The sequence below is a fragment of the Micromonospora sp. NPDC047074 genome, assembly GCF_040643815.1.
GTDB lineage: Bacteria > Actinomycetota > Actinomycetes > Mycobacteriales > Micromonosporaceae > Micromonospora.
Genome location: NZ_JBEYVB010000034.1, coordinates 1 through 56,783 on the forward strand (window position 1 = coordinate 1; position 56,783 = coordinate 56,783).

Consider the following 56,783-nt stretch of genomic DNA (forward strand, 5'->3'; position numbering starts at 1 on the left):
GACTCGCCGGTGAAGGTGATCGCGTCCACCCCCGGGTGGCGGGTCAAAAACTCCCCCGCCGAATCCGGACCGAAGCCGTGCACCAGGTTGAACACCCCGTCGGGCACCCCAGCCGCGGCCATCACCTCGGCGAGCAGGGTCGCCGACGCGGGCGTCTCCTCACTCGGCTTCACGATCACGGCGTTGCCGCACGCCAACGCGGGAGCCACCTTCCAGGTGAGCAACAGCAGCGGCAGGTTCCACGGCACGATCACCGCCACCACACCGACCGGCTTGCGGACCGCGTAGTTCAGCGCCCGGCCGCCGGTCGGGGTGACCGTCGTGAACGACTCCGTCGGCGCCGTCGCCACGATCTCCGCGAACGCCCGAAAATTCGCCGCACCACGCGGAATGTCCAACGTGCGCGCCTGCGAAATCGACTTACCGGTGTCCGCGACCTCAGCAGTCACCAGGTCGTCGAAGCGGCGCTCCAACTCGTCGGCGACCCGACGCAACACCTCCGCGCGCTCCCGCTCCCCCATCCGACCCCACGGCCCGCGCAGCGCGGCCCGCGCGGCGGCAACCGCGTCGTCGACACATGCCTGGTCCGCCTCGGCGACCTCGAAGACCGGCTCGCCGGTGACGGGGCTGCGCTTCGTGAACCGCCGCCCGGCGTCGACGAACTCACCACCGACGAAGTTGCGCAGCAGGCCCGGGCCGTCGGGCGCCGCCCCGGCCATCAGGCGCGGGTCCCAGGTGACTGTCATCGACGCCTCCCTCGGTTGATCGCCACGCCGACCGCGCCGGCCAGCAGCGCCGCCGTCCCGGCGGCCACCGCCCCGAGCACCCGGTGCTGCCGGCGGACGCGCCGCACCACCTCGGCGTACGGGGTGGTGGAGAAGGACACCAGCTCGTAGCGGGACACGTACCGGCCCGGCAGCAGCCGCTCCAGCGCGTGCTCGACCTTCCGGCCGGCCTGGAACAGCGGCGAGGCGACCTTGTCCCGCATCTCCACGAAGTTGGCCAACGCCATCCGCGCGATGGCCTCGGCGTTGGCCTGCCGCCGCTGCTGGAACAGCGGCAGTGCCTCCGACCAGTCGTCGGCGCACTCGTCCAGGCAGCGGTCCAGCTCGACCACGTCCTCGAAGGCGCAGTTCGCGCCCTGGCCGTAGAAGGGGACGATGGCGTGCGCCGCGTCGCCGAGCAGGCCGACCTTCCCGTACGCCTGCCACGGCGTGCAACGGACGGTGCCGAGCACGCCCACCGGGTTGTGCTGGTAGTCGTCGACAAGGTTCGGGGCGAGCGGCGGCAGGTCGGGGTAGTGCTCGGCGAAGTGCCGCTCGATGGCCGCCGGGCTGCCCAGCGAGGCGAAGCTGGCGGTGCCGTGGGTGGGCCAGAAGAGCGTGCAGGTGAACGAGCGGTCCGGGTTCGGCAGCGCGATCATCATCGAGGTGCCGCGCGGCCAGATGTGCAGGGCCTCCGGGTCGAGGGCGAAGTCCCCGCCGAGCGGCGGGATCGTCAGCTCCTTGTAGCCGTAGTCGAGGAAGTCCACGCTCTCGGTCAGCAGCCCGTACGCCAGCAACTGCCCGCGCACCGCCGAGCCGGCGCCGTCGGCGCCGAGGACGACCGACGCGGTGGCCGCGACCGTGCCCTGCGGGGTCTCGAAGGTCATCTCGCCGCTGGTCGGGTCGAGCCCGACGAGCCGGTGGTCGAAGGCGACCCGCACCCCGGGCAGGCTGGTGGCCGCGTCCAGCAGGGCGTTGTTCAGCGCGCCCCGGCTGATCGAGTTGATCGCCCGGTCGCCGGAGGCGCTGTACGACTGGAACTGCGCCTCCCCCTCCACGGGGTGGATCATCCGGCCGCGCATCGGCAGCCCGTCCGCCAGCACCTGCTTGTCCAGGCCGATCCGGCGCAACGCGTCCAGACCGCGCTCGGAGAGCGCCAGGTTGATGGACCGCCCCCGCTCGACCGTGCCGGTGCGCGGGTCGGACCGCCGCTCGTAGAGCGCCACCGGGTAGCCGCGCCGGGCCAGGAAACAGGCCAGCAGGCAGCCGGCCAGGCCCGCGCCGACAACGGCGATCTCGTCCCGCTCCCTGGTCATGAGCTCACCTCCGCAACAGTGGCGGCCAGCGCGTCGGCGACCCGCCAGCAGTCGTGGAACGTGCAGTAGAGCGGCACCGGGGCGAACCGGATGATGTCGGGTTCCCGGGCGTCGGCGACCACGCCGTGCTCGTGCCGCAGCCGCTTGGCCAGCTCCGCCGCGCTGCCCGCGCCGATACGCACCGAGAGCTGGGACCCCCGCCGTTCCGGTTCACGCGGGGTGACCACGGTCAGCGGCCGGTTCGCGGTCACCTCGTCGAGCAGCCCCGCCAGGTAGCCGGTGAGCAGGATGCTGCGCTCGCGCAGCGCGGGCATCCCGACGGCGTCGAAGAGCTCCAGCGAGGTCCGCACCGGTCCCATCGCGAAGATCGGCGGGTTGGAGATCTGCCAGGCCTCGACGGTGGCCGGCGGCCGGGAGACCGGGGTCATCTCGAACCGGGTGGCCGACTCGGTGCTCCACCAGCCCTCGAAGCGGGGCAGGGTGGGGTCGCCGAGGTGCCGCTCGTGCACGAAGACACCGGCCAGTGCGCCGGGGCCGGAGTTCAGGTACTTGTAGGAGCACCAGGCGGCGAAGTCGACGTCCCAGTCGTGCAGGGCCAGCGGGACGTTGCCGGCGGCGTGCGCCAGGTCCCAGCCCACCACGGCCCCCGCCGCGCGGCCGGCGGCGGTGATCGTCGGGATGTCCATCAGCTCGCCGGTGAGGTAGTTGACCCCGCCGAGCAGCAGCAGTGCCACGGTGTCGCCCTCGGCGGCCAGGTAGTCGGTCACGTCCTCGGTGCGCAGGGTGTCCTCGCCGGCGCGCGGCCGCAGCCGGACGACGGTGGCGTCCGGGTCGAGGCCGTGGAAACGGGCCTGGCTACGCACGGCGTAGCTGTCCGAGGGGAAGGCGCTGTCCTCGATGACGATCCTGGTCCGCGCCCCGGCCGGCCGGTAGAAGCTGACCATCAGCAGGTGCAGGTTGACCGTCAGGGAGTTCATCACCACGACCTCCGCCGGGGCCGCGCCGACAAGTCGGGCGGCCGGCGCCGTCAGCAGCTCGTGGTACGGCAGCCAGGCGCGTTCCGCCTCCAGGTGCCCCTCGACGCCGAGCCGGCGCCACGCGTCCAGGTCGGCGAGGAGTTCGTCGCGGGTGGCCCGGGGTTGCAGGCCCAGGGAGTTGCCGGCCAGGTACGCGGCGTCCCGGAAGCGCCCGCCTTCGGCCGGCGGCACGTGGAACAGGTGGCGGTGCCCGGGATGGGCGGCGTCGAGGCGGCGCGCCTCGGCCTCGCCGGCGGCGAACCCGGACGACGCGGGTGTGGGGTGGTTCATATGGTTCTCTCGCTCTCGGGTCACATCGCGGTCCGGGCCGACCACAGCTCGGGGAAGACCACCCGGGCCATGCTGCGCTGCAACCACGCCAGTCCGGCGGAGCCGCCGCTGCCGACCTTGGCGCCCATCGTCCGTTGCACCGCCTTGACGTGGTGCTGCCGCCAGTCGCCGAACTGCTCGGCAACCTCGGTCAGCGCCTCGCCCAGCAGCCGCAGGTGGTTCTCCGGGCCGGGCTCGGCGTAGATCCGCACCCAGGCCGCCTCGACGTCGGCGTGCGGCTCGTGCTCGGCGTTGACGTCCCGGTCGAGCAGGTCGGCCGGCAGGTCGTGGCCGTGCCGGGCCAGCAGGGCGAGCACGTCGTCCCAGAGGCTCGGGGCCGCCAGGGTGGCGCGCAGCTCGGCGTACACCTCGGTCTGCCGCCGGAACGGCCGGATCAGCGTCTCGTCGCGGAGGCCGAGCAGGAACTCCAGGTGGCGGTACATCGCCGACTGGAAGCCGGAGCCCTCGCCCAGCAGGTTGCGGAACCGGTTGAAGTCGGCCGGGGTCATCCAGCGCAGCCCCTTCCAGGCCGCGTTCAGCCCTTCGAGGTGCAGCGCGGCCCGGCGCAGCGGGGCCAGCGCGTCCCACACCCGGTCGGCCCGCAGCAGCCGCTGCGTCTCGCGCAGCTCGTGGCAGGTCAGCCCGAAGTACAGCTCCATGATCTGGCTGACCATCAGGAAGGACATCTCGCCGGGGTCGTCGCTCAGCGGCTGCTGCAACCGGTGCAGCGTGCTGGCGTGCACGTACGAGTCGTACGGCACCCGCTCGGCGAATTCCAGCGTCGGTTCGCCGCCGTTGCGGGCGGCGCGGGCCGCGCGCTGCCGCGGGGTCGCCGGTCGCACGGCCGGCTTGGCGGGTACGCGCAGGTCGGTCTGCTCCACCGGTGCCTCCCTCTGCTCTCCGTCACCCGGCACGGCCGACGGTCGGCCGTTTGCGGGGATGACCGATATGTTCTCTCGGCACAACCCCCGAACGGAATGCCGGATCAACGGCTCTCACCCCCTCTGACCTGCGGCGCGGAAGGCATGAGCCGGTTTCGGGTTGGAGAAAGTAAGGTCGCCGCATGGACGACATGGACTGGGCGCTGCTGCGGGAACTGCAGGCCGACGCACGCCTCTCCTTCAGCGAGCTCTCCCGGCGGGTGCACCTGTCGCCGCCGGCCGTCGCGGAGCGGGTCCGCCGGCTGGAGGAATCCGGAGTGATCACCGGCTACCACGCCCACGTGGACCTGACCCGGGCCGGCCGCACGGTGGTCGCGCTCATCCGGATGTCCTGCTACGGGTCGCGGTGCATCCTGCACGACCCGGACGTGCCGAACTGGCCGGAGATCCTGGAGATCCACCGGATCACCGGTGACGCGTGCAGCATGCTCAAGGTCGCCGCCGGGTCGATCGACGACTTCGAGGCGGTCATCGACCGGCTCGCCCCGTACGGCCAGCCGTCCAGCACGATGGTGCTGTCCAGCCCGCTGGAGTGGCAGCCCGTCACCCCGGCCGACCGAGGCCGTTGACCCGTCCCCCATGTTTGCCCCCGGGCCAGCGGGAAAGCAGGCCCTGTTGCCCGGGGAGGATTCCGGTGATCGTCACCGGAAGGGGGGATCATGCCGGTGCTCACAGCGTTCCAACGTGCCCTGACCAGCGTCCTGACCGTATTGGGCCTGGTCGGGGCGTTCGTCCTGATGACCGTCGCGCCCGCGTGGGCGGGTGAGAACACCTTCGTCGAGGTCGTGCCCAACAGCGCGCAGGCCGGTACCCGGGTCAGTATCCGGGCCAGTTGCGACAACGCCAACAACCGCCAGGCGACCGTCCGTTCCGACGCGTTCGGCGGCCCGGTGGTGGTGCGGCCGGACAACGGCTTCCTGACCGGCCAGGTCACCATCCCGGGCAACAAGCAGCCCGGCGACTACCCGGTCGACCTGCGCTGTGACAACGGCAACACCGCGACCACCACGCTCACGGTGCTGAACATGGAGCAGCCCAGCAAGGGCCCGGCGACCGGGGCCGGCGGCACCGCCGGCGCCTCGGGTACGGGCACGATGCTGCTGGTCGGCGGCCTCGCGGTGGTGGGCCTGGCCGTGGGCTTCGGCTTCTTCGGCAACCGCCGCCGGACCGGGACCGGCTCCTGACCCGCCGTCGCCATGGCCGGCTCCCACAGGCGTACCAGGCGATCGGGTCCGGACCGGGTCCGGACGACCGGCCGGCGGGCGGCGCGGGCGTCCCGCCGGGCGGTGGTCGCGGTCACCCGGCGGCTGCGGCGGGTGGCCGGGGAGGCGGTGTCGGCGAGCGTCGCCACCACCGACCCGGCGGCCGGTCCGCTGCCCGCCCAGCCCCGGTACCGGCGCGTCCCGGCCGGTAACCGCCGGTTGGTCACCGGCCGGGGGCCCGGCCTGCCGGTCCTGGTGATCGGGACGCTGATGGCATTGATCGTCACGATGCTCGGGGTGGAGCGGATCGCCGGCGTGAGCGTGTTGCCGGACCGCTTCCTCGCGGGGCTGCGGCCCGCGCCGAAGAAGTTCCCGGTGCTGCCCGCCAGCCGGCCCGTCGGCATCGCCATCGACCCGATCGACGTCCAGGCGCCCGTGCACGACGTGGGCATCGCCCCGGACGGCAGCATCGCGGTGCCGGACGCCGCCCGCGCCCAGGAGGCCGGCTGGTACGACCAGGGGCCGACCCCGGGTCAGTACGGCCCGTCGGTGATCGTCGGGCACGTCGACACGACCACCGGGCCGGCGGTCTTCCACAGGCTGCGGGACCTGCGGGACGGGGACCGGATCGAGGTCGCCCGGCAGGACCGCTCGGTGGCGATCTTCGAGGTGGACTCGGTCGAGCGGTTCGACAAGGACAGGCTGCCGGTCGACGAGGTCTTCGGCGACTTCAGCCGCCCCCGGTTGCGCCTGATCACCTGCGGCGGACGCTGGGTGGGCGGGCAGACCGGTTACGCCGACAACGTGGTGGTCTTCGCGTCGCTGGTCCGGGCCCGTACCGCCTGACCGGCGGCCGGGTCGGGCAGCCTCGGGCTCCCGGGGCAGGCGGCCTTCAGGGCTCGTGGGTCAGGCGGCCTCGGGCTCCCGGGTGAGGCGGCCCTCGGGCTCGCGGAGGTCGAGCCAGTCGGCCCAGCGCGGGTCCGGCGCCCGGTGGCCCAGCACCCGCCAGGCCGCGCCCTTCGGGGCCGCCGGCACCGCGTGCAGCCGCCAGCCCAACTCGGCCGGCGTCTTGTCGCCCTTGGTGTGGTTGCACCGGGCGCAGGCCGCCACGACGTTCTCCCAGGCGTGCCGGCCGCCCCTGCTGCGCGGGAAGACGTGGTCGATGGTCTCGGCGGGGCCCCGGCAGTAGGCGCAGCGCCAGCCGTCCCGGGCGAAGATCGCCCGGCGGGAGAGCCCGACGTGGGTGCGGTAGGGCACCCGCACGAAACGGGTGAGCCGGACGACCGAGGGCACCGGGAGCGCGTCGCGGGCGCTGTGCAGGATGCCGTCGCCGTCGGCGACGCAGACCGCTTTGGCGGAGAGCACGAGGATGGCGGCACGACGCACCGACACGACGCACAGCGGCTCATAGGTGGCGTTGAGGACCAGCGCACCGGAGCCCACCGTGGGTCGTATGTCAGGCATCGCGCTCACCCTCCCGGTTCAGCGGCCCCCTGCTCGCCACCGCCGGCCGGGAACGGGCACAGCGACCCACCGCGGCCGACGCCGGCCGGATCACCGACGTCCGTGCGCCCATCGTCCCTGATCGGCCCCCGGATTGCACGCACTAATGCAGGAAGCGGTCTATTGATCATCTCGAATCGGACAGGACCGACCTCACGGCACCAAGACGACCCTCAACGGCTGGCGACGTTCTGCACCCGTTTCCGCGCTCAGTTGCGCCCGATCCACGGCCCGATGATCTTGCAACGGCATGGATGGCTACCGCTCGAGGCCAGCCGGGCACAACAGATCCAGCAGGTGGCTCTCGTGTCGCGGGCCCTTCCCCGGCGGACACCGCCGCAGCAGGCGTCGCGACCGACCTGGACCGGCTACGGGGCCGACTCCTGGGCGACCCGGCCCGACCACAGCGGCTACCACCCCTCCCAGGTGCCGGGTCCAACCTGACCCTGGACTGCGGTGGCGGCTGGCGCGGGAGTCGTCTGCTCGGGCAGGGCGGGCACCGCCCCACGCTGAGGCCGCGGGGGCCTGACGGGCCATCCTCGGGTCCGCGGGCCGAGGTCGGTACCAGCTACAGCTTCGCCGTGTGCTGCGGGGTGACCGGCCGTTAGACCGCACGCCCCCGGCCTGACACGGCGACTGCCGCTTGCGGACCGCCCCTTGGGACCATGTGCGCTGGATGCCAAAGGACAACCGGCGCCGCAGCCTGCCTGGGCAACTTCTCCGGCCCCAGGTTCGCCAATTGATTGAGCCCTCTCACCGGGGCGCGAGCGGACCAACGTGCCGATCGACCAGCCGACGACCGCCCCGGATCATGTCGGCCGAACGACCAAGCAAGGGCTCTGCCATCACCCGCCGACATCCCACATCCTAGATTCGTCCGCGAGGGAACTTGTCCCAGACCTTGTTTACAACTTCGAGGGCCCAGTTTGCGACGGCCGTCGTCGACAACGAGTCCTCATCTTGCCATTCGACCAAGGTCTCTGACCTGGCATTCACGATGGAACTGTAGTACCGATTGGGCCCAGCCCGGTAGTCATGACTGAACTCCACCCTGTCTTGAATCCACCCCCCGGCCAAGTCGTTGTAACGGAATAGCTTGTCCCCCATTCGCACCCCCTGAGTGGTCAATTCTATTTGATACGACCAGTCACTTCTTATCTTCGAGCGCAACCGCCGCTTGGTCATGATGAATCCGATAAGGTTGTAGTCGTTCGGAGACCGCCTCCCCCCACGGTAAACAACGACTTCGTCCGAGTTGAGCGCGTTTTTGTCATAGGGAATGCCTCCGGCCATGGCCACAAAGTCACCAGCGATGTTTTGGCCAGAACCATAGCGATCCTTCCCTCGGCGCAATTCATCTACGATGATCGAAGACGTTGCAGCTGACGAAAACCGAGCAATTGACTGCGAAGTGATAGCGAGATGGTCCCGGTATTCGTTCGCCCTACCGGAAGCAGCCAAGATGCCGACCACGTAGTCGTCGTCGCCGGTCAGGGCAAACAAGGGTGACCCACTAAAGCCGGGCTGAGCTGCGATAGCACTGTCTGCGACCATGTCAACTTGCATGCGCCCACCCCCCACAGAACCCCGCACGGTTGCCGTCCCCCAGGCGCCGGTCTGTGTTCGAGGAGGATTTCCGGGATAACCGAAGATGTCCACTAAAGACCGGACAGGAGGTGCCACCGGCAGCAACGAAGCTATTCCGGTTCCCGGCGGCAAACGCTGCCCTTTGACGGGGCGAAGTTCGGCCAAGTCCTGCTGGCCGACGCCCTTGCCAAGCGAGGGAGGAGACCATGCCGACACCTGCATTTTGATGACACCTGAAGACACCAGGAGCGGAAATTCCACTCCTATCAACTCATCTTCCGTGGGTTTGATCGGCCGAGCCAGCTCTCGATCAAGCGCGGTATTGACAACATGAGCGCAGGTGATCAGCCTACCTGGACCTACCACGCAACCAATACCGGCCGTCTCCCCTGTCGAGAGTTTGACAATTTTTCCTATCACCGCGGCTCGATCGATCGCCATCTCTACTGGCTGCCCCACTTCATCCTGATCAGAAGCTGGAACTCGAATTTACTCTTCGCGAGAACAACACCCGCGTCTCCCCCCAGTTTGATACCAAACTCCACCTCGGTCCCGTCAGGGGAGAGCCCGTCGAGCGCCTCTCGAATCGCAATCACGGCCGGCCTCACGGTGGCTAGCGTCTCATTCAAGGTCGCAGTGCTTTTCTTTATCAGCCGCGACCCTGAAGAATACTCGAATTCCTGGTCTCCACTGGAGCCGAAATCATCCACCTCGACCAGTATTGAGGAGGCGGGTGAACCGGGCACGTCAATCTCGTATGACAGATACTTTTCCATGTCCCGTCCTGCTAGTCGAAGGCTTCGTTCATGATGGACGGACGAGTTCAGCATTTCAAGCACCCTCCAGCTGGGCTTGCACTCACACTTCGAGACGCGACCGATGGGTGACTTTTGTCTGAATACGCACACCCGCCTTCCTCAAGATCGGAAGCGGCTGCGCCAGATGATCGTTAAGAACGTCTCCGCAGGTGAACGCGGGGATGCCGCAATGGTTCGGAGCTGGAACGTCACTAATGCCAGAAGCCGGTGGGCATCGCAAATGGGCGGATCTTCCCCTGGGCAGGGCCGGCCCTTTCCGGGCCCCTTGACTTCTGCACCGGTTCCGGGCTCTGTCATGCCGGATCTGCGCCCGCTTACGCATCGAGCTGAGCACCGACCCGAGTTCTTCTGCCCTCGCTGCTGCGGCGGGCGCAGGCGCCGGCCGCGGCTGCGGCGCCGGCGACGAGAGCCCCGGGTGGAGGCACCCGGACGGGCGCGGCCCGGCCGGTCAAGGCTCGGTGCTGATGGGCGCCCGCCCCGGCACCCAAGATCGTGCTCGACCCTGGATCGGGTGGTCACCCGAGTGCCGAATGCCACTCGATGCCGGATCGAGCACGATCTTGCGCTGCGGGTCGAGCGACGTGTGAAGGCGAGTGTTCCGGCGATTTCGTGGCAAGTGGGGCGGACGCCCCCACTACTCTCTGTTTCGTTCCGGGTGGATGCCCCGCACGATGCTGTGCCCCGGCACTCTGATGCAGAGCGCTCCCGGCTCCGCGCCGCACACCGGGCACGGCCGCCAATCCATGATCGGGCCAGGGTCGTGCCCGAGTTCGCGGGCCACCTGGCTGATCTCCTTCGCCGCTTGGTGCAGGTCCTCGTCGCGATGGTGGGTAGCGGCTCTGTGGACCTCGCGCACGGCTTCGATCCCGCGCCTTTCCCTGTCGCCTGGCACGGCAGGGCGTTCCCTGGCCGCGGGTGCGCAAACCGCCACGGGCCAGGTGGGCAACTCCAGGACTGGACGACCTCGGGGAGGGTCGGCCGGAAGCCGCGGTGGCGGGTGCGGTACGAAGACAGGGTGACCGTTGCCAGCCTGACGCTGTCCGCCCTGCCCGCCGTCGAGGCGCCGGAGACGGACCCGTCACCGGCCTGCCTGGACGACGTCCTCTGCAAGGGCGTGTACGACGTGACCGGTTCGGTGTGGTTCGCCGAGGGCAGCTACTGGATCCTGCTCAAGCCGCTGCGGATCGTGATGATCCTGCTGCTCGCGGTCGCCGCCCGCTGGCTGGTGCACCGGACGATCAGCCGGCTGGTGCGCACCACCACCGACGCCGGCGTACCGACCATGCTGCGTCCGCTGCGCGAGCGGATCCCGACCGCCGCCGCCGAGCCGGGCGAGTTCGTCCCGGAGCGGCGCCGGCAGCGGGCCGAGGCGATCGGATCGGTGCTGCGCAGCCTGACCACGGCGTTCATCTTCGGCATCGCGTTGCTGATGGTGCTCAAGGAGTTCAGCTTCGACCTGGCCCCGCTGCTGGCCAGCGCCGGCATCGCCGGCGTGGCCCTCGGCTTCGGCGCGCAGAGCCTGGTCAAGGACCTGCTCGCGGGCCTGTTCATGCTCATCGAGGACCAGTACGGCGTCGGGGACACCGTGGATCTCGGCGAGGCGACCGGCGTGGTGGAGGCGGTCGGGCTGCGGGTCACCACCGTCCGCGATGCGCGGGGCGTGCTCTGGTACATCCGCAACGGCGAGATCATCCGGGTGGGCAACAAGAGCCAGGGCTGGGCCCTGGTGGTGGTCGACCTGCCGATCGGCTTCGCCGGCACGGAGGAGGCCACGGCCGTGCTGCGGACCGCCGCGGCGTCGGTGGCGATGGACCCGGATCTGGCTCCGGAGATCGTCGAGGAGCCGGAGGTGCTGGGCGTCGAGCAGATGACGGTCGACGGCGCGGTCATCCGTACGGTGGTCAAGACGACCGCCGACGGCCAGTTCGCGGTGGGCCGGGAGCTGCGTCGCCGGCTGGCCGAGGCGCTGGAGAACTCCGGCATCACCGCCAAGATCGCCGCCGCCCGGCTCTATCCCGGCCTGCCGGTCCGCGTCCCCGGTGAGACCGGTCAGGGCGGCGCCACCTGAGGTTCCGGGCGACGAGAAGCCGGGGGTCGCGGGCCAGGTGGCCCCTCGGGTATCGTCCGTTCGTTCAGTCGGAGATGCGACGATCAATCCGTTCGCCCTAGCCACTCGTCGGACGATCGGGCAGAATCCGGTGCACGCGCTTCCCGGAGCGTGATCAACGTCCTCGCTGATCCTCAGATCTGACGACGGTTCCCGGGCCGTCCATCACGAGTGGCCCGCCCAGGGGAACGATGGAGGCGACGGTGCCCGACGAGCGACCATCCCCGGAGGGGCCCGCAACCTTCCGTGAGGTGTTCGCCAACCGCGAGTACGGCGCCGTCTTCGCGGCGAGCGCCCTCTCCTGGATCGGCGACTACATCGCCAAGGCCGCGGTCACCCTGCTGGTCTACGAGGAGACCCGGTCGGTCGCGCTCTCCGCCGCCGCCTTCGCGGTCAGCTACCTGCCGTGGCTGGTCGGTGGTCCGCTGCTCGCCACCCTGGCCGAGCGGCACCGCTACCGGCAGGTGATGGTGGTCTGCGACCTGGCCCGGATGGCGCTGATGCTGGGCATCGCGATCCCCGGGACGCCGGTCGAGCTGGTCCTGGCCCTGCTCTTCGCCACCACGCTGGCCAACCCGCCCAGCCAGGCCGCAAAGTCCGCGCTGCTGCCCCAGATCCTCACCGGCGACCGCCTGGTGCTCGGGTTGTCGCTCAACGGCAGCGTCGGGCAGGCCGCGCAGGTCGTCGGCTACCTGGCTGGCGCCGCCATCGCGGCGTTCAACCCGACCGCCGCACTTCTGGTGAACGCGGCGACCTTCGCCCTGTCGGCGGCGCTGGTCCGCTTCGGCGTGGCGGACCGCCCACCGGCGATGTCGGCCGCGCACCGCAGTCACCTGCTGCGGGAGACCGGCCAGGGCTTCCAGATCGTCTTCGGCACGCCGGTGCTGCGGGCCATCGCCGTCCTGGTGTTCACCGCCATGCTCTTCTCCGTGGTGCCGGAGGGCCTGGCCGCCGCGTGGGCGAGCGAGCACGCCGACGGCATGGACGCGGGCGTGGCCCAGGCGGTCATCATGGCGGCCAACCCCGTCGGCTTCATCCTCGGCGGATTGATCGTCAGCCGGGCGTTCGGGCCGGATCGCCGGCTGACCCTGATGCGGCCACTGGCGGTGCTCTCCCCGCTGGCCCTGGTGCCCGCCCTGCTCGACCCGCCGCCGCTGGTGGTGGCGCTGCTCGCGGCGGCCTGCGGGTTCGCGGTCGCCGGCATGCTGCCGGTGGCCAACGGCCTCTTCGTCCGGGCCCTGCCCGACGGCTTCCGGGCCCGCGCCTTCGGCGTGATGGCCACCGGCGTCCAGGTGATCCAGGGCATGGCCGTCCTGGTCACCGGGTTGCTGGCCGAGCGCTACTCGATCCCGGTCGTGGTCGGCGTGTGGAGCGCGGTCGGGGTCCTGCTGATGTCGCTCGCCGCCCTGCGCTGGCCGAGCCGGGCGACGATCGACGCGGCCGTCGCGGCGGCCCAGCAGGGCGGCGTGGTGGCCCAGCAGGGCGGCGCAGTAGCCGCGCAGGGCGGCGGGGTCGCCCCGCAACGGGCGGGCGGGGCGGCGGGTCAACCGGCCGGTCCCGTCACCCCGGCGAGCATGCCGGGGCGACCCGAGGACGATCGGCGCGGCGAGTCGGTGGCCCACTGGGCGGTAGCGCCGGCGCGGCAGGACACCGGCGGCGCACGGTGACCCGGCACACAGCCACCACGGGCCGGCCGGCCGACACGGCACCTGGCAGGATGGAACGGTGAATGCCGTAGGTGATTCCGATCGGCCCGGCGCGTCGATGACCCTCTTCGAAGCGGTCGGCGGCGAGCCCACCTTCCGCAAGCTGGTGGACGAGTTCTACGCCGGGGTCGCCGACGACCCGCTGCTGCGCCCCATGTACCCGGAGGAGGATCTGGGCCCGGCCGCCGACCGGCTGACCCTGTTCCTCATGCAGTACTGGGGCGGCCCCAACACGTACTCGGCCCAGCGGGGCCACCCCCGGCTGCGGATGCGCCACGCGCCGTACCGGATCGGTGCCGCCGAGCGGGACGCGTGGCTGCTGCACATGCGCCGCGCCGTCGACCGTCTCGACCTGCCGCCGGAGATCGCCACCGCACTGTGGGACTACCTGGAGCGGGCCGCGTACTTCATGGTCAACGTGATGGAGGATCCGGCGGGGCCGGCCTGACCGGGCTCGGCCCGCCGGGCGCCGGACGGCTCAGAGTAGCGCGCCCTCGTCGTGCAGCCAGTCCACGAAGCTGGTGGCGACCGCCGCGCCACAGTCGAGCATCTCGACCAGGAGCGCGTCGTGCGCCCCGGCGCCGAACGGCACCTGCAACTCCGCATAGATCGGCAGCTGGCCGCGCTCGGTCGGGTCGCCGATGTAGGCCTTGCAGAAGCGGCGGGTGTGGTTCCACTCGTTGACCACCCGGTAGGCGCGGTCGGCCCAGTCCGGCGGCACGGTCGCGTGTGGACGGGCCCGCATCACCAGGATCTCGTCTTCCGGGCCTTCCAGGGTGACCAGCACCGCGTGCCGCTCCCACATGGCCAGCAGGTTGCCGTCGCCATCGGCCAGGTAGCGCACGTCGAGCAGGTCGAGCGCGTCGCAGACGCGGCGCAGGGTGACCGGCTCGACGGTGGCGGGCATGTCCGCGATCACGGCTCGCTCCGCTGGCGTGCAGTCGTCTCCCGGCTGTCGGGGGGTCGGTGGCCCGACCCGGACGGTGCTCTCCACTGTGATCCCACTCCGCCTTTCCGGATCACCGCCGCCATTGGCGGGACCGGGGCGCCATGACCACCACGGCATCGCTCGCGCACCTCACTCCCCAGCGGATCCACTCGCCTACGGTGCGTTGGATCCGAGGAAGGACGGTACCCGGACAGCCGACTTGAAGCACCCCCCTAACGGTAGCCCCAGGACAGAAGAATGACTACGGGTCATCCGAACGGATGATCTCAGACGGGCCGCACGACGAGATCGGTGGCCTTCTGCGACCAGATCGCTCCGTACGGTCCAACAAGTCCGACCCAACGGCCAGCCAATCGCACCTGGACGTCCCCCTCGCCGCCCGGCCCGGCGACCTCCTCGGCGGCGCCGAGGAAGCCCATCCGGACCAACCCCTGCACCATCCGCTGGGTCACCTCGACCGACGCGCCAGGCGGATCGTCCGGGGTGACCACCACGGGGACGTGGTCGAGCAGCGCGTCACGCAGCGCCCGCTGACCGACCGCGCGCCCGGCCACCCCGTTGGTGCTCGCCTCGCGCAGGGCGCCCGCCGCCGCCACCGCGATCCGCCGCAGCTCCCCGCCCGGCAGCGTCTCCACCCGGCGGCTCGCCGCCGGCGGCAGCGGCCACCGCCACCGCTCGTCGCGACGAGCCGGCAGCGCCCCGCCGCCCGCCGCCAACTCGGCGAGCAACTCGCCGGCCGCCACCGTGACGTCGCCGGGGCCGTCGCCGGCCACCGTACGGACGGCCAGCACACCCCACGGCAGGTGCCCCCAGAGGGCCGTACGCCCCGCCGCGCCGCCCGACCGGAGCCGGACCGGCGCGGCGCGGTCCAGCCGGACGAGGCGGGCGAGGAAGGCCCCTGCGTCGGCGGCGTCCACGATCCCGTGCCCGCCGCCGGCCGTCCCGCCACCGGCCACGCCCGCCGGGGTCGCCCGCGCGCCGACCGGGTCGCCGGCCGACGTCACGCCGCGCCGCCCGACGGGGCGTACGTGAGCAGGAACGTCCGCTCCTCCGGGGTGATCCGCCGGGGCCGCTGCCGGGTCAGGTCGAACGGCACCAGCACGGAGCGGGCGCGGCTGGCCAGCACCTCGCCGTCGAAGAGCTCGTAGGCCACCGTGAAGGAGGCGCCCCGGATCTCCTCCACCCACAGCTCGATACGCACGGTGGGGGCCGCCTCCGCGGTGGCCCGGCCGAGGGCGTACTCGACCGGGCGCAGGTAGTCGATCTCGTGTCGACTGATCACCACCCCGTCGGCGAAGGAGCCCACTCCCCACGCCTTGCCGCCGGCGAACATCAACGCCACCCGCGCCTCCTCGTAGAGAGTGAGGAAGCGCGAGTTGTTGACGTGGCCGTACGCGTCCAGGTCGGACCACCGCAGCGTGCAGTGGTAAACAAAGCGGTCGCTCATGTCCGGCGGCAGCCCGTGCCTAGTCCCGGGTCAGCTTGCGGTAGGTCACCCGGTGCGGCCGGGCCGCCTCCGCGCCGAGCCGGTCGATCTTGTTCTTCTCGTACGCCTCGAAGTTGCCCTCGAACCAGAACCACTTGGCCGGGTTCTCGTCGTCGCCCTCCCAGGCCAGGATGTGCGTGGCGACCCGGTCCAGGAACATCCGGTCGTGGGAGATGACCACGGCGCAGCCGGGGAACTCCAGCAGCGCGTTCTCCAGGCTGGAGAGCGTCTCCACGTCCAGGTCGTTGGTCGGCTCGTCGAGCAGGATCACGTTGCCGCCGATCTTCAGCGTCAGCGCGAGGTTGAGCCGGTTGCGCTCGCCGCCGGAGAGCACCTTCGTCGGCTTCTGCTGGTCCGGCCCCTTGAACCCGAACGCCGCGATGTACGCCCGCGACGGCATCTCGACCTTGCCGACCATCAGGTGGTCGAGCCCGTCGGAGACGACCTCCCAGACCGTCTTGTCGCCGGCCAGGCCCTGCCGGTTCTGGTCGACGTACGACAGCGAGACGGTCTCGCCGACCCTGACGTCGCCGCTCGTCGGCTGCTCCAGCCCGACGATGGTCTTGAACAGGGTGGTCTTGCCGACGCCGTTGGGGCCGATGATGCCGACGATGCCGTTGCGCGGCAGCGAGAACGACAGGTTGTCGATCAGCACCCGGTCGCCGAAGCCCTTGGTCAGGGTGTGCGCCTCGATGACCGTGTTGCCCAGGCGCGGGCCCGGCGGGATCTGGATCTCCTCGAAGTCCAGCTTCCGGGTCTTCTCCGCCTCGGCGGCCATCTCGTCGTACCGGTCGAGGCGGGCCTTGGACTTGGTCTGCCGCGCCTTGGCGTTGGAGCGGACCCACTCCAACTCCTCGGTGAGGCGCTTCTTCATCTTGGCGTCGCGGCGGCCCTCGACGGCCAGCCGGGCGGCCTTCTTCTCCAGGTACGTGGAGTAGTTGCCCTCGTAGCCCACCGCCCGGCCGCGGTCCAGCTCCAGGATCCAGCCGGCCACGTTGTCGAGGAAGTACCGGTCGTGGGTGATCGCCATGACGGTGCCGGCGTACTTCGCGAGGTGCTGCTCCAGCCAGGAGACGCTCTCCGCGTCCAGGTGGTTGGTGGGCTCGTCGAGCAGCAGCAGGTCGGGCGCCTCCAGCAGCAGCTTGCACAGCGCCACCCGGCGGCGCTCACCCCCGGAGAGCTGGGTGACGTCGGCGTCCGGCGGCGGGCAGCGCAGCGCGTCCATCGCCAGTTCGAGCTTGGAGTCGATGTCCCACGCGTCGGCGTGGTCCAGCTCCTCCTGGAGCCGGCCCATCTCCTCCATCAGCTCGTCGGAGTAGTCGGTGGCCATCTGCTCGGCGATCTTGTTGAACCGCTCCAGCTTGGCCTTGGTCTCGGCGACCGCCTCCTCGACGTTGCCGAGGACGGTCTTGGCGTCGTTGAGCGGGGGCTCCTGGGCGAGCAGGCCGACGGTGTAGCCGGGCATCAGCCGGGCCTCGCCGTTGCTCGGCCGGTCCAGCCCTGCCATGATCTTGAGGAGGCTGGACTTACCGGCGCCGTTCGGGCCGACCACACCGATCTTGGCCCCCGGCAGGAAGCTCAGCGTCACGTTGTCGAGCACGACCTTGTCGCCGTGCGCCTTGCGCGCCTTTTCCAGGACGTAGATGTACTGGGCCACGGTGCGGGCTACCTCCGTAGGTTGCGACTGGGGGCGTGCGGGCGCGGGCTCCGACTCCGCCCGCCGCCGCCGGCCGCAGGTCGGCCGCGCGCACGCCGTCGTCAATCCTGACAGGTACGCGCCGCCGCGCCCACATCACCCCGCCCCCGCGTGCCGCACCCCCGCGCCGCCCGACGTGGCTGTCGGCACGATCACGTCCGGGGTTGGACGGTCGGGGGAAGGGTAGGTGACTCGGGCACGGGGCCCCAGACGCCGCAGCTACGCTCAGTACGCTCATTCGCGGTTGACCCGTCAGCACCCGGAGGTGGCCGAACGTGACCGTCCGCAGCTCCTTTGTCGTAGTGGCGAACCGGCTACCGGTCGACGAGGTGAGCACCCCCGAGGGACGGCAGTGGCGTCGCAGTCCCGGCGGGCTGGTGACCGCCCTGCACCCCGTCCTCGCCGAGCACCAGGGCACCTGGGTCGGCTGGGCCGGCGGCACCGGCGCCGCGCCCGAACCGTTCGACCTGGAGGGCATCCGGCTGCACCCGGTGCCGCTGAGCGCGGAGGAACTGGAGCGCTACTACGAGGGCCAGTCCAACGCGACGATCTGGCCGCTCTACCACGACGCCGTCGAGACGCCGGCCTACAAGCGCCGCTGGCGCGAGGCGTACCGCCTGGTCAACGCCCGCTTCGCGGAGGCCGCGGCGGAGGTCGCGGCCGAGGGGGCGACGGTCTGGGTGCAGGACTACCAGCTCCAGCTCGTCCCGGCGATGCTCCGCGAGCTGCGGCCCGACCTGCGGATCGGCTTCTTCCTGCACATCCCGTTCCCGCCGATCGAGCTGTTCATGCAGATGCCGTTCCGCACCGAGATCCTGCGCGGCCTGCTCGGCGCCGACCTGGTCGGGTTCCAGCAGCGGCTCGCCGCGCAGAACTTCGTCCGGCTGGCCCGGCACCTGCTCGGGCTGCGCTACGAGGGGCAGATGATCCAGGTCGACGGCCGCCAGGTGAAGGCCGGCGCGTTCCCGATCTCCATCGACACGAAGGAGATGGAGCGGCTGGCCGCCGACCCGGCGATCCAGGCGCGGGCGAAGGAGATCCGCGAGGAGCTCGGCAACCCGAAGACGATCGTCCTGGGCGTCGACCGGCTCGACTACACCAAGGGCATCGAGTTACGGCTGAAGGCCTTCCGCGAGTTGCTGGCTGACGGAAAGTTGACAGTTCCCGACGCGGTTATGGTGCAGGTCGCCACGCCCAGCCGCGAGCGCGTGGAGCACTACCAGGCGCTTCGCGTCAAGGTGGAGCGGGAAGTTGGTCGGATTAATGGCGAATTCGGCAGGGTCGGCGTGCCGGCGGTGCATTATCTGCATCAGTCGTACAGTCGCACTGAACTGGCCGCGATGTACGCCGCCGCCGACGTGATGATGGTGACCCCGCTGCGAGATGGAATGAATCTGGTAGCCAAGGAGTACGTCGCATCGCGTGCGGACCAGGGCGGTGCACTCGTGCTCAGCGAGTTCGCCGGCGCCGCCACGGAGCTGCGTCAGGCGTTCCTGTGTAACCCGCACGACCCTGACGCGGTCAAGGACGCCCTGCTGCGGGCCGTGCATGTCGAGAAGCCGGAGGCACGCCGCAGAATGCGGACAATGCAACGCCACCTACGCACCCACGACGTGGGGCACTGGGCTAAGTCGTTCCTCACTGAGCTCGGTGTGCCTCAGACGGAGGACGCGTGAACGCCGCCACCGACATCGTCACCCCGGCGGCCGGCACCATGGACCCGGAGCTACGCGCGGCCATCGGCCGGATCGCCCGGGTACCCCAGCTTCTGATCGCCTGCGACTACGACGGCACCCTGGCGCCGATCGTGGAGGACCCGAGCAAGGCCGTGCCGCTGCCGGAGTCCGTTGCCGCCGTCCGGGCGCTGGCCGCCCTGCCCCAGACCACCGTGGCGGTGGTCTCCGGGCGGGCGCTGCGCGACCTGGCCGCGCTCTCGCGGCTGCCCAGCGAGGTCCACCTCGTCGGCAGCCACGGCTCCGAGTTCGACATCGGCTTCGTCGAACGACTCTCCCCCGAGCTGATCGCGGTCCGCACCCGGCTGCGCGACGCGCTGCGCGAGATCGCCGCCGTCCATCCGGGCATCCGGCTGGAGCGCAAGCCGGCGAGCGTCGCCGTGCACACCCGCGGGGTGGACCCCGAGGTCGCGGCAGCCGCCGTCGAGGCGGTCCGCAACGGCCCCGCCACCTGGGACGACGTCACGGTCACCCAGGGCAAGGAGGTCATCGAGCTGTCGGTGGTCGCCACCCACAAGGGCACGGCCGTCGACCAGCTGCGCACCCAGCTCTCGGCCAGCGCGGTGCTCTTCATCGGCGACGACGTCACCGACGAGAACGCCTTCGGCAACCTGCACGGGCCGGACGTCGGCATCAAGATCGGCCCCGGCGACACCCAGGCGGGTTACCGGGTCGCCGAGCCGATCGAGGCCGCCCGCGCCCTCGGCCTGCTGCTGGAGACCCGCCGGCACTGGCTCTTCGGCGAGCGGGCGGTGCCGATCGAGCGGCACTCGATGCTGGCCAACGGGCGGACGGTGGCCCTGCTCACGCCCGAGGCCAAGGTCACCTGGCTCTGCCACCCCAAGCCGGACTCGGCGGCGATCTTCGCCGACCTGGTCGGCGGCAGCCCGGCCGGGCACTTCAGCGTCGCGCCGGAGCGTGGGGGCATCCCACTGGGGCAGCGCTACCGCTCGGGCACGATGACCGTCGAGACCCGCTGGTCGGGCCTGACCGTCACCGACTGGCTCGACAAGCCGGCCAAGGAGACCACGCCGGACGGCCCGGCCGTCGTCACCGGCGACTCGACAATGGTCCGGGTGCTCACCGGCTCGGGCCGGGCCCGGCTGGAGTTCGCGCCCCGGCCCGAGTTCGGCCAGGTCGCGGTGCAGTTGCAGCCGGTCGGCGACGGCCTGCTGGTGCTCGGCTCCAACGAACCGGTCGCGCTCTACTCGCCCGGCGTCGAGTGGGAGGTCGCCAACGACGGCGGCTACGAGACGGCGAAGGCCGTCGTCGACCTCTCCGCCGCCGGTGGCCAGGTCGTGCTGGAGCTGCGCTTCGGCACGCACAGCCTGGAGCACCACCGGCTGCCGGTGCACGAGCGGCAGTCCCTGGCCGAGCAGCCGTGGAAGGACTGGGTCGCCACCCTGCGCCTGCCGAGCACCGCCCGCGACCTGGTGGTACGCAGCGCGCTGACCCTGCGCGGGCTCTGCCACGAGGCCACCGGCTCGATCCTGGCCGCTGCGACCACCTCGCTGCCCGAGGAACTGGGCGGGGTCCGCAACTGGGACTACCGCTACTGCTGGCTGCGGGACGCGGCGATGACCGCGCGGTCCCTCGTCGACCTGGGCTCGATCGAGGAGGCCGAGGCGCTGCTGCGCTGGGTCGACGGGTGCATCGAGCGCACCGGCGGGCACCCGGAGCGGCTACACCCGCTCTACACGGTCGACGGCTACGAGCTGGGCGCCGAGGCGGTCATCGACACGCTGCCCGGCTACGCCGGCTCCCGGCCGGTCCGGGTCGGCAACCTCGCCAACCACCAGCTCCAGCTCGACGTCTTCGGCCCGATCGCGGACCTCATCGCGGCCGTGGCCGACGCCCGTGGCTCGGTCCGCGAGGACGAGTGGCGGGTGCTGGACAACATGGTCGAGGCGGTCCGCCGCCGCTGGCACGAGCCCGACCACGGCATCTGGGAGGCCCGCCTGCCTCCGCGGCACCACATCTTCTCCAAGGTGATGTGCTGGATGACCGTCGACCGGGCGCTGCACGTCATGCGCCAGCACGGCGGCGAGGACCGGCCGGAGTGGGTGGAGCTGCGCGACCGGATCGGCGCCAACGTGCTGGAGTACGGCTGGCACGAGGCCGTCGAGGCGTACAGCGTGGCGTACGGGGACGAGGACATGGACGCCTCGTCGCTGTGGATCGGGCTGTCCGGCCTGCTCCCCGGCGACGATCCGCGTTTCCTCTCCACCGTGCTGCGGATCGAGGCGGACCTGCGCAGCGGCCCGGTCGTCTACCGCTACCACTGGGACGACGGCCTGCCCGGGCGCGAGGGCGGCTTCCACATCTGCACGGCGTGGCTGGTCGAGGCGTACCTGCGCACCGGCCGGCGTACCGACGCCGAGGAGCTGTTCAACCAGATGGTCGACACCGCCGGCCCGACCGGCCTGCTCCCCGAGCAGTACGACCCGCTGGCCGAGCGCGGGCTGGGCAACCACCCGCAGGCCTACAGCCACCTCGGCCTGATCCGCTGCGCCCTGCTGCTGGACAACATGCTCAAGCAGTGACCTGACCAGCAACGACGGCGGCCGGAGGAACTCTTCTCCGGCCGCCGTCGTTCATCCCGTCACACTCTGCCCGGAAACCCCTCAGGTCCAGCCCCGGCGAGGGCGTCGACCACGTCCCCCAGCACCACCACCGCGGGCGGGCGCAGCCCCGCCGCCGCCACGTCGGCGGCCAGCGCCCCGAGCGTGGAGCGGAGCATCCGCTGCGCCCCGGTCGTCGCCTCCTGCACCACGGCGGCCGGTGTCTCCGCCGGCCGGCCGTGCGCCACCAGCGTCGCGGTGATCGCCGCGAGGTTCTTCAGCCCCATCAGCACGACCAGTGTGCCGCGCAGCCCCGCCAGCGCGTCCCAGCGGACCAGGGAGGCCGGTGAGTCGGGCGCGACGTGCCCGGAGACGACGGTGAACTCGTGGGCCACACCCCGATGGGTGACCGGGATTCCGGCCACGGCCGGGGCCGCGATCGAGCTGGTCACCCCAGGCACCACGGTCACCGGCACGCCGGCCGCCGCGCAGGCGAGCAACTCCTCGCCGCCCCGGCCGAAGACGTACGGGTCGCCGCCCTTGAGCCGTACCACGAACCGCCCGGCCAGGGCCCGGTCCACCAGGATCCGGTTGATCTCCTCCTGGGCGCGGGAGGGGCCGTACGGGATCTTGGAGGCGTCCACCAGCTCGACGTCGGGGCGCAGTTCGTCCAGGAGCAGCCCGGGCACCAGCCGGTCGGCCACCACCACGTCCGCCGCGGTGAGCAGCCGCCAGCCCTTGACGGTGATCAACTCCGGGTCACCAGGCCCGGCCCCCACCAACGCGACCCGCCCGCCCCCGGTGTGTGGAAGGGACCCTTCCTCCACCGCAGGCGTCGACAGGGTGCCCTTCCTCACATCCAGGAGGTCGCGGATCGCGTCGCGGACGGTCATCGCCCGGCGCGGGTCGCCCCCGCCCAGCACCGCCACCGTCACCGGCCCCTGCCGGGTCACCGCCGGGGTCCAGGCGGTGGCGGCGGCGCGGTCGTCGGCGCGTACGCAGAAGATGCGCCGCTCGGCGGCTGCGGCGCTGACCGACGCGGCGGCCAGCGGGTCGTCGACCGCGACCTGCACCAGCCACGCCCCGTCCAGGTCGTCGGGGGCGAACCGGCGCGGCGCCCAGTGCAGCCGCCCGGCGTCGACGTGCGACCGCAGCGCCGGCGTCAGCTCGGGCGCGACGAGGAAGACGTGCGCGCCGGCGTCGAGCAGCGCCGGCACCCGCCGGGTGGCCACCGTGCCCCCGCCCACCACGACCACCCGGCGGCCGGCGAGCCGCAGGCCGAGCGGGTACGGGTTGCCGCCCACCACGCCGGGCGGACCGGTTCGCTCGCTCACTTCTCGGCCACCCCCGCCGAGTCGAAGGTCGCGACCTCGTGCAGCACCCGGACCGCGCCGGTGACCACCGGCAGCGCCAGCAGCGCGCCGGTGCCCTCGCCGAGGCGCAGTCCGAGGTCGATCAGCGGTTCCAGGCCCAGCCGGCGCAGCGCGACCGTGGCGCCCGGCTCGGCGGAGCGGTGCCCGGCCACCATGGCGCCCACGGCGTGCGGCGCGAGGGCCGCCGCGGCGAGCGCCGCGGAGACCGCGATCACCCCGTCCAGCAGCACCGGTGTCCGGCGGGCGGCGGCGCCCAGGATCAGCCCGGTCAGCGCGGCGTGCTCCAGGCCACCGACGGCGGCCAGCACGCCCAGCGGGTCCGCCGGGTCGGGGGCGTGCCGGCGCAGCGCGGCCCGCACCACCTCCACCTTGCGGGCGTACGTCTGGTCGTCGACCCCGGTGCCCCGGCCGGTCGTCTCCGCCGGGTCGAGGCCGGCGAACGCGGCGATCAGGGCGGCGGCCGGCGTGGTGTTGCCGATGCCCATGTCGCCGGTGAGCAGGATGCCGGCCCCGGCGTCGAGCAGTTCGTCGGCCACCCGGATGCCGGTCTCCACCGCCGAGCGGACCTCGTCGCGGGTGAGCGCGGCGGTCACCGACAGGTCCCGGGTGCCGGGGCGGACGTTCGCCGCGACCAGCCGGGGCACATCGCGCGACGGCAGGCTGCCGGCCGGGGCCCGGGTGAGCGGGATGGCCGGCGGGCCATCGGCGGTCGGGGTGGCCGCCGGGCCGGCGGCGGCCGGGATCGGGGTGGCCACGCCGACGTCGACCACGGTGACCGAGGCGCCGGCCTGCCGGGCGAAGGCGTTGACCACCGCGCCGCCGGCCAGGAAGTTGCCGATCATCTGGGCCGTGACCTCCTGCGGCCAGGGGGTCACCCCCTGGGCGTGCACGCCGTGGTCACCGGCGAAGATCGCGACCGCCGCCGGCTCGGGCAGCGGCGGCGGGCAGTGCCCGGCCAGGCCGGCGAGGCGTACGGAGAGGTCCTCCAGCGCGCCGAGGGAGCCGGCGGGCTTGGTCAGCCGCCCGTGCAGCTCCCGGGCGGCGGTCATCGCCGGCTCGTCCGGCGGCCGGATCGCCGCGATCGTGGTCTCCAGCATCATGCCTCCATGATCTCCGCCAGTACCTCGGTGAACGCGTCTGTGGTGGCCGGGTCACGGACGGCGATCCGCAGCCAGTCCGGGCCGAGGCCGGGGAACGTGTCCCCCCGGCGCACCGCCCAGCCGCGCTGCCGCAGGGCGGCCCGCACGTCGGCGGCCCCGGGCATCCGCACCAGCACGAACGCGCTGGCGGGACGGCCGGCGACGCGTACGCCCGGCAGGGCCGACAGACGGGCGACCAGGTGGTCGCGGTCGGCGGCGAGCCGGGTGGCGATGGCGCGCTCGGCCTCGACCGCGACGGCGGTGGCGCAGGCCGCCGCGGCGGCCAAAGCCGGGGTGGAGACGGCCCAGAGCGGCTGGGCGGCGGCCAGCCGCGCCAGCAACTCCGCGTCGCCGAGCAGGTAGCCGATCCGCAGGCCCGCCAGGCCCCAGGTCTTGGTGAGGCTGCGGACCACCAGCAGGCCGGGCAGGTCGCGCCGGGCGGCCAGCGACTCCGGTTCGCCGGCCACCCCGGGCGCGACGGTGGTGTCGGCGAACGCCTCGTCGACGACCAGGACCCGGCCGGGCCGGGCCAGTGCGGCCAGGTCGGCGGCGGGGTGCAGCACCGAGGTCGGGTTGGTCGGGTTGCCGATCATCACGAGGTCGGCGTCGGCGGGCACCCGGGCCGGGTCGAGCCGGAAGTCGTCGTCGGCGTCGAGCAGGACCCGGTCGACCTGGTGCCCGGCGGCACGCAGCGCCGCCTCCGGCTCGGTGAACTGCGGGTGCACCACCACGGGCCGGCGCACCCCACGCAGCGCCCGGGCGAGCAGCACGAAGCCCTCGGCCGCGCCGGCGGTCAGCAGCACCTCGGCGGGCGGGCGGCCGTGCCGGGCGGCGACGGCGGCCCGGGCCGGGCCGGGATCGGGGTACGCGGCGAGGTCGCCGAGTGCGGCGGTGATCGGGTCGGCCAGCCAGTCCGGCATGGCGGCACGCCGTACGTTGACGGCGAGGTCGACCAGCCCCGGCCCGACCTCGGCGTCACCGTGGTGGGTGAGGTCGGGCTCGGAGAGGGTTCCGGTCGGCTGACCACGCATGCCCGCGATCCTGCCGGGAAGGCGGCGCGCGGGACAGCGGATCCCGGCGTGGGCAGCATCACCCACACGGGCGTTTATGAATATTTCTCAGGTACGAATCGGAAATGTCATAACTTGACCCTGTGAGCAACCGACCCCTTGCCGCCGCTGGTCGTCTCGTCCCTCTCCTTCGCGCCGGGCTGATCGCCGGCATCGTGGTCGCCGCCGTGGCGTACCCCGTCGCCGCCGCCACCGGCCTCGGCGCCAAGGTCACGGCGCACGCCATGGAACACAAGACCAAGATCCTCACCACCGCGTTGCCGGCCGAGACGTCGTACGTCTACGCGCCGGACGGCAAGACGGTGCTGACGATGTTCTACGAGGAGTACCGGCAGTACACGAAGCTGGCCGACATCTCGCCGCACATGCAGCAGGCGATCGTCGCCGCCGAGGACAACCGCTTCTACCAGCACCGGGGCGTCGACCCCAAGGGCGTCGCCCGGGCCTTCGTGGCGAACGCCCGCTCCAACGGCGTCTCCCAGGGCGCCTCCACGCTCACCATGCAGTACGTCCGGATGGCACTGCGGGACAGCGCGAAGACGCCGAAGGAGGTGCAGGAGGCCACCCAGCAGACCAGCCTGCGCAAGGTCCGGGAGATGCGGATGGCGATGGACCTGGAGAAGGAGCTGAGCAAGGAGCAGATCCTGGAGCGCTACCTCAACTCCGCCTACTTCGGGCACCGGGCGTACGGCATCTACGCGGCCAGCGAGATCTTCTTCTCCAAGGCCCCGAAGGACCTCACCCCGGTCGAGGCGGCCACCCTCGCCGGCCTGGTGAAGTCCCCGTCCGAGTACGACCCGGCCAGCTCGGACCAGAAGGACGCCACCGCCCGGCGCAACTACGTGCTGGACCGGATGTCCCAGCTCGGCTACCTCTCGCCGAACGCCGTCACCCAGGCCAAGAGCGAGCCCATCCGGCTGAAGCTCACCTACCCGCCGAACGACTGCGCCTCCGTGCCCGAGAAGTGGAACAGCTGGGGCTTCGCCTGCGACTACCTGAAGAACTGGTGGAGCGCGCAGCCCGCGTTCGGGGAGAACCGGCTGGAGCGGATGGACAAGCTGCGCCGGGGCGGCTACCGGATCGTGCTCAGCCTGGACCCGAAGATCCAGGAGGCGGCCGAGAAGAACGTCGGCACGAAGGAGAACACCGGCAGCCCGTTCGCCAACGGCATCGTGGTCGCCGAACCGGGCACCGGCCGGGTGAAGGCGATGGCGGTGAACCGGACGTACTCGCTGGACCTCAGCGAGAACGGGCAGAGTTCCAACCCGGAGGCCGGGCCCAACATCAAGGCGAACTACCCGAACACGGTGGCGCCCCTGCTCGGCGGCGGCACCCTGCCGGGCTACCAGGCCGGGTCGACGTTCAAGATGTTCCCCATGCTGGCCGCGCTGGACGCGGGCATGCCGCTGTCCACCTCGTTCAACGCCCCGCACCGGTACCGCTCCGACGTCTACGACGGCTGGTCGCCGTCCAACGCCAGCGGCGCGATGAGCGGAAACCAGACCATGTGGTCCGGCTTCGGCAAGTCGGTGAACACGTACTTCGTGTGGCTGGAGGAACAGGTCGGCGCGGACCGCGCGGTCCGCCTCGCCGAACAGCTCGGGCTGCGCTGGCGCACCGACGTCGACCGGGAGCACGCGTCCCCGGCCAAGGCGAAGAAGTGGGGCGCGTTCACCCTCGGCGTCTCCGACGCCACGCCGCTGGAGATGGCCAACGCGTACGCCGCGATCGCCGCCGACGGCCGCTACTGCGAGGCCATCCCCGTCCAGGGGATCTACAACCGGGACGGCACGCCGACCACCTGGAAGACCGCCTCCGGGATCGAACGCGAGGTCGCCAAGCCGCGCTGCCGGCAGGTGGTGAACGCCGACGCCGCCCGGGCCGCCACCGACGCCGCCCGCTGCCCCACCGGCGACACCCCGGCCCGGGGAAGCTGCGGCGGCTGGTCGACCGCGGACAGCGTGCGGGGCACCGTCGGCCGCCCGGTGGCCGGCAAGACGGGCACCACCGACAGCACCCGGTCGGCCTGGTTCGTCGGCTACACCCCGGAGCTGGCGGCGGCGAGCTTCATCTCCGACCCGGACAACCCGTTCAACGCCGTCGGCGACGGCCAGTCCCAGATCCCGATCAACGCGGTGGCGCAGACCCTCCGCGACGCCCTCAAGGGGCAGCCCACCCGCCAGTTCAACCCGCCCTCGGACCGCATCGTCGGCTGACCGGGCCGCCGCCGGGCGGGTCGGTGCGGGTCAGCGGAGATCGGCGGCGACGAGGGACCAGACCTCCAGGTCCACCCGCCCGCCCCGGACGAAGCCGGCGTTGCGGAGCAGGCCCTCGTAGCTGAACCCGGCCTTCTCCGCGACGCGGCGGGAGGCCAGGTTGCCGGGCGCGACCCGCAGCTCGACGCGCTGGAAGCCGTGTTCGAGGATCAGCGCGATGGCGAGCGCGTCGACCGCCTCGGCCGCCAGGCCGAAGCCCCGCGCGTGCGCCGCCATGGCGTAGGAGATCTCGGTGCACCGGGCGCCCCAGTCGGTGCGCCGGGTCCACAGGCAGCCCACCACCTGGCCGTCCTCCCGGCGTACCACCGCGTAGTGGTCGCCGTCGCCGCTGTCGCGGCGCTGCCGGGCCAGGTCGGTGCACCAGGCGAGCCCGTCGATCTGGCCGGAGGGGTCGGCCAGGGGCAGCCACCGCTGGGTCTGCCGGTCGGCGAAGACCTCGTCGGCCGCCTGCGCGTCGAGCGCCGTCAGCGCGCGTACCTCGGTGCGGGGTGTGGAGACCGTCAGCGCCGGGAAACGGCGGACCGCCACCTGACCGATCACGCGGGCACCCCGCCGGGCCGGGCGGTCGCGGGGTCGGTCGCCGCCTCCGCCGCCGCGTCCACCAACTGGGCGGCGAGGCGCGGGTACGCCGCCCAGTGCAGGGTGAGCTGGGAGGCGTGCACCCCCCGCCAGACGAACCCCTCGGGAGCCCCGCCGTCCCAGCTCCAGGCCGGCCGGGCCCCGGCTCGCGGGGTGAGCACGGCGCGGTGCTCCTTGTGCCCGGCCACCACCGTGCCCGCCGTCGCCACGAGGCTGTCGGTCAGCGCGGTCGCCTGCCGGTAGCCGACCACCAGACCGTCCCGGCGGGTGGCCACCGCGTCGAGGACCCCGCACATCGGCAGCCCGTCGAGTTCCCGGGCCAGCCAGAGCAGGCCGGCCCCCTCGGCGACGACCGGGCGCCCGGTGCGGGCCAGCTCGGCGACCGCGATGCAGAGCCGGCGGTTGGCGGAGAGCTGCCCGGCGTACGCCTCGGGAAGCCCGCCGCCGACGACCAGGGCGCCGGTGCCGGCGGGCAGCGCCTCGTCGTGCAGCGGGTCGACCGTCACCACCTCGGCGCCGGCCGCCCGCAGCAGCTCGGCGGTCTCGGGGTGGCTGTAGCCGCCGCCCGGCGCCCCGGCCAGCGCGACGACCGGGCGCGGGCCGGCTGGCTCCCGCCCGGCCTCCGGCGACCACGGCGGGGCGGGCAGCGGCGGGGCGGAGCGGGCCAGGCCCAGCAGCCGGTCCAGGTCGACGGTGGCGGCGACCGCCTCGCCGAGCCGGTGGACGGCGCCGGTGGCCTCGCTGGTGCGGGCCAACGCGGGCACCGCCCCGTAGCGGCGGGCGGGCAGCACGGACGGCAGGCCGTGGCCGCGCAGCACGCCGTAGACGGGCACCCCGATGTCGTCGAGCGCCTCGCGCAGCAACTCCTCGTGCCGGGCGGACGCCACCCGGTTCAGGATCACCCCGCCGAGCCAGAGCTGCTCGTCGTACGCCCGGAAGCCGTGCACCAGGGCGGCCACCGACTGTCCCATCGCGGCGACGTCGACCACGAGCACGACCGGGCTGCGCAGCGCGGTCGCCACGGCGGCCGTCGACTCGCTCTCGGGGCGGCCGGTGAGGCTGTCGTACAGCCCCATGCTGCCCTGCACCACCGCGAGCCCGGCCCCGGCCGCCCCGTGGCCGACCAGCGGGGCGATCCGGTCGGCACCGACCAGCCGGGGGTCGAGGAGGCGGCCGGGGCGGCCGGAGGCCAGCCCGAGGTACGCGGCGTCGACGTGGTCGGGGCCGACCTTGAACCCGGCGACGTCGACGCCACGCTGGGCGAACGCGGCGAGCAGCCCGACCGCCAGCGCGTTCTTGCCGTGGCCGGAGGACGGCGCGCTGAGCACCAGGCGCGGCACGACGGTCATCATCGACTCCCTTGCGGGGCGGCGGGGAACCCTGCGGCGGGACCGACCGGGCGGTCCGCCCGCGTGACGATAGCCGAACCGGGCCGACCGGTGGCCGCCGCCGAACGGGCCGTCGGCGCGCCGTCGCGGCCCGGACGGGGACTGTCGGAGCCAGTGGCTCCGGTCACAGGGGTAGCCTCGTGGTCGTGTACCGGTTCCTGCTGACGCCGCGCTGGCTGGGCATTCTCGCGCTGACTCTGGTCGCCTCGGCGGTGATGGTGCTGCTCGGCAACTGGCAGCTGGACCGCTACCACGGCCGCACGGAGATCAACGATCGGATCGACGCCGGCCAGCGGATGGGCCCGCTGCCGCTGCGCGACGTGCTGCCCGCCCCGACCGGCGGCGCCGGCACCGCCGGCCCGGCCCCCGCCGAGGAGAAGTCCTGGACCAAGGTCACCGTGACCGGGCGGTACGACCCGGCGAACGTGGTGCTGGTCCGGGGGCGCTCGGTGGACCGCACGGTCGGCTTCGAGATCGTCACCCCGCTCGTGCTGGCCGACGGCACGGCCGTACTGGTGGACCGGGGCTGGATCCCGCCGGTGCGGGGCGGCGACGCGACCGCCCAGCCGGACGTGCCGGCCGTGCCGCCGGGCGAGGTCACGGTGACGGGCCGGGTGCACCTGAGCGAGAGCGGTTCGGTCGGCGTGACCCGGCGCGACGGCAAGCTGGAGACCCGGCGGATCGGCGTGGAGCGGCTGGCCCGGGAACTGCCCTACCCCGTCCACGGGGCATACCTGCTGATGGTCGAGCAGACCCCGGCGGCCGACCCGGTCTTCAAGGACGTGCCGATCGGCTACACGAACAACTGGCAGAACCTCGGCTACGTCGTACAGTGGTGGATCTTCGCCGCGATGACCCTCTTCGGCTACGGCTGGGTGGCCCGCCGGGAGGCCCGCCGGCTGGCGGGCACCGGGCCGACGCCGCCCGTCGACCGCGCCGCGGAGCCCGCGCCGCAGGGCGTCGCGTGACGATCGCCGCCCGGCCGGGGCGGGTGCCCCGTCAGCCGGTGACGCGGCCGGCGTGGATGGCGCGTACGGCGTCGATGGTGTCGGCCTCCGCCGCCGTCTTGTCGTCGCGGTAGCGCACCACCCGGGCGAAGCGCAGCGCCATCCCGCCCGGGTAGCGGGAGCTGGTCTGCACCCCGTCGAAGGCGATCTCGACCACCTGCTCGGGGCGGACCCGCACCTCCCAGTCGCCGTGCTCGACGGCGAGGGCGAGGAAGCGCTCCGTCTGCCAGCGCAGCACCTCATCGGTAAGGCCCTTGAACGTCTTGCCGAGCATGACGAAGTCGCCGGTGCGCGGGTCGCGGGCGCCGAGATGCAGGTTGGACAGCCAGCCCTCCCGCCGGCCGCTGCCCCACTCCACCGCGATCACCACCAGGTCGAGGGTGTGCCGGGGCTTCACCTTCACCCAGGCCGCGCCCCGCCGGCCGGCGTCGTAGGGGGCGTCGGGCGCCTTCACCACCACCCCCTCCTGGCCTGCGTCGATGGCGGCGGCGAACGCCTCGCCGGCCCGCTCCGGGCCGTCGACCTCCATCCGGCCGACCACCAGCGAGGCGTCGACCGCGGCGTCGAGCGCTGCCCAGCGCTCCCGGCCGGGCCTGTCGATCAGGTCGTCGCCGTCGAGGTGCAGCAGGTCGAAGAAGTACGGCGTCAGCACCGTCGCACCTGTCTCCCCGGCGGCGCGCACCCCCGGGGCGGCCGGGGCACGGCCGGTGCCGCCCGGCGTGCTGCGCCGCGCCGCCCGGCTCGACGTCTGCTGGAAGGGCAGCGGGCGGCCCGTCTCGTCCAGCCCGATCGCCTCCCCGTCGAGCACCAGCTCGCGGGCCGGCAGCGCGCGCACGGCGGCGACCACCTCGGGCACCCGGGTGGTGATGTCGTCGAGGCTGCGGCTGAACACGGCGATGTCGTCGCCGGAGCGGTGGACCTGGATCCGGATGCCGTCGAGCTTCACGTCGACCATGGCGGGCGTGCCGGTGGCCGCCAGCGCCTCGTCGACGGAGGGCGCGCTCTGGGCCAGCATCGGCGCGAGCGGACGACCCACCTGGAGGCCGAAGGCGGCCAGCGCCGCCGCGCCGCCGTCGAGCGCGGCCACCGCGACCGCGCGCAGGTCGCCGGCCAGCAGCAGCGCCCGGCGTACGGCGGAGACCGGCACCTCGGCGGCGCGGGCCACCGCGTCGGCGAGCAGCCCCGCCTGCGCGCCCTGCCGCAGCTCGCCGCTGAACAGGCCGGTCAGCAGCCGCTGTTCCTCTCTGGTGGCGGCGGCGAAGAGCGCGCCCAGCAGCGCCCGGCGACGCGCCTGCGAACCCGCCCCGCGCACCGACGCGATCTCCTCGATGGCCGCGTCGACGGCGGCGACGGTCAGGGTCGGCTCGGGGGCCGGCGGCGGCAGGTCGCGCAGGCTCGCCCAGCCCACGCCGGTCTGCCGCTGCCGCAGCTCGCCGGCAAGCCAGCAGGCGCCGGCCGGAACCTCGGGCGGGTCGAGCGCCCGCAGCGCACCGGCCAGCAGCTCCACCTTGGCCCGGCGGGCACGGGTGGCGCCGACGGCGGCGGAGGTGGCTGCCAGGTCGAGGAACCGCACGGGACTCATCCTGCCAGCCACCCCCGACACCGGCCGGCGATCAGGCCGAGACGGGCTCCTCGATGCGGAGCCCCCGGGCGCGGATCTCCTCCGCGACCCGGGAGAGCACCGTGTCGAGCGCGACCAGCGCGGCGGACAGGTCACCGAGCTGTTCCTTGAGCGTGTCCTCGGGCCACGCGGAGACGTCGACGTCCCCCAGAGCGCTGACGGCGGCCTCGAGCCGGCCCATCACCTCGTTCGTACGCATGTTCGAGAGGCTACAACAACCCCCCGGACGACACACCGCAAACTCACACATCGACCGCGAAGTTACGGTTCCGTCACCTAATGCCCGGCAACGCCCGCCTCGGCGACCTTCTTCAGCAGCAGCGCCTCGGCCAGGCAGACCCGGGCGAACTCGCCGAGGTGCAGGCTCTCGTTCGGGCCGTGCGCCCGCGCGTGCGGGTCCTCCACGCCGGTCACCAGGATCGCCGCCTGCGGGAACATCTCCTGGAAGGTGGCGATGAACGGGATCGAACCGCCGATGCCGAGGTCCACCGGGTCCGTGCCGTCCCAGGCCGTGCGGAACGCCGAGCGGGCCGCGTCGAACATCGGCCCGGACGCGTCGATGACGCACGGGGCGCCGTCGTGCTCGAAGGTGACGGTCACCCGGGCACCCCACGGGGCGTGCTTCTCCAGGTGCGAGCGCAGGGCCGCGTACGCCCGCTTCGGCTCGTCGCCCGGCGCCAGCCGTACGCTCAGCTTGGCCTTCGCCGTCGGGACCAGGGCGTTCGGCGCCTCGCCGGTGGCGGGGGCGTCGATGCCGAGCACCGCGAGGGCCGGCTTGGTCCAGAGCCGGTCGGTGATCCGCCCGGTGCCGATGAGCTGCACGCCGTCGGTCAGCCCGGCCTCGGCGCGGAACCGGTCCTCGGGGTAGTCGACGCTCGCGCCCTCCCGGCCGACCAGCCCGTCGACGGCCACGTCGCCCGCGTCGGTGTGCAGGGTGGCCAGCAGCCGGACCAGGGCGGTCAGCGCGTCCGGCACCGCCCCGCCGAACATGCCGCTGTGCACGGCGTGGTCGAGGGTGCGCACCTCCACGAAGCAGTTGACGATGCCGCGCAGGCTGGTGGTCAGCGCCGGTACGCCGATGTCCCAGTTGGCGGAGTCGGCGATCACGATGACGTCCGAGGCGATGTCGTCGCGGTACTCGGCGAGCAGCCGCTCCAGCGAGTCGGAGCCGTACTCCTCCTCGCCCTCGATGAAGAGCACCACGCCGACGGGCAGCGCGTCACCGAAGGCGCGCAGCGCCGCGACGTGCGCCATGATGCCGGCCTTGTCGTCGGCGGCGCCCCGGCCGTAGAGCCGGCCGTTGCGCTCCACCGGCTCGAACGGGTCCGACTCCCACAGCGTCCGGTCGCCGACCGGCTGCACGTCGTGGTGGGCGTAGAGCATCACCGTCGGCGCCCCGGGCGGGGCCGCCTTCTTCCCGATCACCGCCGGCTGGCCGCCGGAACGCACGATCCGCGCGTCGAGACCGCAGCCGCGCAGCAGCTCGGCCACCGCCTCGGCGGAGCGCTCCACGTGCGAGTGGTCGAAGCCGTCGAACGCGATGCCGGGGATGCGGACGAGGGCTTCCAGGTCGGCGCGGACGCGGGGCAGCTCCCGCTCGACGGCGAGCCGGATCTCGGACTCGGACATGATCGGTGTGGTCATGACCGGCATCGTATGCCCGGCCTTACCGGGCGCACCGCCCCCGCCCAGTGCCGGCGCACCCGGTGGCGGTCAGCCTCGGCGCACGTAGTAACGGTCGGCGTCGTGCGGCAGGCGCGGAGCGCCCTCGACCACCAGGTCCGCCCGCGCCTCGGTGCCGTCGGCGGCGAAGTGCGCGCGCTCCCCGTGGTGCCAGCGGCGCAGCTCCGGCAGGATCTCCGGGCCGTCGCGGTGCAGCGCCCGGCGCAGCCGCAGCGGCGCCGGGGCGGTGACGAAGACGGCGAGGGTGAGGTCGGCGGCGACGGCGGCCCGCGCCGCGCTCACCCCCTCGACGATGAGCACCGGCGCCACCTCGACCGGCACCGGACGCGGCAGGAAGGCCCGGCGGACCCAGCTGTACCGGCGGTACGCCCCCGGCCGTCCGGCCCGCAGCGGGGCGAGCACGCACTCCTGGAGCCGGGGCCAGAAGGTGAGCTGGTCGTCCCAGCCGTCGAGCAGGTCGTCGGTGTGCACGACCGCCGGCCGGCCGCCGTCGGGCAGGGCGGCGAGGGCGTCCGCGAGCCGCGCCGCGAACACGCTCTTGCCCGCGCCGCTCGGCCCGTCCACCGCCACCAGCCGGGTCCGCCCCAACCGCGCCGGCCCGGCGAGCACCCGCCGGGCCAGTCGGTCGTACGCCTCGACCACCGCCACCACCACGGGGCCGACGGTAACGGTGCCGGCGCGCGGCCGGGCGGCCGGGCGCTCCGATCGGGGGTCGCCCGAACGAGCGGTCGTCGGGTGGGCCGGGGCGTTCCCCTGGCGGGCTCCGGGACGGGGCGGGATGATCGGCTGGTGTCGCACAGCGTGATGAGTCCGGGCGTTGACGCCCTTCTGGAACAGGCCCGTGCCGGGGTACGCCGGCTGACCCCGCACCAGACCGTCGACGCGGTCCGCGCCGGGGCGTTGCTGGTCGACACCCGCACCGACCGGCAACGGCGGGAGCAGGGCGACCTGCCCGGCGCCATCGTCATCGACCGGACGGTGCTGGAGTGGCGGCTCGATCCGGCCAGCGCCTGGCGGATCCCCGAGGTCACCGGCTACGACCAGCAGATCGTGGTGGTGTGCCGGCAGGGCTACAGCTCCAGCCTCGCGGTGGCGAGCCTGCGGGCGCTCGGGCTGCGGAACGCGACGGATCTGATCGGCGGCGTGCAGGCCTGGCGCGAGGCGGACCTGCCCATGTCCGACCGCCCCGCCGACATCCGCTACTGACCGGGTGGGGCTCCGGGCGGGATGAAGGGTAGGCCGGCGGGCGGGCCGGACTCGACGAGGCGCCAGAGGGCCTCGGTGTCCAGGTGCTCCTCGACCAGGTCCCCGAGCAGGTCCAGCGAGCGCTCGCGGGCGGCGGCGAAGGCGTTGTCGGGGGCCACCGTGAAGCCGGTCCGGCCGGCGAGCCGGGCCACCTCCGTGAGGAATCGCCGGCGGAACCCGTCGGACTCGAACGTGCCGTGCCAGTGGGTGCCGTGCACGGCGCCCACGACCGCCCCCTCCCCGGTGCCGTCGGCGCAGGTCAGCATCGGCATCAGGCCCGGGTCGGCGGACGAGACGTACCCGTGGTGGATCTCGTAGCCGCGGACCGGGACGTCGCCGTCGGCGGTGCCGGTCGACTGGCGGACGGTCTTGCGCGGGTCGAAGGTGATCTCGATCGGCAGCAGGCCCAGCCCCGGCACGCTCCCCTGCCGGCTCTCCACCGGGTCGTGGATGGCCCGGGCCAGCATCTGGAAGCCGCCGCAGATGCCGAGCAGCGGCCGGCCCGCCGCCGCGTGCGCCAGGACGGCGTCGGCGAGACCGGTCTGCCGCAGCCAGGCCAGGTCCGCCACGGTCGACTTCGAGCCGGGCAGCACGACCAGGTCGGCGGCGGCCAGCTCGGCCGGCTCGACGGTCAGCCGGACCCGTACGCCCGGTTCGGTGGCGAGCGCCTCGACGTCGGTGGCGTTGCTGATCCGGGGCAGCCGGACGACGGCCACGTCCAGCCAGTCGGTGCCGCGTGGGGCGGCCGGCCGGCCGAGGACCCGGCCGTAGGCGAGCGAGTCCTCCGCGTCGAGCCAGAGGTCGAGCGCCCAGGGCAGCACCCCGTACGTCGGCCGGCCGGTGACCTGGCGCAGCATGTCCAGCCCCGGCTGGAGGAGCCCGAGGTCGCCCCGGAACTTGTTGATCACGAAGCCGGCGACCAGCGCCTGGTCGGCCGGGTCCAGCAGGGCGACGGTGCCGAACATCGAGGCGAACACCCCGCCCCGGTCGATGTCGCCGACCACGATCGTGGGCAGCCCGGCGCGCCGGGCCAGGCCCATGTTCACGTAGTCGCCGGACCGCAGGTTGATCTCCGCCGGGCTACCGGCGCCCTCGCAGACCACCACGTCGTACGCCCACCGCAGCTCGGCGAGCGCCGCGTACGCCGTCTCCGCGAGCCGGGGCCGCAGGGCGTGGAAGTTGCCCGCGGTGACCGTGTCGACCGCCTCGCCGAGCAGCACCACCTGGCTGGCCAGGTCGCTGCCCGGCTTGAGCAGCACCGGGTTGAACCGCAGGTCGGGGGCGAGACCGCAGGCGGCGGCCTGCATCGCCTGCGCCCGCCCGATCTCGCCGCCCCGGCCGTCGGGGCCGACCACGACGGCGGAGTTGTTGGACATGTTCTGTGCCTTGAACGGCGCCACCTTCACGCCCCGGCGGTGCAGCCACCGGCAGATGCCGGCGGTGAGCACGCTCTTGCCGGCGTCGGAGGTGGTGCCGGCGACCAGCAGCCCGCCACTCACCGGCCGCTACCCCGCCCCGCCCCGGCCACGACACCCCTGACGACGCGTCGACCGGCGCCGCCCACCAGCCGCCCGGCACCCGCCACCAGCCGGCCCACGGTCAGCGGGTACGCGGCGGCCAGCCCGAGCGCGGCCAGCCCGACCGCGCCCGAGATCCGGGCGGCCCGCTTCAGGTGCCGCGCCTCCGGCCGGGGGCCGTCGCCGAGGAACGGGCGCACCTCGGAGCGCCCGAAGTAGACGTTCCGCCCGCCCAGCCGGACGCCGAGGGCACCGGCCATCGCCGCCTCACACTGCCCGGCGTTCGGGCTGGGGTGGTCGTTGCGGTCCCGCCGCCACACCCGCCACGCCCGCTCCCGGTCGCCGTGCGCGACCGGCGCGACCGCGATGGTGAGCAGGCCGGTCAGCCGCGCGGGCACCAGGTTCAGCAGGTCGTCGAGGCGGGCGGCGGGCGTGCCGAACCGGACGTAGCGGGGCGAGCGGTGGCCCACCATCGCGTCGAGGGTGTTCGTCGCGCGGTAGCCGAGCAGGCCGGGCAGCCCCGCGACCGCCCCCCAGAGCAGCGGGGCGACGACCGCGTCCGAGGTGTTCTCCGCGACCGACTCGACGGTGGCGCGGGCCAGCTCGGGCTCGTCGAGCGCGGACGGGTCCCGGCCGCAGAGGTGACCGAGCCGCTGCCGGGCGGCCGGCAGGTCGCCGGCCCGCAGCGCCCGCCCCATCACGGCGGCCTCCTGGCGCAGCGTGCGCCCGCCCAGCACCGTCCAGGTGCCGGCGGCGACGAGGGCCGCCCGGGCCAGCGGCCGGCGTCGGGTGGCGACCGTGGCGGCCACCCCGAGCAGCACGGGCGCCCCGACCGCCAGCGCGGTGAACGCCGTGCCGGCCGCCCGGTCGGGGCGGTGCATCCGCCGCTCCAGGGCTCCGGCGGCGCGCCCGAACCCGGCCACGGGGTGGTGTCGACGGGGGTCGCCGAGGAACGCGTCGAGGGCGTACCCCGCGACGAGTCCCGCCGCCGTCGCCACCGACGTCGCCGTCGCCTGTCGCACCCGCCACCACCTCCGGCCGGCCAGCCTAGCCGAGCGCCGGCCCCGCCCCGTCACGTCCGCCGGCCTGTGCCGCCGACGGTGGAAACCACCACCCCGCCGCTGCGGGCCACGGGAGACACGCGGGGTGACGACGGCCCGGCCGACGCCACCCCGCCCCCGTCGTGTCGCCCGGGCCCGGGCAGGTCAGGCCGGTTGCGGCACCCGCCCCCGGCCCCGGCGGCCCCGCCCCGCCCGGGGGCCGCCCGGGCCGGCCTCCCCGCCCGGCGAGGCGGTCAGCGGGTGGTCGGACGGGTCGTCGGAGTCGCCGGCCGGGGCGTCGTGCGGGCCGTCCGACGGCTCGCCGCGAGGGGCGTCCGCCGGGTCGTCGTGGGGCTCGTCCGCCAGGTCGTCGTGAGCATCGCTCGCCGGATCCTCGTGGTCCGCCGGGTCGTCGAAGGGGTCGAGCAGACCGTCCACGGTGCCGGCGCCGGTGACCCGGACCGGACGGCCCGGCTCGTCGGGACCGTCGCCGCCGACCGGCAGGCCGCGATCGGCCGGGAACGCGCCGAAGTCGGACGGCCCGAAGTCGTCGTCGAGCGGCCGGCCGTCGGGCCGGGTGGGAGCCTCCTCGTCCGGCACCGGCTCGGTCGCCTCACCGCGTACCCGGTGCTCGGCCTCGGTGTCCTCCACGGTGCTGGTCGTCATCGTCGGCCGGTTCCGCTGGAACCGGCCACGGCCCCGGGACAGGTCGTGGCCGACGGCGACCGCCTCCAGTTCGTAGAGCGTGCGGTGGTTGCCGGCGTCGTCGGTCCAGTCGCGGGTGTAGAGCCGGCCGCAGACCACCACCGGGTCGCCGACCATCACCGAGGCCGCCACGCCCTCGGCCAGCTTGCGCCAGCAGTTGACCCGGACGCGCAGGCTGTTGCCGTCGACCCAACGGCCGCTGTCGCGGTCGAGCCGGCGGGCGGTCGAGGCGACCTTGAAGTTGGCCACCAGGGTGTTGCTCTGGGTGGTACGCCGCCATTCCGGCGCGGTCAGCACGTTACCCACGATCGTGACGTAGGTGTCGAACATCGTCCCTCCAGGGGGAGATCGGGCTTACCTTCGCGAGTCGACTCGACGCCGAGCCTGGGGCGTCGGCGTGGGGCGTCGCCAGCACCGTGCGCCGATCTGTGGACAACCGGACCGGCTGTGGACAAAGACCTGATCAAGGTCCCGGTGTGCTAGGCCGAGCGGCCCTGGGAGTCCGCGTACGGGCGACCGATGATCGGGGTGCCGGACGGATCACGTTCCGGACGGAACGCGGCGGGGTATGGATCCGATCAACCGCACCGCCGACAGCACGCCGAACGAGAGGTCAGCGATCATGAAGATGACCAGCACCGCAATCGCCCCCGTCGCCGGTGGAGTGCGGCGATGAGCGCCGTCGCCAACCCGGCCACCGTGGCGGAGTGCCTGCGGGTCGGCGCCGGGTTCTCCCAGGGCGACCGGAACTGGATCGCGGAGCAGTTCGCCACGCTGAACGCCCGGCTCGCCGGGTTCCACGCCGACGCCACCGAGCTGGAGGTGTCGGTGAAGAACCGGGAGGCCAGGGGCCAGAAGGTCACCCTGGAGTGCTGGGTCGCCGGCCGGCAGAAGATCGTCACCACCTCCGCGGAGGAGGACCTGCACGCCGCGCTCAACGACGTCCGGGACGACCTGCGGCGGCGGCTCAACGACGCGAAGACCAAGCAGGAGCCCCGGCACAACAAGCACCTGCGCGACGTCGCCCAGCCGGTCCCCGGAGACGAGGCCGAGGCCGGCGACGAGACCGACACGGATCCGGCCCGCGCCCAGGCCGAGACCGTCTGAGGCGTACGCCCCCGAAGCGCCCCGTCCGTCTGGTGCGGGCGGACGGGGCCTTCCGGCACCGCGCGGGCTACCAATCGGTAGCTTCCCGGCGTACCGTCGCGGACGTGGAACCGGACGTGCTGGGCCCGCCGTACGAGCGGCAGACGATCGACCTGGGCACCGACGACGAGGGACCCGTGGTCGCCACCCTGGTCCGTCGCCGGGCCGACCGCCCGACGGGACGGGCGGTGCTCTACACGCACGGCTTCACCGACTACTTCTTCCAGAGCCACCTGGGCGACTTCTTCGCCGAGCGGGGCTGGGACTTCTACGCCCTCGACCTGCGCAAGTACGGGCGCAGCCTGCTGCCCCACCAGACGCCCAACTTCTGCCGCGACATCAGCGACTACTTCCCCGAGCTGGACGCCGCCGCGAAGATCATCCGCGAGGACGACGGGCACGACACCCTGCTCGCGATGGGCCACTCCACCGGCGGGCTGATCCTGCCGGTCTGGGCGCACGCCCGCCGCGACGCCGGTGTCATCGACGGGCTCTTCCTGAACAGCCCGTTCTTCGACATCAACGCCCCGTGGCTGGTGCGCCGGCCCCTCGCGGCCGCCGTCGGCCAGCTGGCCCGCCGGGCGCCGCGCCGGGTGCTGCCGTTCGGGCTCGGCACGGTCTACGGCGAGAGCATCCACGCCGAGCACCACGGCGAATGGGCCTACGACCTGACCTGGAAGCCACTCGCCGGATTCCCCGTCCGGGTCGGCTGGCTGAACGCCGTCCGCACCGCCCAGCGGCAGCTCCGCGCCGGCCTGGACATCCAGGTGCCGGTGCTGCTCGCCTGCTCGACCCGCTCGTTCAAGGGCACGAAGTGGCACGAGTCGGCCGGCCTCGCCGACGCCGTCCTCGACGTCGAGCACATGGTCCGCTGGGCGCCCCGCCTCGGCCGGCACGTCACCGTGGCACGCTTCGACGGTGGCATGCACGACCTCACGCTCTCCGGCCCCGCCGTACGCGAAAAGGTCTTCGAGGAGGTCGGGCGCTGGGCCGACGCGTTCTTCGACGCCGGGCCGACGGTCCGCGCCGGGGAACGCCCACCGGCCAGCCGGCGGCCGACCGGCGAGACCGACCTCGCGGACGCCCCGGCGCTGGACGGCTGAGCGGGGCCCGACGGCCCGGCAGGCCGGGACCCGGCGCACCCACCGCCGGCCTCAGGCCGCCTCGACGGCCGCCCGGATCCGGTCGAAGGTGGCCAGCGGGTGACCACCGTCGCGCGCCGGCAACACCAGGCCCAGGCAGCGCAGCCCCACCTCGCCGTCGCCGCCGGCCCGCACGCCGAACACCGGCGCGCCCAGGTAGCCGGTCGGCAACTCCGTCATGAGCCGGACGACGCCGCCCACCCGGGCCACCCGCTCGATCGCCACCTCCAGCGGCCGGCCACCGTCCGCGCCCGCGCCGTGGGCGAGCACGACGGCGGAACAGGGCTCCGCGCCGATCCCGGCGATCGCGTCCCCGTCGGCCGCGATCGCGTCCGGCACCTGCTGGGTACGCCACCGCCAGCCCCCGGCGTCGGCGTGCTCGTGCAGGCCGACGGTGGACATGACCGCGACGCCCAACTCCTCGTGGTGCCGCCACCGGGCGGCGAAGTCGGGCAGGGGCACGGCGTCGGCGGCCACCCCGGCCGGCTCGGTCACGCTCCCCCGCAGCCCGATCTCCCCCGCCGGGGCGTGGGTGAGCGCGTCGGCCGTCAACAGATACTCCCGCCCCTGCCGGGCGAAGAGGAACGCGGTGCCCTCGTCCCGGCCACCGTCGGCCGCCCCGGCGTCGGCGCGGCGGATGGGCAGGATCGCGCGGCCCAGGAGCTGGCACAGCTCGTAGGCGACGTCGTTCTCGGTATCGGGATCAAGGAGCACCCGTCGAGGGTACGGCCCGGCGCCGCGCGGCCACCCGGACGGCGGAACCCGGGTGACCGGCGCCGGGGCTGCATGCGACCCTGATCCGTGACGTGGGAACGCGACCACCCGTTACACCGCTCACCCGGCGGACGGCGGTACCCTATCTCGCGCGACACGTACGCCGCGCGCCCGTAGCTCAGCGGATAGAGCAGGGGACTTCTAATCCCAAGGCCGCAGGTTCGAATCCTGCCGGGCGCACAGGACTTTCTCTCAGCCGATCAAGCCGCGTGGTGCGGCACGTGGTGCGAACGAGCTAGCCAATCAGGCTCAGCCGCCCGCGCCGCCGCACCCCGATCCGCAACCACCGAACTCGGCCGACGCGGCCCACATCATCAACGAGGCGTGGCGCGACCCGGACTGGGGCGCTCTGGTCTGGCTCGCCATGACGACGGGCGCCCGACGCGGCGAGCTATGTGCGCTGCGCTGGCACCATCTCGACCTCGCCGCCGGTGTGCTGACCCTGCGTGTAGCTCCTACCTGGACGCAGATGGCCAACTGCAAGAGAAGGACACCAAGACGCACCAGCAGCGGCGAGTGGCGCTCGACGCCGAGACGCCCGAAGTGCTGCGCGAGCTGCACGGCCGGCACCTCGACCGCCTGGCACAGCTTGATGTGGAGGCCGACCCCACCGATTACGTCTTTTCCCCTGAGCCGGACAACAGCCGTGGCTACCGGCCCGACACCATTACGCAGCGATACGGCCGACTCGCCACCCGACTCGACATCGACAGCCACATTCACGCGCTGCGTCACTACTCGGCTACGGAGCTAACCAACGCTGGTGTTGACATTCGGACGGTCGCCGGACGGCTCGACCATAGCGGTCGCGGCACGACAACGCTCAGGGTCTATGCAGCCTGGCTGTCGGAGTCAGACCAGCGCGCGGCAGGGACGCTGGCCGCACGGATGCCGCCGCGTCCCGCCGCGCCAACGCAACGCAGTGTGGCAAGCAGCCCCTATCAGAGGATCGCCCCCGACCTGCGCAAGCAGATCACGGCCGGTCGGCTACGGCCCGGCGACCAGCTCCCAGCCGTCGCCGAGCTGGCTTTGGCGCAAGGCGTCTCGGTCGGAATCGCTCGCCGCGCCGTGGCGCTCCTGACGGCGGAGGGCTTGATAACCGTCGTCCGAGGCCGCCGAGCGACCGTCGCAGACACTCATCTATAACGGCGACACCCGCATTACGAGATCAGAACTCCCCGTCCCGCCGACCTGGGTCGATGGGCGTTTAGCAGCGGAAACGCCTCTCGACAATCTCTCACCGCTCCCCGCCGTCCGTCGACTCTTGCGGACTAATGCGGCCTACTCGCCGTCTAAGCTGTAGCGGCGACACGGGCGTGCACCAGTTCGCAGGCCTGTAGGGCTGGGACGGGCCAACGCTGCCGTCCTAGATGTCCGGAGCGCCCGATCCTCCCGCCGGAGGCGGTCCTCAGCAGCAAGCCGTACTACCGAACCCCATCTTGACGCTACCGGCCAACATGGACTTGAGCGGCCGATACTCCGAACGGCCCGAAGTGCTTCTCGAAGCAGAAGGGTAAGGGGATGGTTCCCCAGGCGAAGTACGTAAACCCGGGACCGCGTGGCTACCGGCACGAGAAGTGGGTAGAGTCCCCCACTGGGCTGATCCTGCCACGGGCTGCGTCGTTTCCTGCTAATGGCCGAGACCAGCGCCACGCCCTCGGACCTCACCGCACATCGGGTTCGGGCAACGCCGGATCCTCATCTCGTCTCGACAAGGTTCGAGAGTGGGGCAACGCCTTAGCTACGGCAGCCTCTACGGTCCTGGCAGTCCTTGCGCTCGCCTTCGCCGTCTATTCGCAACAGCAGCAGGAGAAATCGGAAGACGCTCGTCGAAGAATAGAGCATGCGCAAATTCAGATGCAGGCCAAAATTGCATCGTATGAGCTGAGTCAGCGACAGCAGGCCGAGATCAGGGCAGATGCGCGCCTGGGACAGCAACTCGCGGAGAATGCTCGTCTTCGTGAAGAACTCCGCGCTCTAAGGTCTCGTGACCGCTGACTGACATCGGCCATCCGCCTCCCTGACTAAGCCCCGGAAACCGCTGCAATTAGCGGCCCGGGGCTTCGTCGTATGGGCCGCCGATGGCGGACGGACACCGACGCGCCAACGAGTGCCGCTCTATCGAGCCCGGCAGTCAGCGAACAGCAAGGAACGTGCGTAGAGGCAGAGGACACCTGCCAGACGGACACCCCTGTCAACTCAGTAGGTTTCGCTTCAACGAACCTATCAATATCCACTTCTGCTTCCTCGGGAAACGGCCATCCGATCGCCAACCGCCCTCCCTGCTCGTGAATCACAATAAAATCGAAAACGTTTCCAGCAAGGCACGCTTGCCTTTCTTGCGATGTTTTAGCGCCATCCTTCGATGGACCCTGGGTGAGCCCGAGGGGAGCTCGGAGGTGCTCTCGGTGCCCCAACGAGAAACAAGCCGGGCCGGCCGCCTCGGCCGCCCTCACAGCAAGCTCCGGCAGGACAGAGGTCTTGAGGGGTGGCGATCGCCCGTTCGCCGCGGGCGCGGATTGCCGCGTGGGCCCGGTTCACAGCCTCCTGTCGGCGTGACAGCTTGGGCCGGAAAGCGGCGTCGCTCACCGTCCCTGACCTACAGGATCAGGCTGGAAAGGCTCAACGTCGACCGGGTTATTGGTCGGTGATTCGGGTTGAACAACTGCGGCCGACCCAGCTGGGTCGGCCGCAGCGGCAGAAGGCTTTTCCGCGTTCCGCCCTGGCCCGGACTGCGGCCAGCCGCCTCAGGACGGGCGGAGTGAAGGTCCCTGACGATTACCTGAAGGCCCACTGCTGGTGAGTGCCGCCGTGGCACGCGAACTGCAAGAGCACGGCGTTGTCCCCAAGGCTGGCGTGGTCGACCTCAAGGCACCTGCCGCTGTGCCTGGCCACCAATTGGTAGAACCCATCGCCGCGGTGAATCATGCGCCACTGCTGGTGGGTACCATCGTGGCAGGGCCATTGGAGGACCGTGACGCCGTCCGAGAGGCCGGCGTTATTGACTTCCAGGCATTGCGCGCTGTGCTTAACCACGACTTGGACATAGCCGTTGCCTAGATCGTTCACTCGCCACAGTTGGTGCTGGCCACGGTGACAGGGCCACTGCACCACCTGCGTTCCGGAGCCAAGCTGCCGAAGTAGACCTCAGCGCACTTTCCGCTGTGTCGGGCAACGACCGACCAGGGCCCCGATGCCGTCCCCACCACTGCAGATGGCGACGCTGCCCGGGTTTCCCCTGGGCTGAGGCGACGGCGGGGGTGACACCCACGAGAAGGGCGGCGACCGCAGCCAGGGCGATCATTTTCCGTAACGTCATTCCTGTTCTCCCTTCGACGACCAAGGAATCGATGGTTGTCGACATCAGTTGAGTCTGCATAGCTGGATCGCGAACGATGCTCACGATGTGGTGGAGAACGGCTTCCCGCACGAAATGCGACAGCGTATCCGCTCTGAGTGAGCTAGCGCCTCGTCATGCAGCCTTGACCGGGTAATCCGGGCAACCGAAGTGACCAACGCCGGCGTTGACGTGCGGACCGCCGCCGGCCGACACGGTGGCGGCGGCGGCACCACCATCCTCCGCTTCTACGCCGCTTGGCTCTCCAAATCCGACAGGCGTGCCGCCGGTACCCTCGCAGCCCGCATGCGATCACCCGCCCCGGCCGGTTTCTTTGGATCTTTGGCGTGCTGGCTCCGCGGGCGGCGGCGACCGGCGGGTTTGGCACGCGCGCCTCCGTTCGGTGGCCTGTCGAGCAACGGCGAAGTGGCCCCGACACGTGATCCACAGATCCCATATACGTGTTCGCCTATCGGAAGGAGCACGACAGTGCACAGACGAACGCTCTTGGCCGCAGCCGTTGCCGCGCCCGTCGGGGCCGCCATCGCCGCGGCTCCGGCCTCGGCTCACCACTGGAACGGCCGGTATCCCTCAGTGATCAAGCTACCGAACGGGTTCTGCCCGGAGGGGATCGCCCGCGGGACCGGCACGAAGATCTACGTCAGCTCCATGGCGGACGGATGCGTCTGGTGCGCCGACCTGCGCACCGGCAAGGGGATGCTCCTCGTGCCGCCCGCGTCCGGTGCCCAGGCGACGGGTCTGGCCGTTGAACGGGGCCGGATCTGGGCGGCCTGCGGCAACATGGGCGGCGCGGCCGTCTACCGTGAGTCGACCGGCGAGTGCCTGGCGACGTACGACTTCGGCGGCGGGTTCATCGACGGTGTGACCGCGACGAAGACGGCCGTGTTCTTCACCGACTCGGAGAAAGCCAAGGTCTACTGCGTCGAGTTTGGCCGCAACGGGTCGCTGCCCGGGCGATCGGGAGTGCGCGCGCTGCCGTTGCCGGGTGGGCTCGGTGACCCCACCGCCTGCAACACCGGCATCGTCGAGGCCTGGGCGGGCAAGCTCATCATCGTGCAGGCCAGGACCGGCCGGCTCTACTGCTTCGATCCCCGCGCCGGCATGGCCGCCCAGATCAGCACGTGCGGCGTACCGGTAACCAATGGTGACGGTCTCCTGCTCCAGGGGCGCACGCTCTACGTGGTGCGCAACCGGAACAATGTGATCGCCAAGTTCCGCCTCAACGAGCGGCTGACGCGGGCCACGCCGGTCGACGTGATCCGTGACCGCGACCTCGACGAGCCGTCGGCTGTGGTTTCCTTCGGCTCGAGCCTGTACGCGGTCAACGCGCGGTTGTCCGTCCCGGCGACCCCCCGCACCACTTACTGCGTCGTACGGGTGCGCGACTGATCACCCATCTTGCACCATCCGGCCGGGGGTATCCCCGGCCGGATAAAGATGTCCACCAGGGGCTCCCCATCCCGAGACGGGATCGATGCCGAGACGGCGATCGGCGGGTGGCCACGCGTCCGGCCCTGCGTTGTCGGTGGCACCTGCTTCGATGTGGCGAGCGTTCGGAGCATGGAGGGCGAGGATCAGTGGGCACCTGGGGCAGCGGAAACTTCGACGACGACACGGCCGCCGACCACCTGTCGGATCTGACCGGCCGGCTGGTCGCCGAAGTCACGGAGGCGATGTCCGGCGAGCCGGTCGGCATCGAGCCGGACGAGTACTGGGGCGTCGCGGTGCCCTGCAACCTGGAGCTGCTGCACCTCATCGCACGACAGAACTACGTCGGGGTCAGCCTGCCCGACCAGACGACGATCGCCGACTGGAAGAGCAGATACCTGGCCGTCTGGGACCAGACGATCGACGGCCTGGAGCCTGGTCCGGAATACAAGGAGCAGCGCCGCGCGACCCTCGTGCGTACCTTCGACCAGCTCGCCGAGTTGGCGAAGGAGTAGACAACGGGCGGCCGGCAGGCTCGACCGTCAGGCCACACGCGTCCGCAGTGCCGCCAGTTCCGATTCCGTCGCGCCGTGTTTCACGAGATAGGCGGGGACGGAGCCGTGGATGCCGCGAATCCAGAGCATCGCCCGGTGGATGAGGGTGGCCGTGACGGGAAGGGCGCCGTGTCCCGCCGCGGACGACGCCGGGCTCGCGGTCAGTCCCAGCGCGGCGTTCGACCGGAGGAAGTCCGCGGCGACCTCCGCCTCGGATGCTCCCAGCAACGTCTGCAGGACGGCCACGACGACACCGGTCCGGTCCTTGCCTGAGGCGCAGTGCACGAGAACGGGCGGGCCCGGGGTGAGGAGACGACGGATGACCGCGACCACGGACCGCCCCACGTGCTCGGCCATGAACGGGTAGAGCTCCAACTGCTCGTCCGGCCAGTTGCGCTCGGCGAACACCGGCGCACGCACGTGCGTGAGACCGTACCCGTCACACCTGTCCGGCCGGACGGCGATCTCGGGGACGCTGCGCAGGTCGACGACCGTACGCACGCCCAGACGCGCCAGCGCCTGCGCCCCGCTCGGCGGCAGCTCGTGCAGCGCGCCGGACCGGTACAGCACACCACGACGCAGAGCCCCGACGCCGCCCGCGTCCCGGAAGTTCCGCACGCCGGGAACTGAGCCCAGGACCGGGCTCGTCTCCGGCTCGTCGACATCGGCACGCACGTCGCCACGCTACTCGTCCGCCCACCTGCCGCCAGCACCGAACCCCCGATGACCTGGGCCGACACCAGGGCTACCGCGAGTACGGGAGCAGAAGCGTCACGCCGGGGCCCGCCAGAGCCCAGGCGAGCTGGGCCAGCCGGGCACACCGGGAGGAGGTCAGCGGAGCCGGACGTCGAGGCTCGGGAAGTCGTACCAGGTCAGTTCGAAGGAGGACCCGGCCTCGGGGGCCACGGGAAAGACGCCCCAGCTGGTCACCTGCGTGCCGGCCGGGATGTCGAAGGACTGGTCGGGCCGTGTCGTGGCGCACCAGGTGGACTCGGGACGCACGGATCGCCCGTCCGGCAGGACGACCTGTGAGGACGTCCGGTCGACCTCGACGGCCGGGCAGCTCACCGGCCACGGGATCGTCGAGGCGTTGCCGTACCGCAGGTTCAGCCGCAGCTTGCCGCCGGTGACCTCGGCGCTGACCAGCCGGACGGTCAGGCCCGCCTGGTCGTAGAGCAGCCGGTCGATCTGGTACGTCCGGGTCGTGGGCCGCTCCCCCGCCGGCGAGTCCGACTGGGCCGGCGATGTGGTCGCTGCCTCCGTCGACGGCCTGCCGGTCTCCCCGGCAGCGGTGGTGGTGGGCACGACCGGCCCGGAGGTGGTGGAGTCGGCCGACCCGGAGGCGTCGCGGCCGGCCAGGTACCAGCCGCCGAGGGTGCCGACGACGGCGAGGCAGGCTGTCGCCACGATGACGGCCAGCAGGCCGGCGTACCTCTTCTGCACGGTGGGCTCCCGGCTCCGGTGAAGACGGCGTTGGCGTGAACCTAGCACCGCCGTCCAAAGTCGCCGGTGGATGCACTCCGTTCGACTGGCACGCGGCCCGGCGCCTGCTGGTGGCGACGCGGACGGCCTGCTGTCGGAGGGGTCGGGGCTGACGGAGCAGCGACATGGCGCGCACCGAGGGTGATTTCGGGCGGATACTCGTGTTATTCTCCGGCGTCGATCTCGCCGCGCGGACCCGGATCGGGTCGTTGTCGCAGAAGGACGCCTCTTCCCGATGCCGGCCGTTGCCGCCCCGAGCACGTCGCCGACCACGCTGGACAATCCGGCCGGCGGCGCGTTCACCCTCATCTTCACCAGGCTGCCGGCGCTGCTGCGGCTGACGTGCGGCCTGGTGGGCGCGGTGGTGGCCCTGTCGGTGCGCACCCCGCCGGTCGAGCCGGCGCTGCTGGTCCCGGCCGTCGTGGCGCTCACCGCCTGGTCGGTGTGGTACGCGTTCCGCGCGCTGCGGCACGGCATCGGGGGCCCGCTGGTGGCCGGCGACGTGGCGGCGACCACCGCCGCCTGCCTGGCGATCCCCGTGCTGGTGGCTCCGGAGGTGCTGCCCGGCGAGGGGAGCTGGATCGCGGTGCTGGCCAGCACGACGGTGATCAACGCGCAGGCCACCGCCCCGGCGCGCTGGTCGGTCCCGGCGGGGCTGCTGGTCACCGCCGCCTACGTGGCCGGCGCGCGCGCCGCCGGTCACCCCGACGAGGCGATTGCGCACGCGGCGACACTGCTGGTGCAGACCGGGTGCGCCGCGCTGATGACCGCCATCATGCGGCGGCGGATCGGCCGGGCCGACGGGGCGTTCGTCGCCCATCAGCGGCTCACCCGGGAGGCGCTGGTCGCCCGGACCGCCCGGGAGGCGGAACGGCGGCAGAACCGGGACCTGCACGACACCGTGCTGGCCACCCTGACCATGGTCGGGCAGGGGGCGGTCGCCGGCCCGTCCGCCGCGCTGCGCGAGCGGTGCGCCGCCGACCTGCGTACCCTCGCCGCGCTGGCGGACGCGCGGTCCGCGCCCGCCGACGGGCCGGTGCCGCTGGACGAGCGGCTGCGGGCGGTGCGCGCCCGGCTGCCCGAGCTGACGGTCACCACCGACCTGGCGCCCTGCGTGGTGCCGGCGCCGGTCGCGGAGGCGCTGGCCGAGAGCGCCTACGCCGCGCTGACCAACGTGGCCCGGCACGCCCCGGGCGCGTCCGCCGCGCTGCGGCTGGTCCGGGTCGCCGGCACCGTCGTGGTCGAGCTTTCCGACGACGGTCCGGGCTTCGACCCGGCTGGCGTCCCGGCCCACCGGTACGGCCTGCGCGAGTCGGTACGCGGCCGGATGGCCACGGTGGGCGGGCGCGCGGTGATCCGGTCCCGCCCCGGCGCCGGCACCCGGATCCGGTTGGAGTGGCCCGGTGTCGACTGAGACGGCGGGCGCGCCGGCGACGACCGCCGACCCGGCGCTGCCCGTTCCGCGTACGCCCGGCGGCGCAACGGCCCCGGCGGACCCGGTGGCGGCGGTGGCCGACGCCTCCGACCGCGGTGCCCGGATCGTGGCGGTGGTGATCGCGCTGGCCTGGCACACGGCGATCGCGCTCCCCGCCGCGGTGGGGGCCCGGGCCGGGTTCGCCGCGCCGCCGGTGGTCCTGGCCGGCTGGTTGCTCGTCGCGGCGGCCGGCGTGCTGGCCGGCGTCCGGCTGCTGCGCGGCACGCCCCTGCCGGCCTGGCCGGTGGCCGCGCTGCTGCTGGCGGTCGACGCGGCGGTGTTCGCGGCGGCCGGCGAGCGGCAGCTCTTCACCGCCGCGAACTGGGCGTGGGGCACGCTCGGCTGGTTCTTCGTGCTGGCGGTGTGGGGGCGGCGGGCGACCGCGCTGCTCGTCCTGCTGGGCGCGCACTCGCTGATCGCGCTGGCCGGGGTGCTCGGTCACGGCGCGACCGCCCCGGCCGACCTGGCCCGGTACGCGATGTACGTCTACGGCACCTCGACGCTGCCGGTGGCGGTCTTCGTGGGCAGCATGGCGATCGCGACACTGGCCCGGCAGCGGGCCGGCGCGGCGGCGGCCACCCATGCGGCGGCGGCCGAGCGGGACGCCGCCGAACGGGCCCGGCGGGAACGCCACGCCCGCCTCACGCTGGCCGGCGGCGCGGCCGAGGAGGTGCTCGCGGAGCTGGCCGACGGTCGCGCCGACCCGGCCGACCCGGACGTGCAACGGCGGGCGGTGTCGGCCGCCGCCCGGTTGCGCCGGCTCATCGCCGAGTCCGACGACGTGCCCGACCCGCTGCTGCACGAGCTGCGGGCCGCCGTCGACCTCGCCGAGCGCACCGGGTTGCCGATCGACCTGGTGACGGTCGGCAGCCCGCCGCCGCTGCCGGTGCAGGTGCGCCGCCGGCTCGCCGACCCGCTCACCGCGACGCTGGCCGACGCCCGGGGCTGGGCCCGGCTGACAGTGGTCGCCGGCCACGACGAGGTGGTGGTCAGCCTGGTCACGCCCGACCGGGACGGCCCCGACGGCGGTGCGACACCGGGCGGGGACGGGCAGGTCGAGTACCTCTACGAGCGGGATGGGGAGATCAGATGGGCGCAGACCCGGTGGCGGCGGTGATCGGCGGGCGGCCCGTCGGCGTGGCGATCGTGGACGATCATCCGGTCGTCATCGCGGGCGTCCGCGCGTGGCTGGCCACCGAGCCCCGGCTGGCCGTGCTGGCGACCGGCGACGACCCGGACGAGGTGCTGCGGGCCGCCCCCGACGCCGCCGTGGTCCTGCTCGACCTGCGGCTGCACGGGCGGATGGCGCTGGACAAGCTCGCCGAGCTGAGCGCGGTCGGCCGGCGGGTGGTGGTCTACTCCGAGCACACCGACCCGGAGACGGTGCTCGCCGCGCTGGACGCCGGGGCCGTGGCGTTCCTCGCCAAGCACGAGGGGCGGGAGCACTGCGTGGCGACCGTGCTGGCCGCCGCGAACGACCGCCCGTACGTGCCGCCGGCGCTCGCCGGGGCGATCGTGGGCGACCCACGGCCGGATCGGCCGGCCCTGTCGGACAAGGAACGCGAGGCGCTGCTGCTGTGGTTCCAGTCGATGTCGAAGGCCTCGGTGGCCCGCCGGATGCGGATCAGCGAGCACACGGTCAAACAGTACGTCGACCGGGCTCGGATCAAGTACACCCGGGCGGGGCGACCGGCCGCCACGAAGGCGGCGCTGCTCGCCCGGGCGATCGAGGACGGCCTAGTCCGGCCGGAGGAGATCGGCATCTACCGGTCACAGGCGTCGTACGACCGGCCGACCCCCTAACGGGCGTCATGACAGCCGACGAGGTGGTCGGCGACCCTCGTACTGAGATGCCGTCTGCACCGGGAGGTCATGACGATGCACGATGACGCGTCCCCGTTCTTCATCGCCCCGCACCGGTTCGACGCGGACGACGACGTGGCCCCGGTACTGGACCGGCGGCACGAACTGATCGCCGAGGCGGGCGAGCGGGTGCTGTCCCGGCACCGGCTGCACGCGTCGGGGCACCTGCTCGGTCCGACGGAGTCGCGGCGGCGGTGGACGCTGCCCGAGCCGGTGACGGTGACCGTCACCGACCGGCGGATCGTGTACGTCGGCGGCGGGCCGCAGCTCGCCCTGGTCGGCCAGGGCGGCGACGGCACCCGGCACCGCCGGGGCGTACGGCTGCCGGGGCTGGTCAGCGGTCAGATCCGCTGGCAGTGGCCGTCCCGGCTGGAGCTGCTCCCGGCCGGGCCGGACGCCCACGTCAGCCTGCTGGTGGTCTGCGACGCGCTGCGCACCATCCAGCAACCGGCCCTCGGGCTCACCGGCGGTGTCGGTGAGGTCACCGAGCTGACCCGCCGGGTGCGCCGGGCGGCGGCCGGGTTCCGGCTGACCCACCCGGAGCTGGTGGACCTGTCGCCGCCCGAGCGGGACGTGCTGGCGGTGCGGGCCGGGGCGGGACTGTCCGCCGGGGAGGTCCGGATCACCCTGCCCGGGTCGCTGCCGGTGGAGTTCCGCTGCCGGGACGACTACTACCGGCGGGAACGCTCCGGCCAGGGCTGGTGCGGACCCGCAGCCGGCGCAGCCTGCGGACACCGATAACGCCGCTCCCTGCCTTACACCACGTCGACACCGCTGTCTCCGGCGATCTTGCACTTTCGGCCCGCCCCTTGCGCCTTTCAGGCGGTATGTCGGGGCAGGAAGTGCAAGATCGCCGGGGGGAAGCGGGGGGCGGGGGGCGGGGTCAGGGGGTTGGGGTGGGGCGGGTGGGGGTGTCCAGGGTGGTGGCCTTGTCCAGGGTGGTGGCCTTGTCCAGGGTGGTGGCCTTGTCCAGGGTGGGGGCGGTGCCGCCCAGGTGCGCCGGGAGCCACCAGGTGTCGTCGGGGCCGGCGGGCTGGTCCGGGTACTCCCGCTGGGCCCGGTCGACCAGCGCGCTCAGCCGCGCCTTCAGGTCGACGGTCATCGCGTTGGCGTCCGGGTAGTCGGCCGGGTCCATCGGCTCGCCCACCAGGATGGTGATCGGCGTGTGGCGGCGGGTGAGGGTGCGCGGCCGGCCCTTGGTCCAGAGCCGCTGGGTGCCCCAGAGCGCCACCGGCAGCACCGGCACGCCGGCCTCGGCAGCCATCCGGGTGGTCCCGCTCTTGAGCTCCTTGACCATGAACGAGCGGCTGATCGTCGCCTCGGGGAAGACGCCGACCACCTCGCCACGCCGCAGGGCGCTGACCGCCGTCGCGTACGACCCGGCGCCCGCCCGCCGGTCCACCGGGATGTGTCGCATGCCCCGCATCAACGGGCCGGACACCTTGTGCGTGAAGACGGACTTCTTCGCCATGAACCGCACCAGCCGCCTCGACTCGTGCGCGCCCAGCCCACAGAAGATGAAGTCGAGGTAGCTGACGTGGTTGCTGGCCATCACCGCACCGCCCGTACGCGGGACGTGGTGGGCGCCCTCGATGGTGATCTTCAGGTCGAGAACCCGGAACATCGTCAGGGCGGCGGCGATCACGGGCGGGTACACGAGTTCCGGCATTGCGCGAACTTACCCTGCCAGCCTGGACGCCACGCCGACCCGGCGACCCTGAGTGGCCAGCCGGGTCGGCGAACCTGCCTGCGGTCAGTCGGTGAGCCGGTGCATGTCGAGGCGACCGCGGGCGAACGCGTCCACCTTGCCCCACCGGCCCGGGATGTCCAGCACCTCGATCCGGCCCATCCCGATCGGCAGTCGAGGCTCGACGGCGAGGTGCCCCTCGTGCGGCTCCAGGCCGAGCATCGTCCGCAGCAGCAGCAGCGGCGTGCCGGTCGACCAGGCCTGCGGGCTGCACGCCGTCGGGTACTCCACCGGGAACTTGGTCAGCTCGCGGGGATAGCCGCCGAACGCCTCCGGCAACCGGCCCTCGAAGTAGGTGGCCGCGTCGAGGATGCCGCTGGCGATGACGGCCGCCTCCTCGGCGAAGCCGTACCGGCGCAGCCCCCAGGCGATGAACGAGTTGTCGAACGGCCAGATCGTCCCGTTGTGGTAGCCGATCGGGTTGTAGCGGACCTCGCCCTCGGCCAGCGTCCGCACCCCCCAGCCGGTGAAGAGCCGGGGCCCGACCAGGTGCTGGGCGATCTTCTCGGCCCGGTCGTGGTCCACGATCCCGCTCCACAGCAGGTGGCCGATGTTGGAGCTGAGCACGTCGCACTGCCGGCCGTCCCCGTCGAGGGCCAGGGCGTAGTACTCACCGTCGGACACCCAGAAGTCGCGGTTGAACCGCTCCTTGAGGGCCGCCGCCTCCCGCTCCAGCCGGTCGGCGAGATCCGGGTCGTTCCAGAACTCGCGGGCCAGGCGGGCGGTCCGCAGCTTCGCGTCGTACGCGTACCCCTGCACCTCGCAGGTGGCCCGGGGAAACGGCGGCAGCTGCCCGTCGCGGTAGGAGATGGAGTCCCACGAGTCCTTCCAGCACTGGTTCTCCAGGCCGGTCTCGGTGTTGCGCCGCTCGTACCAGATGTAGCCGGTGCCGACCAGGTCGGCGTAGTCGTCGATCCACTTCAGCGCGGCCCGGCACTCCCGCTCCAGCTCCATGACCAGCTCGACGTCGCCGCTCCACTGCTCGTACTCGTCGAGCAGGATCAGGAACAGCGGGGTCGCGTCCACCGACCCGTAGTACGGCGAGTGCGGCTGTTCCTCGAAGGCGGCGGTCTCGCCGTACCGCATCTCGTGCAGGATCCGGCCCGGGTCCTCGTCCCGGAAGTCGTCGAACCGGGTGCCCTGGAGGGAGGCCAGGATCCGCAGCGTGGTCTTCGACAGATCCGGCGTGAACGGCAGCGTCTGGAGGCAGGTCAGGATGCTGTCCCGGCCGAACATCGTCATGAACCAGGGCAGGCCGGCTGCCGGCAGCGTCGCCCCGCCGAGGGAGATCGGCGAGAAGCGCAGCGCGGCCAGGTCGACGATGCTGCGCCGGTACGTCGCGGCGACCCGGTCGTGCTGGCTGTTGACCTTGGGTGCTCTGGCGATCCACTCCTCCAGGTCGTGCTGGAGGGCGAGCCGCTCGGTGGTCGGCGCCGGCAGCCCCATCAGCAGGTCCCGGCCGTCCGGGGACAGCGAACGGGTCTTGACGTCGATCCGGGCTTCCCACTGCTCGTTGGGTTCCAGGTGGATCGTGTACGCGAAGCCCTTACGGTCGTACCGGGCCTGCGGGGAGGCCGCGATGACGGTCTCCCGGATGAAGTTGCCCCGCCGGTAGCCCAGCCGCAGCTGGTCGGACTCGACCTCGGTGTAGATCTCGCCCTTCTTGTTCAGGATCTCGTCCTTGACCTGGAACAGATCGGCGAAGTCGGACGCCGCGTCCATCCTGATCTCCAGGTCGACCGCCTTCTCGTCGTGGTTGAGGATGGTGAGCTGCTCCTGGAAGCTGTTCCCCACCGACCGCTCCCGGACGATCGACAGCTTGGCGTCGACGTAGTGCGTCGCCATCCCCGGCACCAGGAAGAAGCGGGCCTCGTAGTACTGGAGGTCGTCGTACGACAGCGGGTTGAGCCGCTCGCCGTTCACCGTCAGCACCCAGGTGGACAGGTACCGGGTGTCCAGGGAGAAGAAGCCGGTCGGCTCGGTCGGCGTCGCCTCGATGTCCCCGGTGTCCTCCGACACCACGAAGGTGCTGCCGTCCAGGATCCGGATCGTGTTGCTCTTCGACATCACCGCACCTCCTGCGTCGCGAAGCGCCGGCGCGGTCCGCGCGCATCAGGATTGCTGGGGAACAGCCGCTCCAACTGCACCAGCAGCCGGACGTTCCCCGTCACCGTCATGTCCCCGCGCAGCAGCGCCGCGATCCCGTGCTCCCGGCCGGTGGCGAGGTCGTCGAAGAGCTCGGGGCTGGTGCCGATCACCGTGTCGGCATCCTGGTCCTCCTGGCTCACCCGCACCTGGCCACGGTCGATCCGCAGCAGCCAGTGCGTCGTCTGCGCCCCCTGGTGCAGGTCCAGGCGCAGGGTCCCGGAGGCCTTGTCCAGCAGGGGGTCGTACCCCCGCCGGTCCAGGTCCTCGAAGAACCTCGTGGTCGCGTCCACCATCGGGTTCTCTCCTCCCCCGTCGGTCATGTCCCGACCAGGGGTCCCCGTCCGGTGCCGGGCCAACCTCGCCCGGATCGGGTGAGTCGCCCGGCCCGTCGCGACGGGCCGGCACGCTCCCCCGCTAGATCACCAGGGTGTCGTAACGGCCCTTCCGGCGGCGGACGTGGCCACGCCACCCCGCGAGCAGCGCGATGAAGGTCCAGCCGAGGCCGCCGAGGAGCAGCACCGCGAGCATGCCCCTGGAGTCGACCCGGTCGGCAACCTCGAGTTCGACCACGCCGTCCGGATCGGTGAGCACGGCAAGCCGGTCGCCGACCCGGTGGCCGGGGTTGCTGCCCTGATAGATCAGCGGCTCGTCGAGGCGCCCGTCGGCGCCCTGGAGCGTGAACGCGTGCCGCTTGCCGAGGACCTCCACGTCGACGATCGTCACCTCCTGGCGGACGCCGCGCGTCTCCAGCACCGCCTCCGGCGCGAGCTGCACCGATCCCACGAGGACGAACAGGGCCGGAACCATCGCGAGGAAGGCCAGCCACGCGGCCCGGTGCAGCAGACGTACGGCGATCACGAAGGCCAGGCAGAGGACCAGCCCGGTGATGATCGGGACGACCTTCGTGCCGACCGCCACGTACGCGACGGCGGTGTTCAGCCCGATCACGACCAGACCGAACAGCACCAGCAGCATCGTCATCGTGACCGACCTGCCGGCCGACCAGGCCCCCGCGACCGGTACGGAACCAGTTGGTGGTGCCCCGGCCGGTGCCATCATGCTGGGGTGCCCATGGGGGCGCCATCCGGTCTGCTGAATTCGGCCAGGTGTGGGGGGCTCTGCGGACACAGCGAGATCATAGGCTCGATGGTCCACTCGGGGCTCGGCGTCCCCCGGGGTGGACGGACCCTCCGTCAGCGAATCCGCTGCCGTTCAGCGGCGACGGGTCGCCGAGCGCATTACGGCGAGACGCCACGCCGGCTCCCGTCGAAGGGGAGCCGGCGTGGCGTCGCGGACGGATCAGTTGTTC

Annotated in this window: 51 protein-coding genes, 1 tRNA gene and 3 pseudogenes (1 of these 55 running past the window's edge); 22 read left to right on the plus strand and 33 right to left on the minus strand. The window is 72.6% G+C overall.

The annotated features are described in order from the left end of the window. From ABZ809_RS27165 to ABZ809_RS27180, 4 genes are all read right to left on the minus strand, one after another. The coding region (locus ABZ809_RS27165; protein ID WP_357565501.1) for an aldehyde dehydrogenase family protein at positions 1–719 on the minus strand (719 nt) is incomplete at its 3' end. 23 nt (positions 720–742) lie between these two features. Further along, entirely contained in the window at positions 743–2,080 is a 1,338-nt protein-coding gene (locus ABZ809_RS27170) for an NAD(P)/FAD-dependent oxidoreductase (RefSeq protein ID WP_357565441.1), read from the minus strand. After that, positions 2,077–3,387, minus strand: a complete 1,311-nt coding sequence (kynU, locus tag ABZ809_RS27175; RefSeq protein WP_357565442.1) for a kynureninase — start codon at positions 3,385–3,387, stop codon at positions 2,077–2,079. Before kynU ends, ABZ809_RS27170 begins: the two co-directional genes overlap by 4 nt. A gap of 20 nt (positions 3,388–3,407) precedes the next feature. Continuing rightward, positions 3,408–4,307, minus strand: a complete 900-nt coding sequence (locus tag ABZ809_RS27180) for a tryptophan 2,3-dioxygenase family protein (RefSeq protein WP_357565443.1) — start codon at positions 4,305–4,307, stop codon at positions 3,408–3,410. Positions 4,308–4,489: 182 nt separating this feature from the next. Between ABZ809_RS27180 and ABZ809_RS27185 the strand changes: the two genes are divergently transcribed. The 3 genes from ABZ809_RS27185 to ABZ809_RS27195 all read left to right on the plus strand — a co-directional run bounded on the left by ABZ809_RS27185 (position 4,490) and on the right by ABZ809_RS27195 (position 6,415). After that, entirely contained in the window at positions 4,490–4,936 is a 447-nt protein-coding gene (locus ABZ809_RS27185; RefSeq protein WP_357565444.1) for an Lrp/AsnC family transcriptional regulator, read from the plus strand. A gap of 90 nt (positions 4,937–5,026) precedes the next feature. After that, positions 5,027–5,551 carry a hypothetical protein gene (locus tag ABZ809_RS27190; RefSeq protein WP_357565445.1) on the plus strand — a complete coding sequence of 175 codons (525 nt, stop codon included), beginning with the start codon at positions 5,027–5,029 and terminating at the stop codon, positions 5,549–5,551. Between the two features lie 12 nt (positions 5,552–5,563). Then, entirely contained in the window at positions 5,564–6,415 is an 852-nt protein-coding gene (locus tag ABZ809_RS27195) for a class F sortase (protein WP_357565446.1), read from the plus strand. Positions 6,416–6,475: 60 nt separating this feature from the next. On the opposite strand, the gene ABZ809_RS27200 is transcribed toward ABZ809_RS27195, so the two are convergent. The 3 genes from ABZ809_RS27200 to ABZ809_RS27210 all read right to left on the minus strand — a co-directional run bounded on the left by ABZ809_RS27200 (position 6,476) and on the right by ABZ809_RS27210 (position 9,435). Then, complete coding sequence (locus ABZ809_RS27200; RefSeq protein WP_357565447.1) at positions 6,476–7,033, minus strand: HNH endonuclease; 558 nt, start codon at positions 7,031–7,033, stop codon at positions 6,476–6,478. Between the two features lie 906 nt (positions 7,034–7,939). Then, positions 7,940–9,100, minus strand: a complete 1,161-nt coding sequence (locus tag ABZ809_RS27205) for a serine protease (RefSeq protein WP_357565448.1) — start codon at positions 9,098–9,100, stop codon at positions 7,940–7,942. Positions 9,101–9,102: 2 nt separating this feature from the next. Continuing rightward, the gene (locus ABZ809_RS27210) at positions 9,103–9,435 is read right to left on the minus strand and encodes a CU044_2847 family protein (RefSeq protein ID WP_357565449.1); all 333 of its coding nucleotides are present in this window, start codon (positions 9,433–9,435) and stop codon (positions 9,103–9,105) included. Positions 9,436–10,492: 1,057 nt separating this feature from the next. On the opposite strand from ABZ809_RS27210, the gene ABZ809_RS27215 reads away from it, so the two are divergent. From ABZ809_RS27215 to ABZ809_RS27225, 3 genes are all read left to right on the plus strand, one after another. Further along, positions 10,493–11,545: a mechanosensitive ion channel family protein gene (locus tag ABZ809_RS27215; protein WP_357565450.1), complete on the plus strand. Its 1,053-nt coding sequence runs from the start codon at positions 10,493–10,495 to the stop codon at positions 11,543–11,545. Between the two features lie 230 nt (positions 11,546–11,775). Continuing rightward, a complete protein-coding gene (locus ABZ809_RS27220) occupies positions 11,776–13,251 on the plus strand; it encodes an MFS transporter (RefSeq protein ID WP_357565451.1) in 1,476 nt (491 codons plus the stop codon). 97 nt (positions 13,252–13,348) lie between these two features. Then, complete coding sequence (locus tag ABZ809_RS27225; RefSeq protein ID WP_357565452.1) at positions 13,349–13,738, plus strand: globin; 390 nt, start codon at positions 13,349–13,351, stop codon at positions 13,736–13,738. Positions 13,739–13,768: 30 nt separating this feature from the next. Here the strand turns inward: ABZ809_RS27225 and ABZ809_RS27230 are convergent, their stop codons facing one another. The 4 genes from ABZ809_RS27230 to ettA all read right to left on the minus strand — a co-directional run bounded on the left by ABZ809_RS27230 (position 13,769) and on the right by ettA (position 17,382). Further along, the gene (locus ABZ809_RS27230) at positions 13,769–14,356 is read right to left on the minus strand and encodes a YbjN domain-containing protein (protein WP_357565453.1); all 588 of its coding nucleotides are present in this window, start codon (positions 14,354–14,356) and stop codon (positions 13,769–13,771) included. A gap of 149 nt (positions 14,357–14,505) precedes the next feature. Next, a complete protein-coding gene (locus ABZ809_RS27235) occupies positions 14,506–15,195 on the minus strand; it encodes a hypothetical protein (protein WP_357565502.1) in 690 nt (229 codons plus the stop codon). A 44-nt stretch (positions 15,196–15,239) separates the two neighbouring features. Then, entirely contained in the window at positions 15,240–15,686 is a 447-nt protein-coding gene (locus ABZ809_RS27240) for a thioesterase family protein (RefSeq protein WP_357565454.1), read from the minus strand. A 19-nt stretch (positions 15,687–15,705) separates the two neighbouring features. Further along, positions 15,706–17,382 carry an energy-dependent translational throttle protein EttA gene (ettA, locus tag ABZ809_RS27245; RefSeq protein ID WP_357565455.1) on the minus strand — a complete coding sequence of 559 codons (1,677 nt, stop codon included), beginning with the start codon at positions 17,380–17,382 and terminating at the stop codon, positions 15,706–15,708. A gap of 314 nt (positions 17,383–17,696) precedes the next feature. Between ettA and ABZ809_RS27250 the strand changes: the two genes are divergently transcribed. Further along, entirely contained in the window at positions 17,697–19,097 is a 1,401-nt protein-coding gene (locus ABZ809_RS27250; protein ID WP_357565456.1) for a trehalose-6-phosphate synthase, read from the plus strand. Then, complete coding sequence (gene otsB / locus ABZ809_RS27255; protein WP_357565457.1) at positions 19,094–21,697, plus strand: trehalose-phosphatase; 2,604 nt, start codon at positions 19,094–19,096, stop codon at positions 21,695–21,697. Before ABZ809_RS27250 ends, otsB begins: the two co-directional genes overlap by 4 nt. Before the next feature lie 59 nt (positions 21,698–21,756). Here the strand turns inward: otsB and cobA are convergent, their stop codons facing one another. From cobA to cobC, 3 genes are read right to left on the minus strand one after another with little or no spacing between them, the layout of a single operon-like run. Next, positions 21,757–23,019, minus strand: coding sequence for a uroporphyrinogen-III C-methyltransferase (gene cobA, locus ABZ809_RS27260; RefSeq protein ID WP_357565503.1), 1,263 nt, complete (start codon positions 23,017–23,019; stop codon positions 21,757–21,759). 26 nt (positions 23,020–23,045) lie between these two features. After that, entirely contained in the window at positions 23,046–24,185 is a 1,140-nt protein-coding gene (locus ABZ809_RS27265; protein WP_357565504.1) for a nicotinate-nucleotide--dimethylbenzimidazole phosphoribosyltransferase, read from the minus strand. Continuing rightward, entirely contained in the window at positions 24,185–25,258 is a 1,074-nt protein-coding gene (gene cobC, locus ABZ809_RS27270; protein WP_357565458.1) for an Rv2231c family pyridoxal phosphate-dependent protein CobC, read from the minus strand. The genes ABZ809_RS27265 and cobC overlap by 1 nt, the downstream gene beginning before the upstream one ends. A gap of 122 nt (positions 25,259–25,380) precedes the next feature. Here cobC and ABZ809_RS27275 point away from each other — a divergent pair, with 122 nt between their 5' ends. After that, positions 25,381–27,513 (plus strand): transglycosylase domain-containing protein, encoded by a 2,133-nt coding sequence (locus ABZ809_RS27275; RefSeq protein WP_357565459.1) that lies wholly within the window; start codon positions 25,381–25,383, stop codon positions 27,511–27,513. A gap of 30 nt (positions 27,514–27,543) precedes the next feature. Here the strand turns inward: ABZ809_RS27275 and ABZ809_RS27280 are convergent, their stop codons facing one another. Beyond that, positions 27,544–28,113: a GNAT family protein gene (locus tag ABZ809_RS27280; RefSeq protein ID WP_357565460.1), complete on the minus strand. Its 570-nt coding sequence runs from the start codon at positions 28,111–28,113 to the stop codon at positions 27,544–27,546. Further along, complete coding sequence (locus tag ABZ809_RS27285) at positions 28,110–29,501, minus strand: cobyrinate a,c-diamide synthase (RefSeq protein ID WP_357565461.1); 1,392 nt, start codon at positions 29,499–29,501, stop codon at positions 28,110–28,112. Before ABZ809_RS27285 ends, ABZ809_RS27280 begins: the two co-directional genes overlap by 4 nt. Positions 29,502–29,680: 179 nt before the next feature. Here ABZ809_RS27285 and ABZ809_RS27290 point away from each other — a divergent pair, with 179 nt between their 5' ends. Continuing rightward, positions 29,681–30,508 (plus strand): SURF1 family protein, encoded by an 828-nt coding sequence (locus ABZ809_RS27290; RefSeq protein ID WP_357565462.1) that lies wholly within the window; start codon positions 29,681–29,683, stop codon positions 30,506–30,508. A gap of 31 nt (positions 30,509–30,539) precedes the next feature. Here the strand turns inward: ABZ809_RS27290 and ABZ809_RS27295 are convergent, their stop codons facing one another. From ABZ809_RS27295 to ABZ809_RS27310, 4 genes are all read right to left on the minus strand, one after another. Next, complete coding sequence (locus ABZ809_RS27295) at positions 30,540–32,129, minus strand: ATP-dependent DNA ligase (RefSeq protein ID WP_357565463.1); 1,590 nt, start codon at positions 32,127–32,129, stop codon at positions 30,540–30,542. Between the two features lie 31 nt (positions 32,130–32,160). Next, positions 32,161–32,367, minus strand: a complete 207-nt coding sequence (locus tag ABZ809_RS27300; protein ID WP_101412453.1) for a hypothetical protein — start codon at positions 32,365–32,367, stop codon at positions 32,161–32,163. 77 nt (positions 32,368–32,444) lie between these two features. Then, positions 32,445–33,797: a dipeptidase gene (locus tag ABZ809_RS27305; protein ID WP_357565505.1), complete on the minus strand. Its 1,353-nt coding sequence runs from the start codon at positions 33,795–33,797 to the stop codon at positions 32,445–32,447. 84 nt (positions 33,798–33,881) lie between these two features. Continuing rightward, positions 33,882–34,505 carry a hypothetical protein gene (locus ABZ809_RS27310; RefSeq protein ID WP_357565464.1) on the minus strand — a complete coding sequence of 208 codons (624 nt, stop codon included), beginning with the start codon at positions 34,503–34,505 and terminating at the stop codon, positions 33,882–33,884. Between the two features lie 150 nt (positions 34,506–34,655). On the opposite strand from ABZ809_RS27310, the gene ABZ809_RS27315 reads away from it, so the two are divergent. Then, positions 34,656–35,057 (plus strand): rhodanese-like domain-containing protein, encoded by a 402-nt coding sequence (locus tag ABZ809_RS27315; RefSeq protein ID WP_357565506.1) that lies wholly within the window; start codon positions 34,656–34,658, stop codon positions 35,055–35,057. Here the strand turns inward: ABZ809_RS27315 and ABZ809_RS27320 are convergent. The 3 genes from ABZ809_RS27320 to ssb all read right to left on the minus strand — a co-directional run bounded on the left by ABZ809_RS27320 (position 35,051) and on the right by ssb (position 38,688). Further along, positions 35,051–36,595: a cobyric acid synthase gene (locus ABZ809_RS27320; RefSeq protein WP_357565465.1), complete on the minus strand. Its 1,545-nt coding sequence runs from the start codon at positions 36,593–36,595 to the stop codon at positions 35,051–35,053. The two genes, ABZ809_RS27315 and ABZ809_RS27320, sit on opposite strands and share 7 nt — an antisense overlap. Further along, complete coding sequence (locus ABZ809_RS27325; protein ID WP_357565466.1) at positions 36,592–37,635, minus strand: cobalamin biosynthesis protein; 1,044 nt, start codon at positions 37,633–37,635, stop codon at positions 36,592–36,594. The genes ABZ809_RS27320 and ABZ809_RS27325 overlap by 4 nt, the downstream gene beginning before the upstream one ends. Positions 37,636–37,818: 183 nt before the next feature. Beyond that, on the minus strand, positions 37,819–38,688 hold the full coding sequence (gene ssb, locus ABZ809_RS27330; RefSeq protein ID WP_357565467.1) for a single-stranded DNA-binding protein: 870 nt from the start codon (positions 38,686–38,688) through the stop codon (positions 37,819–37,821). Positions 38,689–39,030: 342 nt separating this feature from the next. Here ssb and ABZ809_RS27335 point away from each other — a divergent pair, with 342 nt between their 5' ends. Continuing rightward, positions 39,031–39,465: an HPF/RaiA family ribosome-associated protein gene (locus ABZ809_RS27335; protein WP_357565468.1), complete on the plus strand. Its 435-nt coding sequence runs from the start codon at positions 39,031–39,033 to the stop codon at positions 39,463–39,465. Positions 39,466–39,569: 104 nt separating this feature from the next. Next, a complete protein-coding gene (locus tag ABZ809_RS27340; protein WP_357565469.1) occupies positions 39,570–40,607 on the plus strand; it encodes an alpha/beta hydrolase in 1,038 nt (345 codons plus the stop codon). 51 nt (positions 40,608–40,658) lie between these two features. Here ABZ809_RS27340 and ABZ809_RS27345 read toward each other — a convergent pair whose 3' ends face one another. After that, on the minus strand, positions 40,659–41,360 hold the full coding sequence (locus ABZ809_RS27345; protein ID WP_357565470.1) for a hypothetical protein: 702 nt from the start codon (positions 41,358–41,360) through the stop codon (positions 40,659–40,661). 167 nt (positions 41,361–41,527) lie between these two features. On the opposite strand from ABZ809_RS27345, the gene ABZ809_RS27350 reads away from it, so the two are divergent. Both ABZ809_RS27350 and ABZ809_RS27355 read left to right on the plus strand, forming a co-directional pair. Next, positions 41,528–41,600 (plus strand) — tRNA-Arg (locus ABZ809_RS27350). A 64-nt stretch (positions 41,601–41,664) separates the two neighbouring features. Further along, a pseudogene (locus tag ABZ809_RS27355) lies at positions 41,665–42,566 on the plus strand (tyrosine-type recombinase/integrase); the annotation flags it as partial. A 1,341-nt stretch (positions 42,567–43,907) separates the two neighbouring features. Here ABZ809_RS27355 and ABZ809_RS27360 read toward each other — a convergent pair. Then, positions 43,908–43,994: pseudogene (locus ABZ809_RS27360) on the minus strand (IS5/IS1182 family transposase); the annotation flags it as partial. A 204-nt stretch (positions 43,995–44,198) separates the two neighbouring features. After that, positions 44,199–44,534 (minus strand): RICIN domain-containing protein, encoded by a 336-nt coding sequence (locus ABZ809_RS27365; protein WP_357565471.1) that lies wholly within the window; start codon positions 44,532–44,534, stop codon positions 44,199–44,201. Positions 44,535–44,919: 385 nt separating this feature from the next. Between ABZ809_RS27365 and ABZ809_RS27370 the strand changes: the two are divergent. The 3 genes and pseudogenes from ABZ809_RS27370 to ABZ809_RS27380 form a co-directional block, all read left to right on the plus strand. Then, a pseudogene (locus ABZ809_RS27370) lies at positions 44,920–45,066 on the plus strand (site-specific integrase); the annotation flags it as partial. A gap of 285 nt (positions 45,067–45,351) precedes the next feature. Next, positions 45,352–46,167, plus strand: coding sequence for a superoxide dismutase (locus tag ABZ809_RS27375; protein WP_357565472.1), 816 nt, complete (start codon positions 45,352–45,354; stop codon positions 46,165–46,167). 188 nt (positions 46,168–46,355) lie between these two features. Continuing rightward, positions 46,356–46,721 (plus strand): DUF4259 domain-containing protein, encoded by a 366-nt coding sequence (locus ABZ809_RS27380; protein ID WP_357565473.1) that lies wholly within the window; start codon positions 46,356–46,358, stop codon positions 46,719–46,721. Between the two features lie 27 nt (positions 46,722–46,748). Here ABZ809_RS27380 and ABZ809_RS27385 read toward each other — a convergent pair whose 3' ends face one another. Then, positions 46,749–47,435: a tyrosine-protein phosphatase gene (locus ABZ809_RS27385; protein WP_357565474.1), complete on the minus strand. Its 687-nt coding sequence runs from the start codon at positions 47,433–47,435 to the stop codon at positions 46,749–46,751. A 156-nt stretch (positions 47,436–47,591) separates the two neighbouring features. Beyond that, positions 47,592–48,203 carry a hypothetical protein gene (locus ABZ809_RS27390; protein ID WP_357565475.1) on the minus strand — a complete coding sequence of 204 codons (612 nt, stop codon included), beginning with the start codon at positions 48,201–48,203 and terminating at the stop codon, positions 47,592–47,594. Between the two features lie 274 nt (positions 48,204–48,477). On the opposite strand from ABZ809_RS27390, the gene ABZ809_RS27395 reads away from it, so the two are divergent. From ABZ809_RS27395 to ABZ809_RS27410, 4 genes are all read left to right on the plus strand, one after another. Further along, positions 48,478–49,656, plus strand: coding sequence for an ATP-binding protein (locus ABZ809_RS27395; RefSeq protein ID WP_357565476.1), 1,179 nt, complete (start codon positions 48,478–48,480; stop codon positions 49,654–49,656). A gap of 37 nt (positions 49,657–49,693) precedes the next feature. Further along, positions 49,694–50,833: a hypothetical protein gene (locus tag ABZ809_RS27400; protein WP_357565507.1), complete on the plus strand. Its 1,140-nt coding sequence runs from the start codon at positions 49,694–49,696 to the stop codon at positions 50,831–50,833. Next, a complete protein-coding gene (locus ABZ809_RS27405) occupies positions 50,806–51,519 on the plus strand; it encodes a response regulator transcription factor (RefSeq protein WP_357565477.1) in 714 nt (237 codons plus the stop codon). The genes ABZ809_RS27400 and ABZ809_RS27405 overlap by 28 nt, the downstream gene beginning before the upstream one ends. Positions 51,520–51,594: 75 nt before the next feature. Next, the gene (locus ABZ809_RS27410; protein WP_357565508.1) at positions 51,595–52,320 is read left to right on the plus strand and encodes a hypothetical protein; all 726 of its coding nucleotides are present in this window, start codon (positions 51,595–51,597) and stop codon (positions 52,318–52,320) included. 142 nt (positions 52,321–52,462) lie between these two features. On the opposite strand, the gene ABZ809_RS27415 is transcribed toward ABZ809_RS27410, so the two are convergent. From ABZ809_RS27415 to ABZ809_RS27435, 5 genes are all read right to left on the minus strand, one after another. Beyond that, positions 52,463–53,248, minus strand: coding sequence for a lysophospholipid acyltransferase family protein (locus tag ABZ809_RS27415; RefSeq protein WP_357565478.1), 786 nt, complete (start codon positions 53,246–53,248; stop codon positions 52,463–52,465). 84 nt (positions 53,249–53,332) lie between these two features. Beyond that, positions 53,333–55,393 carry a glycogen debranching N-terminal domain-containing protein gene (locus tag ABZ809_RS27420; protein WP_357565479.1) on the minus strand — a complete coding sequence of 687 codons (2,061 nt, stop codon included), beginning with the start codon at positions 55,391–55,393 and terminating at the stop codon, positions 53,333–53,335. Further along, a complete protein-coding gene (locus ABZ809_RS27425) occupies positions 55,393–55,767 on the minus strand; it encodes an SCP2 sterol-binding domain-containing protein (RefSeq protein ID WP_357565480.1) in 375 nt (124 codons plus the stop codon). Before ABZ809_RS27425 ends, ABZ809_RS27420 begins: the two co-directional genes overlap by 1 nt. A gap of 121 nt (positions 55,768–55,888) precedes the next feature. Beyond that, entirely contained in the window at positions 55,889–56,455 is a 567-nt protein-coding gene (locus ABZ809_RS27430; protein WP_357565481.1) for a hypothetical protein, read from the minus strand. Between the two features lie 318 nt (positions 56,456–56,773). After that, a protein-coding gene (locus tag ABZ809_RS27435) for a CBS domain-containing protein (protein WP_357565482.1) crosses the window boundary here: on the minus strand, positions 56,774–56,783 show its 3' portion. The gene runs 407 nt beyond the window's last position; only the last 10 of its 417 coding nucleotides appear in the window; the start codon falls outside the window, past its right edge — the gene reads right to left on this strand; it ends in the stop codon at positions 56,774–56,776.

What these genes read in the sequence shown, in the direction of transcription:
- ABZ809_RS27420 (WP_357565479.1), bottom strand. Translation starts at nt 55,393, where the DNA reads ATGTCGAAGAGCAACACGATCCGGATCCTGGACGGCAGCACCTTCGTG.
- ABZ809_RS27240 (WP_357565454.1), bottom strand. Translation starts at nt 15,686, where the DNA reads ATGAGCGACCGCTTTGTTTACCACTGCACGCTGCGGTGGTCCGACCTG.
- ABZ809_RS27295 (WP_357565463.1), bottom strand. Translation starts at nt 32,129, where the DNA reads ATGAGTCCCGTGCGGTTCCTCGACCTGGCAGCCACCTCCGCCGCCGTC.
- ssb (WP_357565467.1), bottom strand. Translation starts at nt 38,688, where the DNA reads ATGTTCGACACCTACGTCACGATCGTGGGTAACGTGCTGACCGCGCCG.
- ABZ809_RS27410 (WP_357565508.1), top strand. Translation starts at nt 51,595, where the DNA reads ATGCACGATGACGCGTCCCCGTTCTTCATCGCCCCGCACCGGTTCGAC.
- ABZ809_RS27170 (WP_357565441.1), bottom strand. Translation starts at nt 2,080, where the DNA reads ATGACCAGGGAGCGGGACGAGATCGCCGTTGTCGGCGCGGGCCTGGCC.
- ABZ809_RS27225 (WP_357565452.1), top strand. Translation starts at nt 13,349, where the DNA reads ATGACCCTCTTCGAAGCGGTCGGCGGCGAGCCCACCTTCCGCAAGCTG.
- ABZ809_RS27200 (WP_357565447.1), bottom strand. Translation starts at nt 7,033, where the DNA reads ATGCCTGACATACGACCCACGGTGGGCTCCGGTGCGCTGGTCCTCAAC.
- ABZ809_RS27415 (WP_357565478.1), bottom strand. Translation starts at nt 53,248, where the DNA reads ATGCCGGAACTCGTGTACCCGCCCGTGATCGCCGCCGCCCTGACGATG.
- kynU (WP_357565442.1), bottom strand. Translation starts at nt 3,387, where the DNA reads ATGAACCACCCCACACCCGCGTCGTCCGGGTTCGCCGCCGGCGAGGCC.
- ABZ809_RS27185 (WP_357565444.1), top strand. Translation starts at nt 4,490, where the DNA reads ATGGACGACATGGACTGGGCGCTGCTGCGGGAACTGCAGGCCGACGCA.
- ABZ809_RS27265 (WP_357565504.1), bottom strand. Translation starts at nt 24,185, where the DNA reads ATGCTGGAGACCACGATCGCGGCGATCCGGCCGCCGGACGAGCCGGCG.
- ABZ809_RS27425 (WP_357565480.1), bottom strand. Translation starts at nt 55,767, where the DNA reads ATGGTGGACGCGACCACGAGGTTCTTCGAGGACCTGGACCGGCGGGGG.
- ABZ809_RS27335 (WP_357565468.1), top strand. Translation starts at nt 39,031, where the DNA reads ATGAGCGCCGTCGCCAACCCGGCCACCGTGGCGGAGTGCCTGCGGGTC.
- ABZ809_RS27210 (WP_357565449.1), bottom strand. Translation starts at nt 9,435, where the DNA reads ATGGAAAAGTATCTGTCATACGAGATTGACGTGCCCGGTTCACCCGCC.
- ABZ809_RS27395 (WP_357565476.1), top strand. Translation starts at nt 48,478, where the DNA reads ATGCCGGCCGTTGCCGCCCCGAGCACGTCGCCGACCACGCTGGACAAT.
- ABZ809_RS27300 (WP_101412453.1), bottom strand. Translation starts at nt 32,367, where the DNA reads ATGCGTACGAACGAGGTGATGGGCCGGCTCGAGGCCGCCGTCAGCGCT.
- ABZ809_RS27405 (WP_357565477.1), top strand. Translation starts at nt 50,806, where the DNA reads ATGGGCGCAGACCCGGTGGCGGCGGTGATCGGCGGGCGGCCCGTCGGC.
- cobC (WP_357565458.1), bottom strand. Translation starts at nt 25,258, where the DNA reads ATGCGTGGTCAGCCGACCGGAACCCTCTCCGAGCCCGACCTCACCCAC.
- ABZ809_RS27285 (WP_357565461.1), bottom strand. Translation starts at nt 29,501, where the DNA reads ATGACCGTCGTGCCGCGCCTGGTGCTCAGCGCGCCGTCCTCCGGCCAC.
- ABZ809_RS27430 (WP_357565481.1), bottom strand. Translation starts at nt 56,455, where the DNA reads ATGACGATGCTGCTGGTGCTGTTCGGTCTGGTCGTGATCGGGCTGAAC.
- ABZ809_RS27315 (WP_357565506.1), top strand. Translation starts at nt 34,656, where the DNA reads ATGAGTCCGGGCGTTGACGCCCTTCTGGAACAGGCCCGTGCCGGGGTA.
- ABZ809_RS27190 (WP_357565445.1), top strand. Translation starts at nt 5,027, where the DNA reads ATGCCGGTGCTCACAGCGTTCCAACGTGCCCTGACCAGCGTCCTGACC.
- ABZ809_RS27220 (WP_357565451.1), top strand. Translation starts at nt 11,776, where the DNA reads ATGGAGGCGACGGTGCCCGACGAGCGACCATCCCCGGAGGGGCCCGCA.
- ABZ809_RS27205 (WP_357565448.1), bottom strand. Translation starts at nt 9,100, where the DNA reads ATGGCGATCGATCGAGCCGCGGTGATAGGAAAAATTGTCAAACTCTCG.
- ABZ809_RS27230 (WP_357565453.1), bottom strand. Translation starts at nt 14,356, where the DNA reads ATGCCGTGGTGGTCATGGCGCCCCGGTCCCGCCAATGGCGGCGGTGAT.
- ABZ809_RS27195 (WP_357565446.1), top strand. Translation starts at nt 5,564, where the DNA reads ATGGCCGGCTCCCACAGGCGTACCAGGCGATCGGGTCCGGACCGGGTC.
- ABZ809_RS27305 (WP_357565505.1), bottom strand. Translation starts at nt 33,797, where the DNA reads ATGTCCGAGTCCGAGATCCGGCTCGCCGTCGAGCGGGAGCTGCCCCGC.